Origin of the sequence: Streptomyces sp. BF23-19, assembly GCF_041106355.1 — a bacterium.
GTDB classification, from domain to species: domain Bacteria; phylum Actinomycetota; class Actinomycetes; order Streptomycetales; family Streptomycetaceae; genus Streptomyces; species Streptomyces virginiae_A.
The window spans coordinates 1-46182 of the sequence record NZ_JBGBPT010000078.1; the positions used below are offsets into that span (position 1 = coordinate 1).

General features: G+C 68.7%; 58 protein-coding genes and 2 pseudogenes. 30 read left to right on the forward strand and 30 right to left on the reverse strand.

Annotated features, from left to right (window positions below; genetic code table 11):
* Positions 1 to 58: 58 nt before the first annotated feature.
* Together AB8A24_RS33230 and AB8A24_RS33235 are read right to left on the reverse strand one after the other, a co-directional pair.
* Positions 59 to 643, reverse strand: a complete 585-nt coding sequence (locus tag AB8A24_RS33230; RefSeq protein WP_328959671.1) for a hypothetical protein — start codon at positions 641 to 643, stop codon at positions 59 to 61.
* 191 nt (positions 644 to 834) lie between these two features.
* Positions 835 to 1803: a caspase family protein gene (locus AB8A24_RS33235; protein WP_328959672.1), complete on the reverse strand. Its 969-nt coding sequence runs from the start codon at positions 1801 to 1803 to the stop codon at positions 835 to 837.
* A gap of 295 nt (positions 1804 to 2098) precedes the next feature.
* On the opposite strand from AB8A24_RS33235, the gene AB8A24_RS33240 reads away from it, so the two are divergent.
* A complete protein-coding gene (locus AB8A24_RS33240; RefSeq protein ID WP_328959673.1) occupies positions 2099 to 2260 on the forward strand; it encodes a hypothetical protein in 162 nt (53 codons plus the stop codon).
* Between the two features lie 98 nt (positions 2261 to 2358).
* On the opposite strand, the gene AB8A24_RS33245 is transcribed toward AB8A24_RS33240, so the two are convergent.
* Positions 2359 to 2730, reverse strand: coding sequence for a hypothetical protein (locus AB8A24_RS33245; protein WP_328959674.1), 372 nt, complete (start codon positions 2728 to 2730; stop codon positions 2359 to 2361).
* A 263-nt stretch (positions 2731 to 2993) separates the two neighbouring features.
* Positions 2994 to 3134, reverse strand: a complete 141-nt coding sequence (locus AB8A24_RS33250; RefSeq protein WP_328959675.1) for a hypothetical protein — start codon at positions 3132 to 3134, stop codon at positions 2994 to 2996.
* 121 nt (positions 3135 to 3255) lie between these two features.
* Between AB8A24_RS33250 and AB8A24_RS33255 the strand changes: the two genes are divergently transcribed.
* Both AB8A24_RS33255 and AB8A24_RS33260 read left to right on the forward strand, forming a co-directional pair.
* The gene (locus AB8A24_RS33255) at positions 3256 to 3597 is read left to right on the forward strand and encodes a papain-like cysteine protease family protein (protein ID WP_328959676.1); all 342 of its coding nucleotides are present in this window, start codon (positions 3256 to 3258) and stop codon (positions 3595 to 3597) included.
* A 23-nt stretch (positions 3598 to 3620) separates the two neighbouring features.
* On the forward strand, positions 3621 to 4616 hold the full coding sequence (locus AB8A24_RS33260) for a hypothetical protein (RefSeq protein WP_328959677.1): 996 nt from the start codon (positions 3621 to 3623) through the stop codon (positions 4614 to 4616).
* 235 nt (positions 4617 to 4851) lie between these two features.
* On the opposite strand, the gene AB8A24_RS33265 is transcribed toward AB8A24_RS33260, so the two are convergent.
* Together AB8A24_RS33265 and AB8A24_RS33270 are read right to left on the reverse strand one after the other, a co-directional pair.
* Entirely contained in the window at positions 4852 to 5052 is a 201-nt protein-coding gene (locus AB8A24_RS33265; protein ID WP_266478792.1) for a hypothetical protein, read from the reverse strand.
* A 122-nt stretch (positions 5053 to 5174) separates the two neighbouring features.
* Positions 5175 to 5558 (reverse strand): hypothetical protein, encoded by a 384-nt coding sequence (locus tag AB8A24_RS33270; RefSeq protein WP_328959678.1) that lies wholly within the window; start codon positions 5556 to 5558, stop codon positions 5175 to 5177.
* A 622-nt stretch (positions 5559 to 6180) separates the two neighbouring features.
* On the opposite strand from AB8A24_RS33270, the gene AB8A24_RS33275 reads away from it, so the two are divergent.
* Positions 6181 to 6570, forward strand: coding sequence for a hypothetical protein (locus AB8A24_RS33275; RefSeq protein ID WP_328959679.1), 390 nt, complete (start codon positions 6181 to 6183; stop codon positions 6568 to 6570).
* 429 nt (positions 6571 to 6999) lie between these two features.
* Here the strand turns inward: AB8A24_RS33275 and AB8A24_RS33280 are convergent, their stop codons facing one another.
* Positions 7000 to 7425: a DUF3592 domain-containing protein gene (locus AB8A24_RS33280; RefSeq protein ID WP_328959680.1), complete on the reverse strand. Its 426-nt coding sequence runs from the start codon at positions 7423 to 7425 to the stop codon at positions 7000 to 7002.
* Between the two features lie 169 nt (positions 7426 to 7594).
* Here AB8A24_RS33280 and AB8A24_RS33285 point away from each other — a divergent pair, with 169 nt between their 5' ends.
* Entirely contained in the window at positions 7595 to 7993 is a 399-nt protein-coding gene (locus AB8A24_RS33285; RefSeq protein WP_328959681.1) for a hypothetical protein, read from the forward strand.
* Positions 7994 to 8303: 310 nt separating this feature from the next.
* Positions 8304 to 8993, forward strand: coding sequence for a DUF6882 domain-containing protein (locus AB8A24_RS33290; RefSeq protein ID WP_369478374.1), 690 nt, complete (start codon positions 8304 to 8306; stop codon positions 8991 to 8993).
* Here the strand turns inward: AB8A24_RS33290 and AB8A24_RS33295 are convergent.
* Positions 8902 to 9372, reverse strand: a complete 471-nt coding sequence (locus AB8A24_RS33295; protein WP_369478375.1) for a hypothetical protein — start codon at positions 9370 to 9372, stop codon at positions 8902 to 8904. The two genes, AB8A24_RS33290 and AB8A24_RS33295, sit on opposite strands and share 92 nt — an antisense overlap.
* A gap of 121 nt (positions 9373 to 9493) precedes the next feature.
* Entirely contained in the window at positions 9494 to 9805 is a 312-nt protein-coding gene (locus tag AB8A24_RS33300; RefSeq protein WP_328959684.1) for a hypothetical protein, read from the reverse strand.
* Between the two features lie 217 nt (positions 9806 to 10022).
* On the opposite strand from AB8A24_RS33300, the gene AB8A24_RS33305 reads away from it, so the two are divergent.
* Complete coding sequence (locus tag AB8A24_RS33305; protein ID WP_266478820.1) at positions 10023 to 10196, forward strand: hypothetical protein; 174 nt, start codon at positions 10023 to 10025, stop codon at positions 10194 to 10196.
* 118 nt (positions 10197 to 10314) lie between these two features.
* Here AB8A24_RS33305 and AB8A24_RS33310 read toward each other — a convergent pair.
* The 6 genes and pseudogenes from AB8A24_RS33310 to AB8A24_RS33335 form a co-directional block, all read right to left on the reverse strand.
* Positions 10315 to 10887, reverse strand: a pseudogene (locus AB8A24_RS33310) (universal stress protein); the annotation flags it as partial.
* A gap of 400 nt (positions 10888 to 11287) precedes the next feature.
* The gene (locus AB8A24_RS33315) at positions 11288 to 11947 is read right to left on the reverse strand and encodes a hypothetical protein (RefSeq protein WP_369478376.1); all 660 of its coding nucleotides are present in this window, start codon (positions 11945 to 11947) and stop codon (positions 11288 to 11290) included.
* 9 nt (positions 11948 to 11956) lie between these two features.
* Positions 11957 to 12130: a hypothetical protein gene (locus AB8A24_RS33320; protein WP_266478830.1), complete on the reverse strand. Its 174-nt coding sequence runs from the start codon at positions 12128 to 12130 to the stop codon at positions 11957 to 11959.
* A 168-nt stretch (positions 12131 to 12298) separates the two neighbouring features.
* Entirely contained in the window at positions 12299 to 12811 is a 513-nt protein-coding gene (locus tag AB8A24_RS33325; protein ID WP_369478377.1) for an EF-hand domain-containing protein, read from the reverse strand.
* 741 nt (positions 12812 to 13552) lie between these two features.
* Positions 13553 to 14770, reverse strand: coding sequence for a fatty acid desaturase (locus AB8A24_RS33330; RefSeq protein ID WP_369478378.1), 1218 nt, complete (start codon positions 14768 to 14770; stop codon positions 13553 to 13555).
* A gap of 294 nt (positions 14771 to 15064) precedes the next feature.
* Complete coding sequence (locus AB8A24_RS33335) at positions 15065 to 15403, reverse strand: helix-turn-helix domain-containing protein (RefSeq protein ID WP_369478379.1); 339 nt, start codon at positions 15401 to 15403, stop codon at positions 15065 to 15067.
* A gap of 903 nt (positions 15404 to 16306) precedes the next feature.
* Between AB8A24_RS33335 and AB8A24_RS33340 the strand changes: the two genes are divergently transcribed.
* On the forward strand, positions 16307 to 16711 hold the full coding sequence (locus tag AB8A24_RS33340; protein ID WP_328959689.1) for an ATP-binding protein: 405 nt from the start codon (positions 16307 to 16309) through the stop codon (positions 16709 to 16711).
* Positions 16712 to 16789: 78 nt separating this feature from the next.
* Here AB8A24_RS33340 and AB8A24_RS33345 read toward each other — a convergent pair whose 3' ends face one another.
* Both AB8A24_RS33345 and AB8A24_RS33350 read right to left on the reverse strand, forming a co-directional pair.
* A complete protein-coding gene (locus AB8A24_RS33345; protein WP_328959690.1) occupies positions 16790 to 16933 on the reverse strand; it encodes a hypothetical protein in 144 nt (47 codons plus the stop codon).
* 342 nt (positions 16934 to 17275) lie between these two features.
* The gene (locus tag AB8A24_RS33350; RefSeq protein WP_369478381.1) at positions 17276 to 18301 is read right to left on the reverse strand and encodes an ATP-dependent DNA ligase; all 1026 of its coding nucleotides are present in this window, start codon (positions 18299 to 18301) and stop codon (positions 17276 to 17278) included.
* Positions 18302 to 18527: 226 nt separating this feature from the next.
* On the opposite strand from AB8A24_RS33350, the gene AB8A24_RS33355 reads away from it, so the two are divergent.
* Positions 18528 to 18890: a hypothetical protein gene (locus AB8A24_RS33355; protein WP_328959691.1), complete on the forward strand. Its 363-nt coding sequence runs from the start codon at positions 18528 to 18530 to the stop codon at positions 18888 to 18890.
* 434 nt (positions 18891 to 19324) lie between these two features.
* On the opposite strand, the gene AB8A24_RS33360 is transcribed toward AB8A24_RS33355, so the two are convergent.
* Positions 19325 to 20470 carry an epoxide hydrolase family protein gene (locus tag AB8A24_RS33360; protein ID WP_328959692.1) on the reverse strand — a complete coding sequence of 382 codons (1146 nt, stop codon included), beginning with the start codon at positions 20468 to 20470 and terminating at the stop codon, positions 19325 to 19327.
* Between the two features lie 63 nt (positions 20471 to 20533).
* Here AB8A24_RS33360 and AB8A24_RS33365 point away from each other — a divergent pair, with 63 nt between their 5' ends.
* The gene (locus AB8A24_RS33365; RefSeq protein ID WP_328959693.1) at positions 20534 to 21502 is read left to right on the forward strand and encodes a YafY family protein; all 969 of its coding nucleotides are present in this window, start codon (positions 20534 to 20536) and stop codon (positions 21500 to 21502) included.
* Between the two features lie 408 nt (positions 21503 to 21910).
* Positions 21911 to 22306: a hypothetical protein gene (locus AB8A24_RS33370; RefSeq protein WP_328959694.1), complete on the forward strand. Its 396-nt coding sequence runs from the start codon at positions 21911 to 21913 to the stop codon at positions 22304 to 22306.
* Between the two features lie 83 nt (positions 22307 to 22389).
* On the opposite strand, the gene AB8A24_RS33375 is transcribed toward AB8A24_RS33370, so the two are convergent.
* Complete coding sequence (locus AB8A24_RS33375; RefSeq protein ID WP_369478380.1) at positions 22390 to 22797, reverse strand: I66 family serine proteinase inhibitor; 408 nt, start codon at positions 22795 to 22797, stop codon at positions 22390 to 22392.
* A 588-nt stretch (positions 22798 to 23385) separates the two neighbouring features.
* Here AB8A24_RS33375 and AB8A24_RS33380 point away from each other — a divergent pair.
* Positions 23386 to 23793 carry an I66 family serine proteinase inhibitor gene (locus AB8A24_RS33380; RefSeq protein ID WP_369478380.1) on the forward strand — a complete coding sequence of 136 codons (408 nt, stop codon included), beginning with the start codon at positions 23386 to 23388 and terminating at the stop codon, positions 23791 to 23793.
* An 83-nt stretch (positions 23794 to 23876) separates the two neighbouring features.
* Here AB8A24_RS33380 and AB8A24_RS33385 read toward each other — a convergent pair whose 3' ends face one another.
* Positions 23877 to 24272: a hypothetical protein gene (locus AB8A24_RS33385; protein WP_328959694.1), complete on the reverse strand. Its 396-nt coding sequence runs from the start codon at positions 24270 to 24272 to the stop codon at positions 23877 to 23879.
* Positions 24273 to 24680: 408 nt separating this feature from the next.
* Entirely contained in the window at positions 24681 to 25649 is a 969-nt protein-coding gene (locus AB8A24_RS33390) for a YafY family protein (RefSeq protein WP_328959693.1), read from the reverse strand.
* 63 nt (positions 25650 to 25712) lie between these two features.
* On the opposite strand from AB8A24_RS33390, the gene AB8A24_RS33395 reads away from it, so the two are divergent.
* Complete coding sequence (locus tag AB8A24_RS33395) at positions 25713 to 26858, forward strand: epoxide hydrolase family protein (protein WP_328959692.1); 1146 nt, start codon at positions 25713 to 25715, stop codon at positions 26856 to 26858.
* A 434-nt stretch (positions 26859 to 27292) separates the two neighbouring features.
* On the opposite strand, the gene AB8A24_RS33400 is transcribed toward AB8A24_RS33395, so the two are convergent.
* Positions 27293 to 27655, reverse strand: coding sequence for a hypothetical protein (locus tag AB8A24_RS33400; protein ID WP_328959691.1), 363 nt, complete (start codon positions 27653 to 27655; stop codon positions 27293 to 27295).
* 226 nt (positions 27656 to 27881) lie between these two features.
* Here AB8A24_RS33400 and AB8A24_RS33405 point away from each other — a divergent pair, with 226 nt between their 5' ends.
* Both AB8A24_RS33405 and AB8A24_RS33410 read left to right on the forward strand, forming a co-directional pair.
* A complete protein-coding gene (locus AB8A24_RS33405; RefSeq protein ID WP_369478381.1) occupies positions 27882 to 28907 on the forward strand; it encodes an ATP-dependent DNA ligase in 1026 nt (341 codons plus the stop codon).
* Positions 28908 to 29249: 342 nt separating this feature from the next.
* Complete coding sequence (locus AB8A24_RS33410) at positions 29250 to 29393, forward strand: hypothetical protein (RefSeq protein WP_328959690.1); 144 nt, start codon at positions 29250 to 29252, stop codon at positions 29391 to 29393.
* A 78-nt stretch (positions 29394 to 29471) separates the two neighbouring features.
* Here AB8A24_RS33410 and AB8A24_RS33415 read toward each other — a convergent pair whose 3' ends face one another.
* Positions 29472 to 29876, reverse strand: coding sequence for an ATP-binding protein (locus AB8A24_RS33415; RefSeq protein ID WP_328959689.1), 405 nt, complete (start codon positions 29874 to 29876; stop codon positions 29472 to 29474).
* Between the two features lie 903 nt (positions 29877 to 30779).
* Between AB8A24_RS33415 and AB8A24_RS33420 the strand changes: the two genes are divergently transcribed.
* The 6 genes and pseudogenes from AB8A24_RS33420 to AB8A24_RS33445 form a co-directional block, all read left to right on the forward strand.
* Positions 30780 to 31118, forward strand: coding sequence for a helix-turn-helix domain-containing protein (locus AB8A24_RS33420; RefSeq protein ID WP_369478379.1), 339 nt, complete (start codon positions 30780 to 30782; stop codon positions 31116 to 31118).
* A 294-nt stretch (positions 31119 to 31412) separates the two neighbouring features.
* Positions 31413 to 32630, forward strand: a complete 1218-nt coding sequence (locus tag AB8A24_RS33425) for a fatty acid desaturase (RefSeq protein WP_369478378.1) — start codon at positions 31413 to 31415, stop codon at positions 32628 to 32630.
* Positions 32631 to 33371: 741 nt separating this feature from the next.
* Positions 33372 to 33884 (forward strand): EF-hand domain-containing protein, encoded by a 513-nt coding sequence (locus AB8A24_RS33430; RefSeq protein ID WP_369478377.1) that lies wholly within the window; start codon positions 33372 to 33374, stop codon positions 33882 to 33884.
* Between the two features lie 168 nt (positions 33885 to 34052).
* Positions 34053 to 34226: a hypothetical protein gene (locus tag AB8A24_RS33435; RefSeq protein WP_266478830.1), complete on the forward strand. Its 174-nt coding sequence runs from the start codon at positions 34053 to 34055 to the stop codon at positions 34224 to 34226.
* A 9-nt stretch (positions 34227 to 34235) separates the two neighbouring features.
* Positions 34236 to 34895, forward strand: coding sequence for a hypothetical protein (locus AB8A24_RS33440; protein ID WP_369478376.1), 660 nt, complete (start codon positions 34236 to 34238; stop codon positions 34893 to 34895).
* A 400-nt stretch (positions 34896 to 35295) separates the two neighbouring features.
* A pseudogene (locus tag AB8A24_RS33445) lies at positions 35296 to 35868 on the forward strand (universal stress protein); the annotation flags it as partial.
* A gap of 118 nt (positions 35869 to 35986) precedes the next feature.
* Here the strand turns inward: AB8A24_RS33445 and AB8A24_RS33450 are convergent.
* Complete coding sequence (locus AB8A24_RS33450) at positions 35987 to 36160, reverse strand: hypothetical protein (protein WP_266478820.1); 174 nt, start codon at positions 36158 to 36160, stop codon at positions 35987 to 35989.
* A 217-nt stretch (positions 36161 to 36377) separates the two neighbouring features.
* On the opposite strand from AB8A24_RS33450, the gene AB8A24_RS33455 reads away from it, so the two are divergent.
* A complete protein-coding gene (locus tag AB8A24_RS33455) occupies positions 36378 to 36689 on the forward strand; it encodes a hypothetical protein (protein WP_328959684.1) in 312 nt (103 codons plus the stop codon).
* A 121-nt stretch (positions 36690 to 36810) separates the two neighbouring features.
* Positions 36811 to 37281 carry a hypothetical protein gene (locus AB8A24_RS33460; protein WP_369478375.1) on the forward strand — a complete coding sequence of 157 codons (471 nt, stop codon included), beginning with the start codon at positions 36811 to 36813 and terminating at the stop codon, positions 37279 to 37281.
* On the opposite strand, the gene AB8A24_RS33465 is transcribed toward AB8A24_RS33460, so the two are convergent.
* Both AB8A24_RS33465 and AB8A24_RS33470 read right to left on the reverse strand, forming a co-directional pair.
* Positions 37190 to 37879, reverse strand: coding sequence for a DUF6882 domain-containing protein (locus AB8A24_RS33465; protein ID WP_369478374.1), 690 nt, complete (start codon positions 37877 to 37879; stop codon positions 37190 to 37192). The genes AB8A24_RS33460 and AB8A24_RS33465 overlap by 92 nt on opposite strands.
* 310 nt (positions 37880 to 38189) lie before the next feature.
* Positions 38190 to 38588 carry a hypothetical protein gene (locus tag AB8A24_RS33470; RefSeq protein WP_328959681.1) on the reverse strand — a complete coding sequence of 133 codons (399 nt, stop codon included), beginning with the start codon at positions 38586 to 38588 and terminating at the stop codon, positions 38190 to 38192.
* Positions 38589 to 38757: 169 nt separating this feature from the next.
* Here AB8A24_RS33470 and AB8A24_RS33475 point away from each other — a divergent pair, with 169 nt between their 5' ends.
* Complete coding sequence (locus AB8A24_RS33475) at positions 38758 to 39183, forward strand: DUF3592 domain-containing protein (protein ID WP_328959680.1); 426 nt, start codon at positions 38758 to 38760, stop codon at positions 39181 to 39183.
* A 429-nt stretch (positions 39184 to 39612) separates the two neighbouring features.
* On the opposite strand, the gene AB8A24_RS33480 is transcribed toward AB8A24_RS33475, so the two are convergent.
* Positions 39613 to 40002: a hypothetical protein gene (locus AB8A24_RS33480; protein ID WP_328959679.1), complete on the reverse strand. Its 390-nt coding sequence runs from the start codon at positions 40000 to 40002 to the stop codon at positions 39613 to 39615.
* Positions 40003 to 40624: 622 nt separating this feature from the next.
* Between AB8A24_RS33480 and AB8A24_RS33485 the strand changes: the two genes are divergently transcribed.
* Positions 40625 to 41008 (forward strand): hypothetical protein, encoded by a 384-nt coding sequence (locus AB8A24_RS33485; RefSeq protein ID WP_328959678.1) that lies wholly within the window; start codon positions 40625 to 40627, stop codon positions 41006 to 41008.
* Between the two features lie 122 nt (positions 41009 to 41130).
* Positions 41131 to 41331 carry a hypothetical protein gene (locus tag AB8A24_RS33490; protein ID WP_266478792.1) on the forward strand — a complete coding sequence of 67 codons (201 nt, stop codon included), beginning with the start codon at positions 41131 to 41133 and terminating at the stop codon, positions 41329 to 41331.
* A gap of 235 nt (positions 41332 to 41566) precedes the next feature.
* On the opposite strand, the gene AB8A24_RS33495 is transcribed toward AB8A24_RS33490, so the two are convergent.
* Positions 41567 to 42562, reverse strand: coding sequence for a hypothetical protein (locus AB8A24_RS33495; protein WP_328959677.1), 996 nt, complete (start codon positions 42560 to 42562; stop codon positions 41567 to 41569).
* 23 nt (positions 42563 to 42585) lie between these two features.
* Positions 42586 to 42927: a papain-like cysteine protease family protein gene (locus tag AB8A24_RS33500; protein ID WP_328959676.1), complete on the reverse strand. Its 342-nt coding sequence runs from the start codon at positions 42925 to 42927 to the stop codon at positions 42586 to 42588.
* Positions 42928 to 43048: 121 nt separating this feature from the next.
* Between AB8A24_RS33500 and AB8A24_RS33505 the strand changes: the two genes are divergently transcribed.
* Together AB8A24_RS33505 and AB8A24_RS33510 are read left to right on the forward strand one after the other, a co-directional pair.
* Positions 43049 to 43189, forward strand: coding sequence for a hypothetical protein (locus tag AB8A24_RS33505; RefSeq protein WP_328959675.1), 141 nt, complete (start codon positions 43049 to 43051; stop codon positions 43187 to 43189).
* Between the two features lie 263 nt (positions 43190 to 43452).
* A complete protein-coding gene (locus AB8A24_RS33510) occupies positions 43453 to 43824 on the forward strand; it encodes a hypothetical protein (RefSeq protein ID WP_328959674.1) in 372 nt (123 codons plus the stop codon).
* A 98-nt stretch (positions 43825 to 43922) separates the two neighbouring features.
* On the opposite strand, the gene AB8A24_RS33515 is transcribed toward AB8A24_RS33510, so the two are convergent.
* Entirely contained in the window at positions 43923 to 44084 is a 162-nt protein-coding gene (locus tag AB8A24_RS33515) for a hypothetical protein (RefSeq protein ID WP_328959673.1), read from the reverse strand.
* Positions 44085 to 44379: 295 nt separating this feature from the next.
* Here AB8A24_RS33515 and AB8A24_RS33520 point away from each other — a divergent pair, with 295 nt between their 5' ends.
* Both AB8A24_RS33520 and AB8A24_RS33525 read left to right on the forward strand, forming a co-directional pair.
* The gene (locus AB8A24_RS33520; RefSeq protein ID WP_328959672.1) at positions 44380 to 45348 is read left to right on the forward strand and encodes a caspase family protein; all 969 of its coding nucleotides are present in this window, start codon (positions 44380 to 44382) and stop codon (positions 45346 to 45348) included.
* Positions 45349 to 45539: 191 nt separating this feature from the next.
* On the forward strand, positions 45540 to 46124 hold the full coding sequence (locus AB8A24_RS33525; protein WP_328959671.1) for a hypothetical protein: 585 nt from the start codon (positions 45540 to 45542) through the stop codon (positions 46122 to 46124).
* Positions 46125 to 46182 lie beyond the last annotated feature (58 nt).

A 46182-nucleotide genomic window follows, 5' to 3' on the forward strand; every position in this document is an offset into this window, starting at 1 on the left:
GGGGAGGGGGGGGAGGGCTGGGGTCTGTCGTCGTCCGGGCCCGCGCCGTCCACGGTCGTCAGAAGTGGAACGAGAAATCCAGGAACTTGGTGCTCGAGGTGGCGAAGGTCAGGGCGTCCCGGAAGTAGGCCGGATCGGAGTCCTTCGGCGGCTTGGGCATCGTCGGGTACTGCCCGGACGTGGCGAAGTCCTTCTTGTCGGACAGGACCTGCACGGTTCCCTCGGCGAGGATCAGCGCGAGCGTGGTGGCGTAGTCGACCCAGCCCGGGTCCTTGCGCCGGTGTGCGGGCACGCTGTCGATCGCCGAGATCAGGTCCTTCTTCTGCGGCTTGAAGTCCTTGGTGGCGATGTCGATGATCAGCGGCCCGAGGACTTCGACCGCCTGCCATACGAGGGGCCAGATCTTCTCGTCCGGCACGTTGTCGACCTTGGTGTCGACGAAGTCCTTGGTGGCCACCTTGTAGCCCTTGGGGTTGGCCTCGGCGGCGGCGACGTAGTTCTCCAGCAGCGACCAGGTGATCGTCGCCACGTCGCCGTAGGCGTTGGACGTCTCGAAGTCCTTGCCGGAGGCGTCCCCGGCGAAGGCCGCCTCAAGCTGCTCCTTGAACCGTTCGGCCCTGGGGTCGAGTGATGTAGCGGTCATCTCTCCGCTCCTGAGTGATCTTGCCGATGGTCGTCGGCGTTCTTCGCGGCGCCACTGGCACCGCTGCCCTTCTTCGGGGCTTTCTGCTGGGGTTTCGGGGCATTCGGTGCGGCAGGCGGCGCCTGCTTCTTCCTGGCGGTCTGGGGACTGGCCTGAGCGGCTGGGTTCGACGACCTCGGCAAGTAGGCCTCCTAGCGATCGCTCAGGTTCTCGTACAGCCACGCCTCGACTGAGTCGCCGATGTTCGAGATCTGCTCGTCGGGTTTGAAGGACTTGGTCCCGCCGCCCGTGGAGAAGAGGGTCTGGGTGAGCAGGTGTGGCTGCGCGAAAGGTGCCATGGCGATGGGGTGCTGGGTCATGTTGAGCCGGTCGAGGCGTTGGCTCACCAGCCTGTTGAGTTCAGCCACCGGTAGGTCCGGACGGATGTCGTTGATTAGCGCGTAGGTGAAGGCGGACAGCTGATCGGTGGGCGGGCTTCCCGCGGCTGCCGTCTCGTTCGCCAGGCAGGCCGAGAACAACACTCCGTTGAGTTCGGCCGCGGCTTCCTTGACCGATTTGGCCGCCGGGACGCCGACCGGGTTGATCATGAGGTTCTTGGCGATGGCTCCGGCGTCGGCGGTGGCCGATCGGCCGAAGAACTTGAACTGGGTCACCTGTGCGAGCAGTTGGGCGTCGCGGTCGGCTCGTTCCGGGTCGGGCGTCCAGAACTTGCCCTTGGCGACGTGACACTGTGTGGACCCGTTCTTCTGCGTGGTGACGAATCGCTTGCTCATGCCGCCGGAGTGGCAGGAGTCCAGGATCACCGTCAGCACGTTCGGCGGCAGTGCAAGGGTGCGGCCTACCAGGTCGGTGTCTTTGAGGAAGCCGTCGTAGAGGCAGAGCACCTCGACCATGGTGCTGCCCTCGGGATAGCTGTATCCGTGGGAGGACTGGAAGAAGACGATCTGGTCTCCGGAAGTCACTCCGGTGAACAGCCGCTGGTCGAGGACGTTGGTCAGCGTCGCGTTCTGGTTGTGTACGAGCTGGATGTCCGTGGGGTCGAAGTCGTACAACCCTTCGAGCATGTTCCTGATCGCGAGCGTGTCGGCGACGCAGGAGTTAAGGTTGTTTCGCGGATCCGGGTAGAGGTCGATGCCCACGAGCAGGGCGCGTTTGGTCATGGTGGTCCTCGGGATCACGTCGAGGTGCGAGAGGGTGCCGGATGATCACGCAGCGTGATACAAAAACTGCAGAAGGTGAGCTTTTCAGGCAAAACGACACGCTGGATCATGGGTTTGGTGACGCGAAGGGCCCAGTACGGGAAGTAGACCGATGCCCGCCGCCGACCTCCCCCGCCTGCGGACTCTGGTCATCCACCTGCGGGGCGAGCTGGGGCGCGCCAAGCGGGGCATTGCCGCGGCCGAGGAGCGCGAGGCCGCTACGGTGCGGCAGCAACCGGCGCCTGTGGCGTGACTGGTGGAGCGCGGAATGGGCGCGGGCCGGCTCCCGGCCCGCCTCCACACCGAGGGCTGCTGGGACACCGGCACGGCCGGCGCACCGCGCGAGGCCGGGCCCGCCCAGCCGGCCTCGTCTGTGAGCAACACCACCACACCGATCGCCGACCCCTCGGCCAAGTAGGTGGTGGACGGTCCGCTCGGGCGTGCAGATGCCGCCGCGGACACACGACTGCGCCCCGGCCGCACGGGCCGGGGCGCAGTCGTGTGCAGAGTGACCGGTCAGGCTCCGATGCCGACGGAGGAGACGTAGGCGTAGGCGGCGTAGTCGGAGTCGAGGTCGGTGATGACGTCGTCCCAGATCTCGTCCACCATCGCCTCGTCCCGGGCGGCCCACGCGCTGACGAGGTCGGGCCAGATGTACCGGACCGTGATGGACCTGTCGCTCAGGGGGCGGCTGTACTTTGCGTCGACGTGGCTCTGGTCGACGGGGTAGATGAGACGGGGCGGGTCCGCGGGCAGTGCGGGAGCAGAACTTTCCTCCCTGCCGCCCGTGCCGGGCCTGCGCGGCCGTCTCGCCGCCGAACTGGCGCACGCCGAACAGTCGAATCCCCCGACGTCCTCCGCCGAGCAGGGGCGCCCGTGTCGGCCCATCGCCGTCTGGGCGCGGGATCCTGGCGGACGGACCGCTGATCGGTCGCGCCTGCGGAGCGCGACCGCGACATCGAAGGCCGCGGACAGCGTCGCCCCGACCCAGCCGAGCGCTGCAGTCGGGGCGGTCCGCGCGCGGGACGGGCACCGGCCAGCTGTCCCTGAGTCCTGCTCAGGGGCAGTGTCCTGGTGAACACTCGACGCGTCTTGGGCGCAGACCCCCGTCCTGCGGCTGCTCCCCGGTCAGAGGCGCGTCCCACGTCCTCTCAGCGCCCGGTCCCCTCCTCGTTCCGGTGCTCCTGTTCCTTGTCCTTGTCCTTGCGGTCGCGGTAGATCTCCAGGCCCACGGACAGGAGGGCGGCGGCGATGGAAAGAAGGTCCGCCGCGATGGCGATGGTGTCGTTCATGAAGTGCTCCTACGGTCTGCTGGTCCCGCGATCTGCGGCGTGAGGCAGACGATGGAGGGGAGTTGGGTTGTCCGGACCCCCTGGACAGGACACCGCAGGTAGGTTCCGGACGGAGAGGTGGTTGTCCGGGACAGACAACAACCAGCCCGCGACGCTGGAAGACATGGCCAACGGCCTGGCCAGGCTTGGGCTGAGGAACAGCGGCCGCAGCCTGTACCGCAACGCCTCGTTCAGTGAGTCCGCCGCCGAGGTCGCCGCAGGCCGGCCGTTCGCCGTCCGGTTCGGCTGGCGCACCGGAGGCGGTCACATGAACGTCATCTACGGATACGACAGCGCCACCAACATGATCGCGGTCGGCGACCCGTGGCAGACCACCCAGACCTACACCTGGTGGAACCACTCCACTTACGCGAACAACAACTCGTTCCAGTGGACCCACTCCCGCATCGGCATCCAGGGCTGAGGAGCAGACCGACCATGCAGACCATGCGACACACGAAGCATGCGGCAGTCCGGGCCGCCGTCCTCGCCACGACCGCGCTCGCCGCCGCCCTGTGCGGAATCGTTCCCGCACACGCTGCGGAGGGCGACGACATCGCGGGCTACCCGTCCGCCCAGCAGGCCCTCCGGAGCGACCAACTCCGCGACACCGTCTCCCGCTTCCTGGTCTCGGCCAGACAGGCCGGCACTGCCTCCGCCGCTGACGGCGGCGCCGTCGGCGCTCCCGGCAACGCGCCCGCCGCGGTCGCCGCGCCGCCCGGGTTCGATCTCACCAAGGACCCGGTCCCGATGTTCGAGATCAGCCCCGAGTTCGTGACCGGCAAGACCCAGGCGACCCCGCAGACGGCGCTCCGGCTCTCCTACCTGGCGTCCCGGGTGACCGCCTCCGACGGCAAGCACGCCGCCGTTCTGCTCGCGCCCAAGGGGAACGCGGCTCCGACGGGAAGCGGTGTGCAGAACGTCGGTGCGGAGGGCTGGCAGCTGGCCGGCATCCGGGACGGGGACGCCGAGGTCGGCTTTGCCGAGCGCGGCACCCCACAGGCCCGTACCTTCACCGAGCCGCAGATCCACGCCTGGTACCGGCTCACCGCCGAAGGCATGGTCGAGCCGCTCAACGAGGAGGCGACCACCGGCCTCGGCGGAAAGCGCGGCATCACCCTCGCCGTCTACCAGAAGCTGGTCACCGCCCGCTACGGCGACAAGATGCCCGGCTCTGAGTACGACCGCAAGGGCCTGGCCGGCGGGTACGGCGGCCTCGTGGAGGACCAGCCGGAGCAGGTCGCCGCCGCGTCCGGGAAACCGGCTGCCGAGGCGTCCTGGCAGCCGCTGTCCGTCACCGGTGCCGCAGCCCTGGCGGCGGTCGCCGGTGCGGTGGTGTACGCGCGCCGCCGGCGGACCGCCACCACCCAGCTGACCCGACTCCACGAGGGCCGGGCCCCCTCCGTGCACAGCCCGACGACTTCCCTCGTCGGATACGCATGAGCTCGGGAAGGAGGCCCGGCCGTGCGGTCCACGCCCCAGCCCGGGTCCCCGGTCCGGGCGAACCGCTCCCACGCGGCACGGAGCCGTTCCGCCAAGCCGCCCGGAACCGGGCCCGGACCCGGGCCCAACAAGCCCTGCGCACTGCGGAGCTCGGGCAGCTCCGTCCGCCCGACGGCGCCGGCCCGCGCCGTTGCCTTCAACCGCCGTTGCACGGCGACGGCCGGGGCCCGTGTCGTCACCGCAGGTCGTCGTCCTCGTCCTCCAGGGCGGGGGGCGCCTGCCACGTCAGGGTCTCCAGGGGCGAGTGCAGGCGCCGGGCAGGGCCGGGGAGGGGCGCCATCACGGCGGATGCCTCGTCGCTGAAGTAGACGACGGGCTGGTCCGGGGTGCTGGCAGACGCGGGTGCTGCCGTGCGTGAAGTCTTCGTGGTGGTCATCTGGTCCCCCTGGTTGGTCACGGGCCCTGCCCGGTTGAAGGCCGGCACACAGGCCGGCGGCGACAGCGTATCCAGTTTCCGAACTGCGGCCGAAGGAGATTTCCTTGGGCCGCTTCCGCAGGTCAGGCCCCCTCACCCCGGATCGGCGCTCGCCGCCCTTGGGACAGTCGCGGGTTCGGATTGCGCTGCGGGCTCGCGCGGCGCTGCGGCCTCCCGCCCCAAAGTTCTCGGTCGTCCGCCGCCGCGCGGGCAGCGCTCGGGTGCCACCGGACCGGTCGCAGCGGCCGTCGCGGCTCGTACAGCCGACCCCCCGCACCCTGGACCGGTTCGGCCGCCTTGCCGACGACGTGGGACATCTCGTCCAGGAGCATGACGGAGGGCGTCGGCGCCACCAGAGCGACGTCCACGGCCGGTCCTCGCTCACGCACCGCGCGCGCCAGCTGGTGCAGCTCTTCGTGGCCGGGATGGCGGGCCCGGACATCGTCCTCGTCCAGGAACACGGTCACGCCCCCCTCCACGGTGTCCGCGAACGGTCCGAACTACTGCTGGGCGGCTTCCGGCCCGAGCTCGCGGCATTCGACGGTGTGCAGGGCGCGCCTCAGCATGGCCGCCACCTGGCCGGCGTCGGCGTCGGCCGCGCCTTGCCGCGTGCGATGCGGCCGGTGAACCGTGCCGGGTCTGACGATTGATCGCTCATCGTGCGGTTCTCCTTCTTCCAGGGTCGGCGGGTGTCAGGACTGGTCGAGGTACATCTCGTACCAGGCAGTCAGTTGGGCGGGGTCCTGCGGGATGGACCTGACCAGACGGAGAAGTCCTTCCCGGACGGGGCGGACCTCCTGGCAGGCCAGGGCGGACAGGTCCGTGGTGCGCAGGGCTGCGAAGCCGGCGACGTGACGCTCTTCGAAGGTACGCGCGCCGGCGAGGCTGTCGGCTGCGGCAAGGTAGCGGGTGACGAGCCCGCCGAGGTGCGCGGGCGTTGAGGCGAGAGTGGGCGGAAGCGGTGCCGTCGTTGATGGCCGCGTTGCAGGCCAGAGCAGACAAGGCCCAGATGTGGGGCGGGCGGGACGGTGGCTGCGGGCCCACCGGATTTCCGGGCGGTCAGGCCGTCATGCTGACTAGGATTGACCCATGACTAGTCGACGTCAGCTGATACTTCGCCTGTCACTGCCCCTGCCCCTGCTGTTGGCGTCCACGCTCTCCCTGGCGGCCTGCAGCTCGACGCCCTCCAAGGCCACGGTGGCGTCGCGCGAGTTTGCCAAGTCCGCCTGCGCCTCCCTGCAGCAGCTGACCGACCACCTCGCCCGCCCCCGGCCGTCAAATCTGACCGACCCCTACTACCAGACCGCCGAGCAGTACCTGAACACGGCGACCAACCGCGCCGCCGACGCGGCTCAACAGGACCACGGCTACCAGGAGTTCGCCGACACCCTGCACCGGGCGGCCGAGACCTGGCAGGTCACCTTCACGCTGGACGAGGCCGAGCCGCTGATCCAGCAGGCGCGGAAGGAGAAGTGCTGACGCTCTGGACGTGAACCTAGTCGGGTGCAGATCTTCTGGGTGTGCCTGTTCGTCCTGGCTGACCTGCCGTTGCCCCTTCCAGCCCCTCAGGCCGAACCCCTGGTGCTCGGACCACTCCTTCGAGCAGGAGTTCACCAGAGGCTGTGACCAGCGGGAATGTGCGGCATGCGGAACCTCCACGGCTCACCTCGAGCCGTCCCGCGCCCGCCAGTGGTGCTCGGGCACCTGCCGGCAAAGAGCGGTCCTCCGGCGAGCCGGACTCCGGGATCGCGCAGCTCAAGCCCCTGCCGATCCGGCTTCGCTGTCTTCAACCATGCAGTGATCCATCTTCGCTGGCGTAAACAGCCGTCCGTCCAACTTCGATGACAATGGTCCAGCTTCGCTGTCACAGGTCACGGACCTAGGGTTCCTGGCGGGCGCCCGTGGTGCTCAGGCACTGATCAGCAAGACCAGGAGAACGGACAGGGTGCCAGCTGTGAGCGCCGCTCCCACGACGGTGAACACCCGGTAGACCGACGGGTTGTCCCAGCCTCGGATCTCGAAGCGGCGGGGGTTCTCCTCGTCGTAGAGGACCGCGACCGAGTTGCCGATGCCGTAGCCGTGGAGAACGGTGCCCCGGCCGAAGCTGGAGGGGTACGTGCAGTCGCGGCCGTCCCGGGTCGTCCAGGCGACGACAGGGTGGTGGTACTTGGCTCCGTCGTCGTCTCGCCGGGTGTCGTGACGCACAACTCGGCCTACCGCAGTAATTCCGGTGCGTCGGAGCGCGCGGGCGCGGCGGAGTCCATACCCACCAGCGCAGAGGAAGCTCACGCCGATCAGCAGCGGTATGAGCGAGAAGAGCCATTCGCGTTCCATGTGGTGTCCGACGCGCAAGTGGGGACATTGGTTGCCGGGTGCAGACGTGCCCTCGGCATGTCATCGACCCGGACGCTGAACATGCCGAAGGCAGCCGACTCACCCAAGCCCTCGGCGCGCGCTCAGGGTCGAGAATGGTCAGGAGCTGCCAGACCGACCGAGGAGCACCTTGTCTCACACCAGCCGCTGGCACCTGCAGGGTTCTGCTGACCATTCCTACTCCGGCGAGGAGGCTCGACAGCTCCTTCGACACCGGTGGGACTGGGCCACGCAGGAGACGCGATTCGAGAATGAGGCGGGGCACATCCTGACTGTGGTCACCAACGGCCAGCGCGCCAGGGTCGTCTTGCTGAACGAGAACGGCGACCTCGGCGAACACCTCATCGATCCGCGCGGCACAGACTCTTCCGGCGGCTACCCGTTGTCCAATGGGCAGAGCGGCACCCACGCCGACCGCGAGACCGTCACCTTCGAGGCGGCCGGCCATGCCGTGGCGCACCTCATCGCTCATGGCGTTTGGCCGCCCGAGGTCACCGTCGAACGCGGCCGCCCACGGGGGCGCTCTTAGATCGCTCGGCACCGTCGCGGGACCGGGCCGCCCGTACGGTGAACGCCCGAGCCGGTGCCGCTGCTGGGCCCCTGCCCGGCCCCGTCCACTGGGACATGGGCTGGGTACACGGTCATGACCTGCCGTTGCTCCTCCCGGAAGCGATGCTCGAGCGCATCTGCTGAAACCCTGCTCAACGCCGGTCCGACGAGGCCTCACGCTCCGCCAGACGGCGCCAGCGGCTCACAAGTGCTCTCTGACTGGGACAGCCGCCCGCCAGCAGCGACCCTATGCTGCGGACCCGTCAGGCCGTCCGCATAAGGTCGATGTCATGATCACGCGATTCGGCGACCCGTTCCTGTCCGAGACCGAGCGCCACACCGCCTGGGGCGTGGCCCAGCTCGAGGCCCTCGGCTCGTTCCTACCCGAAGGCCCGTGGACGGCGGACCTGCCGTCCTGCCTGTACCGCCAAGGCACCCTCGAATTGCGCGTCTCGGTGCTCGGCACCTACGACGCCGAGGAGCGGTCGTGGATGTGGGGCTGGGCAAACCCCGGCCTGCAAGGCACCGAAGTAGTCGCCCTCTCGGCCGCCGTCGAGCGCTACGGACGGGCCCACGGCATAGCGGAACTCACGGCCCCGACGCTGGACCTGTCGGGCTTCCCCGACCCGCGGCGCGCCGCCGAGACCCTCGCGTTCGCCGGGATGGGCGTGGCCCAGGCCCCGGGTTACATCGGAGTCCCCGCCGGCTCCGGAACGCAGTTGTACTTCCTGCCCGACGACCCGCAGGTTCCTCAGGCACCGCTGGACCCCGTCGCGCTGCCGCGGATCCTCGTGGCTGGCGCGGGTCTCATCGGGCACTCCCCGCGGCTGGCCGTCATGGGATTCTTCGACCACCATGGCCTCCCTGTGAGCCAGACGGACAGAAGTCTCACGGCCGAGCTCCCCGGAGGCAGCCCGGTGAACATCCAATTCGACGCCCTCGACCGCATCGCCGAAGTAACACTGAATAGCCTCTCCTAGGGCTTACGAGGCCAGCTGGTGCGCTACGGCATCCGGGGCTGGGCTGCGTGGAGTCCGGGGCGGTGGCGGTGCGCGGGTGCCGTGCGCGGGTGTCGGCCGCGGTCGGCCAGCGGTCGGGGTTCTTGTCGAGGAGTTCCAGGACCAGTTGCTCGAGCTCGCGGGGGGTGCCGGGGCGCAGGGCGGACAGCGGGGCCGGCGCGTCGTTGAGGTGTTGGTTGAGGATCTGCCAGCCCGTGCCGGTGAAGGGGATGCTGCCAGTGACGAGCTCGTGGAGGAGGCAACCGAGCGAGTAGAGGTCGCTGGGCGTGCCCAGGGTGGTGTCCCCGCGGGCCTGCTCGGGTGACGTGTAGGCGGGGGTGTCGATGGCGAGGCCGGTCACGGTCAGGGTGTGGTGGGTGGCCGGCAGCGCACCGTCGGTCGGGCACCCGCCCGACGGTGCTCTGGAGCATACGTAAACGCCTTTCCGGAAGTTGGCGAAGCGCGTGTGAGATGGCCGGCTGTCAGTCCTTGAGCGGGTCGACGGTGCCGGGTGTCTTCCCCTTCGCCACGGAGACGATCGGGAGTCGGGAGCGCAGGAGCTGTCTGAGGATCTGCTCGACCTGGGGCAGGGCGATGCACGCGGCGGCGTCGAGCTCGCCCAGCCAGAAGTACCCGAAGGCGTCGGCGAGGGTTCGGGCGCGCGGCTCCGGCAGGACGGTGTCGTGGGCCAGGGCGGTGCTGAGCTCGGCGTCGTCGGGTGCGAAGCGCTCGTGGATGCGGTCGAGCTGATCGGCGGTGAGGTGCCCGAGAAGATCGATCGCGAGGACCTGCAATTCGACGGCGTGGTCGTCGTCGGCGTCGACGGGCGGGTGACCTGGACGGGGCCGGCGGTGTTGATACGCGTGCGCGGAATCCGCAGCAGCCCTTCCAGCGCGTGCGCGTCGTCGGCGTGCTTGCGCATCGCTGGATGGATGTCTTGTGCGGTCCGCCACAGGGCCTCTCGCAAGTTAGGGGCGGGTCCCGGAGGCGGAGGAGCGGCTACGGGCGACCGTGGCCAAGCTCAGGACGACCGTCGCGAACCAACGGGCCGAGATCGAAGACCTCCGCCATCTGGTAACCAGCCTGACCCTCGCCAGCGCCGTTCTCACCCAGGGGCACGATGCGTCGGCAGAACCCGTCCTGGCACCGGAGAATGTCATCCCGTTCCCTCCGTTCACCAGCTGAGCCCTCGGCGCGGGGCCTTCCCGGATGGAACGGACGACTGAGAACAGAGATCCGTAAATGCTGGTACACGATCGAGGTACCGCATTCCGCCGCGGCCGAAGGGCACGGGCGGCGGCGGTCAGGGGCTCTCGCCGGGGCTGCGGACCACCGCCACTGGGCAGTGTGCATGATGCAGCAGTGCCTGGCTCACCGATCCCAGCAGCAGTCCGGCGAAACCTCCGCGCCCGCGCGCGCCGACCACCAGCAGCTGAGCCGTGCGGCTCGCCTCGATCAGCGTCTCCCGGGTCCCGCCCTGCACAACTTCGCGTTTCACCTGCACCCCCGGGTATCTCTCCTGGTGGCCCGCGAGCACCTCGGACAGCAGAGCTTCCTGCCTTGCCTTCAGGGCTTGCGGCTCGTTCGCGTACGGCATCGCCTCGTCCTGCGGCGGTGGCATCGGCGTGTTCCAGGTGGTCCAGGCGTGCAAAGCAACGATGTCGACCCCGCGCAGCACCGCCTCGGCGAAGGCGAAGTCAACCGCTCCGGAAGCGGCCGAGGAGCCGTCGACACCCACCACGATCGGCCCCATGCCCTCACCTTGCCCACGCACGACGAGGACCGGGCACCGGCCATGAGCTGCCAGATGCACGGCCGTCGATCCGACCATCAGCCCGACGAAGCCGCCCATGCCGCGAGACCCGACGACTCCCATGGCCCAAGACGAACCTTCTGCAACACCCTTTAGGCGCAGCCGTACGAAGCGCAGCGGATGTCTCCACGCATCTCGGTCGATGGCGGTGTCCGCGCCGGCTTCCGCAACCAGCTCGAAGAACCAGCATCAGGTCGAGGGATTCGCGGCCGCCCCAGGTGACCGTGGATCGTACGCCGGTCCAGGGATGGTCGGGGCCGGCCTGGGTGGGGTGGTCGGCGAGAGAGCAGGAGGCGTTCGGTTTCAGGGGCGCAGTGCGGCCGACGGCGCGAAGCCCGCCGTTTTGGTCGTAGCGTCTGGTCGAAGAGCCGAGGACGAGCGGCTGTGGCCGCCGGAGGCCGGCCAGGCCGGCGTCATCCGAGCGGGGCGCGCCTTGGGACCAAATGCCTGGCGTCCGATGTGCTTAGTCCGTGAGGAAGGCACCTTCGCGGCAAGCGCGGCAGACGAAGACGTAGCCCAGCTGACCGCCGAGGTTCATCGCGGTCTGCCAGGAGATCCCTTCCTCCAGATGCGCCGCGAATTCCATCGTGCCGGCGCAGGAGGGGCATGCGGGCAGTCGGTCGTCCTCGAGGTAGGAGGGGCTGCCTCCTAGCGACCCGAGCACTTCGCGTTGCTTACCGAATCGTTCCTCGGGTTCCCGCTTCCATCCCGAGCGGGCAAGGTCGTATGCGTCAGGCACGAGTTCGTCGTCGTCATCGTGGTCGTCGTCTTCGGGGTCGACCGTCACGACCTGGGTACGGATGGCCGATGTCGTGGGCAGCAGCGTCACTCCCGTCTCGGGCACAGCCACCGGCTGCAGTCCCTCCCGGGGAAACAGGTAGACCCGGTTCGCGCCGGAACTCGCGTCCCAGAACTCACATGCGCCCGGGTCGTTCTGGCACAGGAACACCGACAGGACGCCGTCCTCGACAGGAAGATGAGCAAAGAACTGCAGCGGCCCTCCACAGAAACAACCGCACATGGGCCACGTGAATCCCGCAGGAGCCAACGGCACACCCCCGGTACGCGGGACGTCGGAGTCGGCCGACGCGGTGCCGTCGTAGATCATCAGAGTGGTCTGCATGACGACAGGCTAAAGGCGGCCTATGACATGACCGGTCCCGTCATCGGCAGCCCCTTCGGTCGCCTTCATCAGGCGCATCGACGACTCCCGGGCCAGCAGGCACGAGGCCACCAGGCCCACGGCCTCGCACCCGGACTGCTGGGCCCACCAGCCGCACACGACCAGTACTGTCCCGTCCAGCACGCTGCTAGCGACCGGCGATGCCGGTCCGTCATCACCACCACGCGACCTCGCCCCTCTCATCAGTCCGTTCTCCCCCGCCCGACGCCGTGTCACCGCCCGCGTCCCTGCCCCTTGCCGGCACAGCCTGCTGCCGGTGGGCGGGCACCGGAGCCGCCGGTCCTCATGTCGTCAGCTACCGGCCTCTGCGTGGAGAGCCAGCGCCATGGGAGAGGATCCGTCGGTGACGAAGGAACGGATCTGTGCCAGGTAGGCGTCGCGATCGACACGGCCGTCACCGTCCTCGTCCAGCGCGTCGAACGCCGAACAGGCATTGTCGGCGGGGTTGCCCAGGGCCTGGCGCAGCCGGGTGAACTCCGCCCGGTCGAGATGGCCGTCGCTGTCGGTGTCGGCCGGGTCGAACAGTGATCCCAGAGCTGGCCTGCACACCTCGTCGAAGGCCTCCCCGCCCGCCCACGCCTCGTACTCCGTGAAGGTCACCCGGCTGTCCAGGTTCGCGTCCATCGACGCGAACACCCTCTCGTGCGCGGTGCGTGCCAAGGACACGAGCGGATCGTCGCCCGCCCGGCCCAGGGCCGCTGCCGCGCGTTCGGGCCGGGCCAGATACTCCTGGCGGGAGATGACCCCGTCGCCGTCGACGTCCAGTATCGAGAAGATGTGCCGCTTGGCCGTGATGGTGTCCACCCGGACCCACTTTCCTGCGAAAACCGGAGACACCTCACGAAGCTAGGCGTCAAGTTGACGTTGCACAGCCGGCTTGGGCTGTCCGAAGAGGGATGTGGACATGGCAAGATACGAGGCATGACCATCCGAAAGGCCCATGCCTCGTAAGCCCCCTGGCCGACTCCGGCACGAGTCGTCTCATCCCAGCCGGCAGTCCCGCTCCCGGGCAGCGGCTGCGTCCTTCCGGGACTCCCCGGCCTTCGCACCTTCATCTGCAAGCGGACAGGTGCACCGTGACGCGCTGATCTCGGCTGAGCTGTATGAAGCCTGGGGGCCCCTGGCCTCCTTGCTCTACGGGCACCCGCCTAGCGGCCGAAGATCGTTGATGCTTGTCACCTGCACTCGACTGATGCGGGCGAGTCCGTTCAGCCTCTGGGCACGTCTACGAGAGCTGCTCGCCGAGCGTGGGCTGACCATCCCCACCGCAGTCCTCGTCCATCTCTTCCCTGACGGCCCCGAGTCGGAGACTGGTGTCGTTCTGTCAGATGGGGGTCACGTCTACGAGTTCGACCTCGTCTACAGCCGGATGAGGAAGGGAAGCGACCGCAATGCCGTGATCGAGCACTGGCAGGACATCACGGGCCACTGGCAGGCCCACCCTCTTCGTTCCGAGATCGCAGACGCTCTCATTTGGCGCCCCCCAGCCCGGCGTACGTGCCTTGACTTCGCTGAGGAGACAACTCAGGCCAACTGATCAGCGCCTCACGCTGCCTGCGGCGCCTGCTCAGCGGTGGTTGAGAAGGCCGTCTGTTCATCGAATAGTTTGCGGTGCTGGAGGCAATGGTGGAGCTGGCCGATCAGGTTGTTGAAGACGTTGCGCAGGGCGGAGGCGTGCCAGTCTCCGCGTTCGTCGCGGCGGTGCCGGTAGCGGGCCATGGCCCCGGGTGAGGCGCGTAGGGCCGAGAAGGCCCACAGGTAGCCGGCGTGGTTGAGCCGGTCGTTCTTGATCCGGCGGCGGGTAATGCTGGACTTCTTGCCGGAGGCCCGGGTGATTGGCGACGACCCCGCATATGCCTTCAGGCCGCGGGCGTCGGCGAACCGGCCCCGGTCGTCGCCGAGCTCGGCCAGCACGCGGGCTCCGAGCTGGGCTCCCAGACCAGGGAAGCTCAGCATGATCTCCGCGTCCTCGTGTTGGAGGAAGGCTTCGGGCCGCTCGGCGCCCGTCAGGATCGGCATGCCCTTGTGGTTCGGGGCGAAGATCGAGCCGAGGCAGACGCCGAAGAGGCACTGGTGGACGAGGAGGAACACGACCGCCTTGCCGGGCGGCAGCACCAGGAACAACGCGCCGAGGTAGGCGGCGAGGTGCGCCGTGAGCAGGGCCCCCTCCCACATGCGGTGCTTGAGCGAGCGGTCGAACAGCGACCGCACCCCGGACACGTGCAGGTTGAACCCTTCCAGCGTGAGCAGCGGGAAGAACAGGAACGCCTGCGATCGGCCGAGCAGCCGCGGCAGCCCCCTGGCCGCGTGGGCCTGGTCCTGCGTCCAGACGAAGATGTCCGGGTCGAGGTCGGGATCGAGGTCCTCGTGGTTGGGGTTGGCGTGATGCCGTGTGTGCTTGTCCTGCCACCAGCCGTACCCCATGCCGATGCCGAGGTTCCCGGCGACGCGCCCGGACACCTCCCTGCCCTTGCGCAGCCGGAACACCTGCCGGTGGGCGACGTCATGAGCGAGCAGCGCCACCTGCCCGAACACGAAGGCCAGAAAACCGGCCACCAGCAGCGTCCACCAGCTGTCGCCGATCAGAACGAAGGCCGTCCACCCGGCGGCGTACAGGGCCGTCACGGCTGCGATGCGCAGTGCGTAATACCGGGGGCGCCGGGCCATGAGCCCGGCTTCCTGGATCTTCCGGGAGAGCCGTGCGAAGTCGCTCCCCGCATCCGCCCGTACGGGAGGGGGACGCACTGTCTCGGAGGAATTCATGATCAGAAGCCACTTTCCGTTCCGTCGGACAGAGGAGAGGGCCAGGGCACGGGCGGAGCGCCCTACCCGGGGCTCCACCCGGCACGGGGGCGGCGCTCCCCATACCGCGCATACCCGGGATAACGGAATCGACGTACGCCTCGGCCCCGCCCCTTCCGTTCCCACTCCCGGCGACTGGACCCCGGCCGGGGCCGGCCCGGCGTTGCCGCTGAGGCGGGCTGCTCCCCGCCGTCCTCGCCCTGGACTTCCTTTCGGCAGCCGGCACCTCCGCGAAGCGGGAGGGCGCGTACTGCCTCAAGCCGCAGCTGTCGGGTTCGCCGGTTCGGCGGTGCGGCTGTATTCATCGTTGATCCGCTGGGCTTCTACGAGCTGGTCCTCGAGGATGACGATGCGGCAGGCCGCCTCGATGGGAGTGCCCTGGTCGACGAGCTCCCGAGCGCGGGCGGCGATGCGCAGCTGGTGGCGGGAGTAGCGGCGGTGTCCGCCGGCGGAGCGCAGCGGGGTGATCAGGCGGGTCTCTTCGATGGCGCGGAGGAAGCCCTGGGTGGTGCCGAGCATGTCTGCGGCTCGGCCCATGGTGTAGGCGGGGTAGCCGTCGTCGTCGAGACGGCTGATCGGGTCGTCTGCTGTCATCGCACCTCACTGCGAAACAGGTGGGGAAAGGAGTCAGAACGCGGGGAGGGGCCCTGGTGCGTACGACACCAGGGCCCCGAAGGAACTGCTACACCATCTGCCGGCCCTCAGTACTGCGCCGGCCTTCTGTGTCCGCATGCCCGACCGAGATGCTGTCGGGGTACGGGGATCGCGGATGCGTGACCGGAGACCACCTCACTATCGATGTCCTGCGGTACCCGGGCTTCGTACTACCGGCCCGGGCGATCCTGATGGCGCCCAATTCCTCCGTTCTTCCCTCGGTCCTACCAAACGGGAACTTGTACTGCTGGTACTGCGTACTGCCGGTACTGCTACTGCGAACCGCTTGTACTGCTCGTGGCCTCACCCAAGCGCCACTCTTCGGCAGCCAGCCCCGTCGCCCATCCTGCATCTGCTCTGGCTTAGAACCCCACTGCCGAACCTCCCGGTACGCGCGCCCGCAGCCGACGCCTTCACCGAGGTACCGCGCACTGACTTCACTGCTGGGTACTGCACTTACGGGTACTGCCACTGCGGTACTGCTACTGCTGACGGCGGCCCCTGATCACTGCGGGCCACCCGGTCCGGTCGTCAGTCCCGTCGCCGTCCTGCAACAACCCTGGCTTCGGAACTCCACCACCGCACCGCCCTGCGCACTGCAACTACGGGTACTGCGGTACTGCGAGTACTGCTGCCCGGCAGTTCGTCTCTGCCGGGCCCTTCTTGACTGGGCTACGAGAGAAACCATAGCCACGCCATCGCCCAATGTCTACTCCGGCCGACATAGATTTTCGTGTGCGTGTCTCTGAGGTAATCGGGTGCTGCCGGGTTGAGCGGCTGCCGGCGGGGGCACAACGACCGGGCAGGTAGGGCCGGACCCCGACAACAGACCCGGAGCGCGCGATGACCACGATGAGCGCCGAGCGCACAGCCCTTCGTTCTCCGTCCGCCGTCGCCGGGGCGCGCCAGGCCGCCCGCGCGTTCCTCGAAGCCCTCGGGCAGCCGGCCATCGGTCGGGAGCAGGCCGACACAGTCGTCCTGGTGGTCTCCGAGCTCGTGACCAACGCCCTGCGCCACGGTGGTGGCGCCTACACCCTCCGCCTCGCCGCCCACCCCGGCACGATCGAGGTCGCCGTCGAGGATCCCAGCCCGCGGATGCCGCGGATGCGGACCCCCGACCTCGTCGACGGGACGGGCGGATTCGGCTGGCACATGGTCAACGACCTCGCCCTCGCCACCGTCGTCACGCCCAGGCCCGAAGGCGGCAAGAGCGTACGCGCCCTCCTCGCCCGCTGGACCCGCGGGTAGTCGCGGCCTGCGGGCGGCCCAATCTCCGGCAGCCGCACGCAGCTCAGCCCCCGGCGCTGCCACCCACCCGTTCGAACATCACCAGGCGTTTTCCTGTGGGCAGACCTCGGCCAGGAGCTCCAGCAGATGGGCGGCGACCGGTCCGGGCTCACCGCGCCGCACCCAGGTGTAGACGGCGGCCCGGGCCGCCGCATCGACGTGCTGCAGCACATACCCGTCCACCAACCCGCGCGTACCGGGGCACTCCCGTACCCGGATCCGCCGAGGCCTTCCATCCTGCTCGGCCAAGACCTCGACGACCTTGCGCTCCGGGCCATCCCGAAACTGATACACCCAATATGTCCGCATATCGACCATTGTTTCCATTGCCACGTGCCCCCGTGCACCGGACACCCCAGGGGCGCGCTCCGCGTAACCCGCTGGCCTCCGCAGAGGGCGCCCGCCGTCGGCAAACGGGTGCACCAATGACCGCCGGCGCGCCTGTTGGCCACGCGGCGGGAACCGATAAACGGTGATGCCGGGACCGGCCAAGGCCCAGCCTCCGCACAGCCCTCCGCCGACCGCTCACCCGGCGGCCGTAGCCGGCCCAGCCCCGAACCGCGGCACATCCTCCACGGTTGCATCCAGGCGCAGGCGCTGGAAGCCGAGCGGGTGGCGGAAGTTGCCGCCGTGGTCGATGGCGCGATCCGCGCTGACCTCGGCGACCAGGGCGGGGTGAACGAGGGTGGTGTCGAGGACGTCGCGGCTCCCCCACTTCGCGGAGAAGCGCACACCCTCCCACGGGTGCCCGGGCGCGGCTGCGGTGAGGTGTTCGGCGACCTGGCGGGCGGCGTCCGGGCGCAGCGGTACGGTGCGGCCGACGGCGCGCAGTCGGCCGTCCTGGTCGTGGCGGCCGAGGACGAGGAGTTGCGGGCGGGTCGGGGTGCCGGTGATCGCGCCGACGATCGTCTCCGTGGTGTCCCGCCTTCTGATCTTGGTCCAGCCGCGGTATCCGGGCAGGTAGCGGCTGTTCAGGGGCTTGATCAGGATCCCCTCCACGCCCGACACGTCGGTCCAGGACTCCAGCCATTCCCGCGCCTTGGCCAGGTCCGTCGTCATAGGGCAGAGCGTCCACGGGGCCGTCAGGGCGTGCTCGGTGAACAGGTTCTCCAGCAGGGCACGCCGCTCGGCGTACGGGCGGGTGAGCAGCTCCTGGCCGTCGTGCTGCAAGAGGTCGAAGGCGACGAAGAAGGCCGGCCACTTCACAGCGAGGGCCAGGGCGCCGCGGGCGCGGGTGGCGGCCCGGCGCTGCAACGCCTCGAACGACAAGCGCTCCGCCTCTGTGTCCCAGACGACCAGTTCGCCGTCGAGGGCCAGGCCGGGCGGCAACTGCGCCTCGGCGGCCGCCACCAGGTCCGGCCACCGGTCCTGCACCAGTGCCCCGCGGCGGGTCTGCACCAGCACCGTGCCGCCCGGCCCGGCCGGGGTGAAGACGAGCGCCCGGTGACCGTCCAGCTTCTGCTCGTACGCCACCCCCGCCCGCACAGCGGCCGGGCCCGGCACGGCTTCCGCGGCCTGCGCCAGCATCGGCTCCACCGGCGGCCTGAGCATCACGAGGGCCTCCCTCACAGCGTGCGCGTCCCTCTTCCAGGGTCCGCCAGACCAGCTGGAGGCGACTGCGGGGCCGCGCGCGATCAAGCTCGCTGTCCCGTGCCATCGAACTTTGATCAGTGACAGCGAAGTTTGATCAATCCGTCCGGAAGGACACGTGGTGCGGATCCAAGCCGCCGGGTGCGCCTGCTGCATCCGGTCTACCGACCGCCCTCACGCGTATCCCATGATCCACTACACCGTTGATCACCACATGAAGAAACAAACCGCACTCGGAGTCCTCGTACTCGCGGCCGCTCCCATGCTCCTTGCATCCCCCGCACACGCCGACGGCGTGGTGACGGGCCCCCTTCGCGGGATCCTCGGATTCGCGACGGGAGCCGCAGACAGCGCCCCACCCGTGTCCCTGGGCGGCAAGAAGCCGCTCATCGACCCCAAGAGGCCGGACGCGGTAGACGACATCGTCCAGTCCTCATTCGACACATTCCTGGTCGTCGAAAACGCCGACGTCCGCGCCATCGCACCCGCGGCGGTGAAGGGAGCCACGAGCATCCTGCGCAACGGTGTAGAGGCAGTGGCGCCCTTCTGATCTCACTAAAAACACTGCCCTCGCCAGCTGGGGCGCTCAGCCACACAGGCATGGACGAGCGCCCCAGCGGATCAGACAAGACGTCGCAGGGCACAAGGTCACAATGGCACGCTCCGGCCGAGCGAGCCGGACCGCGCCCACCGGGCGCGTCTGCCTGTGGGCTCTGACCAGCTGTGATCAAACTTCGATGACGCGAACTCGCATCCATCAAAGATCGATGGCACAGGACAGCCGGAACTGTGACTGAGCGCTTCAGATGGCTGTCCTGTCTCTGTCGATGCGGTCCCTGTCTCAAGTGATCTGGTCCGGTTCGCTCGTCGTGTCAGATGATCTGGTTCTCCGCGAGCAGTGGAAAGGCGGTGGACCAAGATCGCGCGGGCGACAGACTGGCCCCGTGACCGCATCGGATGCCATGGCAGACCGACCTTGAGGTGTCAGGCGCCGCGCGTGCCGAAGAAGGCGCGGACGTCGGCGACGAACGCCTCTGGCTGCTCCAGTGAGAGGAAGTTGCCGCCGCGCTCGAGCTCGGTCCAGTGGGTGATGTTGTGGTCTCGCTCGGCGAAGCGGCGGATGGTGATGTCGGTGTGCAGGGCGACGGCGACGCCGGTCGGGACGGTGCCGCGGGCCTTCGGGGCCCAGGCGCTCGGGTCGTGGCCCGCCTCGTAGTACAAGTTCGCCGAGGAGCCCGCCGTGCCGCTGAACCAGTAGACACTGATGTTGGTCAGCAGGCGGTCGCGGCCCACGGCGTCCTCGGGGAGCTCGGCGGCGGGGTCCGTCCATTCCTTGAACTTCTCAGCGATCCAAGCGAGTTGGCCGACCGGCGAGTCATGCAGTCCGTAGGCGAGGGTCTGCGGACGAGTGGACTGGATGGCGTTGAAGCCCATCTTGTCCTGCTGGAAATCCTCCAGCCGCGCCAGCCGTTCCTGCTCGGACGCGGTCAGCCCCTCGAACTCGGCAGGATCCCCAGAGGGGAAGGTGACCAGGCCGTTGAGGTGAATGCCGACGACCAGGTCGGGTGCCTGCCGACCCATCTCCGCAGCGATCCAGGCTCCACCACCTGTTCCCTGGACGCCGTAAGTGCTGTAGCCGAGCCGCCCCATCAGCTCGACGAACGCCCCCGCGATGCGGCCGGTGTTCCAGCCGGCCTCGCCGAGCGGACCGGAGAAGCCAGTGCCGGGCGTGGACGTCACAACGACGTGGAAGTCCTCCGCCAGCGGCCGGATGACCTCGACGAACTGCACGAACGAGCAGGGCCAGTCATGCAGCAGGAGCAGCGGCACGGCCGCAGGGTTCTGCGAACGGACGTGCAGGAAGTGGATGTTCTGGCCGTCGATCTCGGTGGTGAACTGCGGGAACTCATTAAGCTCCGCCTCCGCCTTGCGCCAGTCGAAACCGTCGGCCCAGTACGCGGCCAGGGCCTTGAGGTAGTCGGTGGGCACCCCCCGGCTCCAGCCGGCGCCGGGGATCTCGCCGCCCCAGCGCGTACGTGCCAGCCGCTCCCGCAAGTCGTCGAGCTCCTCCTGCCGGACGTCGATGCGGAACGGCTGGATCCGGGCGTCGCTGTTGCTCTTGTTCTCCATGGGTACGACAGTATTCTCAATATAGGCACGATACGTTCCTAATAGCACGACAGGCTTGTCCTCATGCTTGATACATCCGCACGGTTGCTGCGCCTCCTCTCCCTTCTGCAGACCCCGAGGGCCTGGCCGGGATCCGAACTGGCCGGGCGCCTCGGGGTGAGCGGCCGCACCGTCCGCAACGACATCGACCGACTGCGCGAGCTCGGCTACCCCGTGGACGCCACACGCGGAACCACCGGCGGCTACCGGCTGGGAGCCGGGGCGGCGATGCCCCCGCTGCTCCTCGACGACGAGGAGGCCGTCGCGGTGACGGTCGCGCTGCGCACCGCCGCGCAGGGCGCCGTCCCCGGCACCGAGGAAACCTCCCTGCGGGCGCTCGCCAAGCTGGAGCAGGTGCTGCCCTCCCGGCTGCGCCGCCGGGTGCGGACCATCATGACGTACACCGTGGCCGTGCCGGCCGACCGTCCGGCCCCGACCGTCACCGCGGAGGTACTGACCACCCTGGCGTCCGCCTGCCGCGACCAGGAACGACTGCGCTTCGACTACCTGGACCACACCGGCTCGCCCACCCGCCGCATCGTGGAGCCATATCGGGCGGTGAACTGGGGACAGCGCTGGTACCTGGTGGCATGGGACGTCGAGCGCCAGGACTGGCGGACCTTCCGGGCCGACCGAATCCAGCCCCGCACTCCGACCGGGCCGCGCTTCACCCCGCGCGAACTGCCTGGTGGCGACGCCGCGGTGTACGTCTCCCAACGAGTATCGGGCGCTGCCTGGCTCTACCACGCACGGGTTACCGTCCACGCCCCGGCAGCGGCGGTGATCGAGCAGATCAACCCTGCCGTCGGCACGGTCGAGGCACTCGACGCCAACACCTGCGTCCTGACCACCGGCGCCGATACGGTGCAAACCCTCGCGGTCTATCTGGGCATGCTCGACTTCGACTTCTATGTCACCGAGCCCGCGGAACTGGTCACCCACCTGCGTCGACTCGCGAACCGCTACTCCCGCTCCACACCGCCTACCCCCTGAGGCGAAAAGACCCGCCAGACGTGCCAAGACCGGCATCAACCAGATCCGCCACTGCCGGACCAGATCATCTGAGACAACTCTGGAGAACTGCCCTGACCGACCACTTCAATTGAGATCCGCGTCAGGCAACCGTCGCAACCCGTCTGGTCGTCGCAGCTCACAGCTCCGGGCCCGGACCAGATCAATTGAGACGGGACAATGGCGGGTGAGCGTGTGAGTTGGCGGGCAGGGCGGGGGTAGCTCGCTCACCTGCGGTGCCTTCGCGGAAGATCGTACGCAGACAGCGGCCGAATGGCATTTGCGCCAGCAGCGGTTCTCAGCCGTTCCCATGGGAGTGCCTGCCCGGTGGTGATCTCCACTGGAACGCTCTGAGAAGGAAGGCAGTGTGCCGTCCGGTGAGGAGAGACCATGTCTGACGCCACGCCCAGTCCTGAAGTCACCGACCTCGGCGCGATCCCAGGATCCGGAGGGGGCCCCGCGGGACCTGCGCCGGGCTCGATCCCGGTGACCGAGATTCACCCGGAAGCCGACAGCGGCCTGACCGTGATCGCGCCGGCCGAGGTAAAGGCGGAAGAGGTGGGCCTGTTCAGCGTCCGGTACAGGGGACTGGTGCCCACACTCGTCCTCACCGGCGGCACGATCGTCCCCTCCCTCATCACCGTCGTGGACGGATCCGGGAACGTCCTGGCCGAGTACGAGGCACGCCCGGCTCCGAAGCGGATCGCGAGCCGGATGCTTCCCGACGACCAGAACGATCTCGTCTGCGCCACCCCCGACTGCAAGCCCATCAGCCTGACCAGGTAGGCCCACGGGCCGGGGCCGCCGTCCCGCACCAGCCCTGGAGCGGGACGGCACCGTCGCCCGGTGGACCGGTCGACTGTCCCTCGTCAGGCGTTGGTGATGACCACTGAGGAGGTGCCTCCATTTCCGAGCACGATCGGCTGGCTGCCCGAGGAGTCCGGGCCGCCAACGCCCGCCGACAGCTCGTTCGCGAGGGAGGTGATGCTGTGCCCACCTTGGTCAAGGGGGGAAATCTGCCACAGCTGATTGTTCGGGTGATGGGGCGGGAGGCTCTTCGTCGTGATCAGCGGGCGCACCGTAATCGGCCGACCAGCCCCATCCGGGGCTACCCATCCTTCGTTGCTGCCGTCCCTCGTGATGGTGTACGCGTTCTGACCGTGCTGAGGCTGCCTCTCAATCTGCCAGCGGGCACCCTCCGCGCTCCCACCCACGACCAGCGTGCCGTTTTCTGCCGCAACCGGCTTCCCGTCGATGTGGAGCTGCTTCGTACTCATGACAATCAACCTCCTGCTCAGCTTCGATCGGGCGACCGAGAGCCCAAGGGAATCTGCACACGGGCAAGCCTCCACAATCGCCGTTTTTCAGACTTTAACGGCATGCGGTGATCAAGCCTGGATGCCACACGCACCAGCGGTCCCTGGCCGGGGCTGCCGGTGAACAAGCGGAGTCTGGCCACCGCGCCCATCGACGCCAGGTGCACCCTTGGTCTCACCCACACGTCCGCCAACTCAACTGCTCAGCCCCGCCAACTGAGGCGCTCATCCGCCACCTGAAGCGCTCAGTCACACGTGTGACTGAGCGCTTCAGGTGGCGGATGAGCGCCTCAGTTGGCGGGGCTGAGCAGTTGAGTTGGCGGACGTGTGGGTGAGACCAAGGGTGCACCTGGCGTCGATGGGCGCGGTGGCCAGACTCCGCTTGTTCACCGGCAGCCCCGGCCAGGGACCGCTGGTGCGTGTGGCATCCAGGCTTGATCACCGCATGCCGTTAAAGTCTGAAAAACGGCGATTGTGGAGGCTTGCCCGTGTGCAGATTCCCTTGGGCTCTCGGTCGCCCGATCGAAGCTGAGCAGGAGGTTGATTGTCATGAGTACGAAGCAGCTCCACATCGACGGGAAGCCGGTTGCGGCAGAAAACGGCACGCTGGTCGTGGGTGGGAGCGCGGAGGGTGCCCGCTGGCAGATTGAGAGGCAGCCTCAGCACGGTCAGAACGCGTACACCATCACGAGGGACGGCAGCAACGAAGGATGGGTAGCCCCGGATGGGGCTGGTCGGCCGATTACGGTGCGCCCGCTGATCACGACGAAGAGCCTCCCGCCCCATCACCCGAACAATCAGCTGTGGCAGATTTCCCCCCTTGACCAAGGTGGGCACAGCATCACCTCCCTCGCGAACGAGCTGTCGGCGGGCGTTGGCGGCCCGGACTCCTCGGGCAGCCAGCCGATCGTGCTCGGAAATGGAGGCACCTCCTCAGTGGTCATCACCAACGCCTGACGAGGGACAGTCGACCGGTCCACCGGGCGACGGTGCCGTCCCGCTCCAGGGCTGGTGCGGGACGGCGGCCCCGGCCCGTGGGCCTACCTGGTCAGGCTGATGGGCTTGCAGTCGGGGGTGGCGCAGACGAGATCGTTCTGGTCGTCGGGAAGCATCCGGCTCGCGATCCGCTTCGGAGCCGGGCGTGCCTCGTACTCGGCCAGGACGTTCCCGGATCCGTCCACGACGGTGATGAGGGAGGGGACGATCGTGCCGCCGGTGAGGACGAGTGTGGGCACCAGTCCCCTGTACCGGACGCTGAACAGGCCCACCTCTTCCGCCTTTACCTCGGCCGGCGCGATCACGGTCAGGCCGCTGTCGGCTTCCGGGTGAATCTCGGTCACCGGGATCGAGCCCGGCGCAGGTCCCGCGGGGCCCCCTCCGGATCCTGGGATCGCGCCGAGGTCGGTGACTTCAGGACTGGGCGTGGCGTCAGACATGGTCTCTCCTCACCGGACGGCACACTGCCTTCCTTCTCAGAGCGTTCCAGTGGAGATCACCACCGGGCAGGCACTCCCATGGGAACGGCTGAGAACCGCTGCTGGCGCAAATGCCATTCGGCCGCTGTCTGCGTACGATCTTCCGCGAAGGCACCGCAGGTGAGCGAGCTACCCCCGCCCTGCCCGCCAACTCACACGCTCACCCGCCATTGTCCCGTCTCAATTGATCTGGTCCGGGCCCGGAGCTGTGAGCTGCGACGACCAGACGGGTTGCGACGGTTGCCTGACGCGGATCTCAATTGAAGTGGTCGGTCAGGGCAGTTCTCCAGAGTTGTCTCAGATGATCTGGTCCGGCAGTGGCGGATCTGGTTGATGCCGGTCTTGGCACGTCTGGCGGGTCTTTTCGCCTCAGGGGGTAGGCGGTGTGGAGCGGGAGTAGCGGTTCGCGAGTCGACGCAGGTGGGTGACCAGTTCCGCGGGCTCGGTGACATAGAAGTCGAAGTCGAGCATGCCCAGATAGACCGCGAGGGTTTGCACCGTATCGGCGCCGGTGGTCAGGACGCAGGTGTTGGCGTCGAGTGCCTCGACCGTGCCGACGGCAGGGTTGATCTGCTCGATCACCGCCGCTGCCGGGGCGTGGACGGTAACCCGTGCGTGGTAGAGCCAGGCAGCGCCCGATACTCGTTGGGAGACGTACACCGCGGCGTCGCCACCAGGCAGTTCGCGCGGGGTGAAGCGCGGCCCGGTCGGAGTGCGGGGCTGGATTCGGTCGGCCCGGAAGGTCCGCCAGTCCTGGCGCTCGACGTCCCATGCCACCAGGTACCAGCGCTGTCCCCAGTTCACCGCCCGATATGGCTCCACGATGCGGCGGGTGGGCGAGCCGGTGTGGTCCAGGTAGTCGAAGCGCAGTCGTTCCTGGTCGCGGCAGGCGGACGCCAGGGTGGTCAGTACCTCCGCGGTGACGGTCGGGGCCGGACGGTCGGCCGGCACGGCCACGGTGTACGTCATGATGGTCCGCACCCGGCGGCGCAGCCGGGAGGGCAGCACCTGCTCCAGCTTGGCGAGCGCCCGCAGGGAGGTTTCCTCGGTGCCGGGGACGGCGCCCTGCGCGGCGGTGCGCAGCGCGACCGTCACCGCGACGGCCTCCTCGTCGTCGAGGAGCAGCGGGGGCATCGCCGCCCCGGCTCCCAGCCGGTAGCCGCCGGTGGTTCCGCGTGTGGCGTCCACGGGGTAGCCGAGCTCGCGCAGTCGGTCGATGTCGTTGCGGACGGTGCGGCCGCTCACCCCGAGGCGCCCGGCCAGTTCGGATCCCGGCCAGGCCCTCGGGGTCTGCAGAAGGGAGAGGAGGCGCAGCAACCGTGCGGATGTATCAAGCATGAGGACAAGCCTGTCGTGCTATTAGGAACGTATCGTGCCTATATTGAGAATACTGTCGTACCCATGGAGAACAAGAGCAACAGCGACGCCCGGATCCAGCCGTTCCGCATCGACGTCCGGCAGGAGGAGCTCGACGACTTGCGGGAGCGGCTGGCACGTACGCGCTGGGGCGGCGAGATCCCCGGCGCCGGCTGGAGCCGGGGGGTGCCCACCGACTACCTCAAGGCCCTGGCCGCGTACTGGGCCGACGGTTTCGACTGGCGCAAGGCGGAGGCGGAGCTTAATGAGTTCCCGCAGTTCACCACCGAGATCGACGGCCAGAACATCCACTTCCTGCACGTCCGTTCGCAGAACCCTGCGGCCGTGCCGCTGCTCCTGCTGCATGACTGGCCCTGCTCGTTCGTGCAGTTCGTCGAGGTCATCCGGCCGCTGGCGGAGGACTTCCACGTCGTTGTGACGTCCACGCCCGGCACTGGCTTCTCCGGTCCGCTCGGCGAGGCCGGCTGGAACACCGGCCGCATCGCGGGGGCGTTCGTCGAGCTGATGGGGCGGCTCGGCTACAGCACTTACGGCGTCCAGGGAACAGGTGGTGGAGCCTGGATCGCTGCGGAGATGGGTCGGCAGGCACCCGACCTGGTCGTCGGCATTCACCTCAACGGCCTGGTCACCTTCCCCTCTGGGGATCCTGCCGAGTTCGAGGGGCTGACCGCGTCCGAGCAGGAACGGCTGGCGCGGCTGGAGGATTTCCAGCAGGACAAGATGGGCTTCAACGCCATCCAGTCCACTCGTCCGCAGACCCTCGCCTACGGACTGCATGACTCGCCGGTCGGCCAACTCGCTTGGATCGCTGAGAAGTTCAAGGAATGGACGGACCCCGCCGCCGAGCTCCCCGAGGACGCCGTGGGCCGCGACCGCCTGCTGACCAACATCAGTGTCTACTGGTTCAGCGGCACGGCGGGCTCCTCGGCGAACTTGTACTACGAGGCGGGCCACGACCCGAGCGCCTGGGCCCCGAAGGCCCGCGGCACCGTCCCGACCGGCGTCGCCGTCGCCCTGCACACCGACATCACCATCCGCCGCTTCGCCGAGCGAGACCACAACATCACCCACTGGACCGAGCTCGAGCGCGGCGGCAACTTCCTCTCACTGGAGCAGCCAGAGGCGTTCGTCGCCGACGTCCGCGCCTTCTTCGGCACGCGCGGCGCCTGACACCTCAAGGTCGGTCTGCCATGGCATCCGATGCGGTCACGGGGCCAGTCTGTCGCCCGCGCGATCTTGGTCCACCGCCTTTCCACTGCTCGCGGAGAACCAGATCATCTGACACGACGAGCGAACCGGACCAGATCACTTGAGACAGGGACCGCATCGACAGAGACAGGACAGCCATCTGAAGCGCTCAGTCACAGTTCCGGCTGTCCTGTGCCATCGATCTTTGATGGATGCGAGTTCGCGTCATCGAAGTTTGATCACAGCTGGTCAGAGCCCACAGGCAGACGCGCCCGGTGGGCGCGGTCCGGCTCGCTCGGCCGGAGCGTGCCATTGTGACCTTGTGCCCTGCGACGTCTTGTCTGATCCGCTGGGGCGCTCGTCCATGCCTGTGTGGCTGAGCGCCCCAGCTGGCGAGGGCAGTGTTTTTAGTGAGATCAGAAGGGCGCCACTGCCTCTACACCGTTGCGCAGGATGCTCGTGGCTCCCTTCACCGCCGCGGGTGCGATGGCGCGGACGTCGGCGTTTTCGACGACCAGGAATGTGTCGAATGAGGACTGGACGATGTCGTCTACCGCGTCCGGCCTCTTGGGGTCGATGAGCGGCTTCTTGCCGCCCAGGGACACGGGTGGGGCGCTGTCTGCGGCTCCCGTCGCGAATCCGAGGATCCCGCGAAGGGGGCCCGTCACCACGCCGTCGGCGTGTGCGGGGGATGCAAGGAGCATGGGAGCGGCCGCGAGTACGAGGACTCCGAGTGCGGTTTGTTTCTTCATGTGGTGATCAACGGTGTAGTGGATCATGGGATACGCGTGAGGGCGGTCGGTAGACCGGATGCAGCAGGCGCACCCGGCGGCTTGGATCCGCACCACGTGTCCTTCCGGACGGATTGATCAAACTTCGCTGTCACTGATCAAAGTTCGATGGCACGGGACAGCGAGCTTGATCGCGCGCGGCCCCGCAGTCGCCTCCAGCTGGTCTGGCGGACCCTGGAAGAGGGACGCGCACGCTGTGAGGGAGGCCCTCGTGATGCTCAGGCCGCCGGTGGAGCCGATGCTGGCGCAGGCCGCGGAAGCCGTGCCGGGCCCGGCCGCTGTGCGGGCGGGGGTGGCGTACGAGCAGAAGCTGGACGGTCACCGGGCGCTCGTCTTCACCCCGGCCGGGCCGGGCGGCACGGTGCTGGTGCAGACCCGCCGCGGGGCACTGGTGCAGGACCGGTGGCCGGACCTGGTGGCGGCCGCCGAGGCGCAGTTGCCGCCCGGCCTGGCCCTCGACGGCGAACTGGTCGTCTGGGACACAGAGGCGGAGCGCTTGTCGTTCGAGGCGTTGCAGCGCCGGGCCGCCACCCGCGCCCGCGGCGCCCTGGCCCTCGCTGTGAAGTGGCCGGCCTTCTTCGTCGCCTTCGACCTCTTGCAGCACGACGGCCAGGAGCTGCTCACCCGCCCGTACGCCGAGCGGCGTGCCCTGCTGGAGAACCTGTTCACCGAGCACGCCCTGACGGCCCCGTGGACGCTCTGCCCTATGACGACGGACCTGGCCAAGGCGCGGGAATGGCTGGAGTCCTGGACCGACGTGTCGGGCGTGGAGGGGATCCTGATCAAGCCCCTGAACAGCCGCTACCTGCCCGGATACCGCGGCTGGACCAAGATCAGAAGGCGGGACACCACGGAGACGATCGTCGGCGCGATCACCGGCACCCCGACCCGCCCGCAACTCCTCGTCCTCGGCCGCCACGACCAGGACGGCCGACTGCGCGCCGTCGGCCGCACCGTACCGCTGCGCCCGGACGCCGCCCGCCAGGTCGCCGAACACCTCACCGCAGCCGCGCCCGGGCACCCGTGGGAGGGTGTGCGCTTCTCCGCGAAGTGGGGGAGCCGCGACGTCCTCGACACCACCCTCGTTCACCCCGCCCTGGTCGCCGAGGTCAGCGCGGATCGCGCCATCGACCACGGCGGCAACTTCCGCCACCCGCTCGGCTTCCAGCGCCTGCGCCTGGATGCAACCGTGGAGGATGTGCCGCGGTTCGGGGCTGGGCCGGCTACGGCCGCCGGGTGAGCGGTCGGCGGAGGGCTGTGCGGAGGCTGGGCCTTGGCCGGTCCCGGCATCACCGTTTATCGGTTCCCGCCGCGTGGCCAACAGGCGCGCCGGCGGTCATTGGTGCACCCGTTTGCCGACGGCGGGCGCCCTCTGCGGAGGCCAGCGGGTTACGCGGAGCGCGCCCCTGGGGTGTCCGGTGCACGGGGGCACGTGGCAATGGAAACAATGGTCGATATGCGGACATATTGGGTGTATCAGTTTCGGGATGGCCCGGAGCGCAAGGTCGTCGAGGTCTTGGCCGAGCAGGATGGAAGGCCTCGGCGGATCCGGGTACGGGAGTGCCCCGGTACGCGCGGGTTGGTGGACGGGTATGTGCTGCAGCACGTCGATGCGGCGGCCCGGGCCGCCGTCTACACCTGGGTGCGGCGCGGTGAGCCCGGACCGGTCGCCGCCCATCTGCTGGAGCTCCTGGCCGAGGTCTGCCCACAGGAAAACGCCTGGTGATGTTCGAACGGGTGGGTGGCAGCGCCGGGGGCTGAGCTGCGTGCGGCTGCCGGAGATTGGGCCGCCCGCAGGCCGCGACTACCCGCGGGTCCAGCGGGCGAGGAGGGCGCGTACGCTCTTGCCGCCTTCGGGCCTGGGCGTGACGACGGTGGCGAGGGCGAGGTCGTTGACCATGTGCCAGCCGAATCCGCCCGTCCCGTCGACGAGGTCGGGGGTCCGCATCCGCGGCATCCGCGGGCTGGGATCCTCGACGGCGACCTCGATCGTGCCGGGGTGGGCGGCGAGGCGGAGGGTGTAGGCGCCACCACCGTGGCGCAGGGCGTTGGTCACGAGCTCGGAGACCACCAGGACGACTGTGTCGGCCTGCTCCCGACCGATGGCCGGCTGCCCGAGGGCTTCGAGGAACGCGCGGGCGGCCTGGCGCGCCCCGGCGACGGCGGACGGAGAACGAAGGGCTGTGCGCTCGGCGCTCATCGTGGTCATCGCGCGCTCCGGGTCTGTTGTCGGGGTCCGGCCCTACCTGCCCGGTCGTTGTGCCCCCGCCGGCAGCCGCTCAACCCGGCAGCACCCGATTACCTCAGAGACACGCACACGAAAATCTATGTCGGCCGGAGTAGACATTGGGCGATGGCGTGGCTATGGTTTCTCTCGTAGCCCAGTCAAGAAGGGCCCGGCAGAGACGAACTGCCGGGCAGCAGTACTCGCAGTACCGCAGTACCCGTAGTTGCAGTGCGCAGGGCGGTGCGGTGGTGGAGTTCCGAAGCCAGGGTTGTTGCAGGACGGCGACGGGACTGACGACCGGACCGGGTGGCCCGCAGTGATCAGGGGCCGCCGTCAGCAGTAGCAGTACCGCAGTGGCAGTACCCGTAAGTGCAGTACCCAGCAGTGAAGTCAGTGCGCGGTACCTCGGTGAAGGCGTCGGCTGCGGGCGCGCGTACCGGGAGGTTCGGCAGTGGGGTTCTAAGCCAGAGCAGATGCAGGATGGGCGACGGGGCTGGCTGCCGAAGAGTGGCGCTTGGGTGAGGCCACGAGCAGTACAAGCGGTTCGCAGTAGCAGTACCGGCAGTACGCAGTACCAGCAGTACAAGTTCCCGTTTGGTAGGACCGAGGGAAGAACGGAGGAATTGGGCGCCATCAGGATCGCCCGGGCCGGTAGTACGAAGCCCGGGTACCGCAGGACATCGATAGTGAGGTGGTCTCCGGTCACGCATCCGCGATCCCCGTACCCCGACAGCATCTCGGTCGGGCATGCGGACACAGAAGGCCGGCGCAGTACTGAGGGCCGGCAGATGGTGTAGCAGTTCCTTCGGGGCCCTGGTGTCGTACGCACCAGGGCCCCTCCCCGCGTTCTGACTCCTTTCCCCACCTGTTTCGCAGTGAGGTGCGATGACAGCAGACGACCCGATCAGCCGTCTCGACGACGACGGCTACCCCGCCTACACCATGGGCCGAGCCGCAGACATGCTCGGCACCACCCAGGGCTTCCTCCGCGCCATCGAAGAGACCCGCCTGATCACCCCGCTGCGCTCCGCCGGCGGACACCGCCGCTACTCCCGCCACCAGCTGCGCATCGCCGCCCGCGCTCGGGAGCTCGTCGACCAGGGCACTCCCATCGAGGCGGCCTGCCGCATCGTCATCCTCGAGGACCAGCTCGTAGAAGCCCAGCGGATCAACGATGAATACAGCCGCACCGCCGAACCGGCGAACCCGACAGCTGCGGCTTGAGGCAGTACGCGCCCTCCCGCTTCGCGGAGGTGCCGGCTGCCGAAAGGAAGTCCAGGGCGAGGACGGCGGGGAGCAGCCCGCCTCAGCGGCAACGCCGGGCCGGCCCCGGCCGGGGTCCAGTCGCCGGGAGTGGGAACGGAAGGGGCGGGGCCGAGGCGTACGTCGATTCCGTTATCCCGGGTATGCGCGGTATGGGGAGCGCCGCCCCCGTGCCGGGTGGAGCCCCGGGTAGGGCGCTCCGCCCGTGCCCTGGCCCTCTCCTCTGTCCGACGGAACGGAAAGTGGCTTCTGATCATGAATTCCTCCGAGACAGTGCGTCCCCCTCCCGTACGGGCGGATGCGGGGAGCGACTTCGCACGGCTCTCCCGGAAGATCCAGGAAGCCGGGCTCATGGCCCGGCGCCCCCGGTATTACGCACTGCGCATCGCAGCCGTGACGGCCCTGTACGCCGCCGGGTGGACGGCCTTCGTTCTGATCGGCGACAGCTGGTGGACGCTGCTGGTGGCCGGTTTTCTGGCCTTCGTGTTCGGGCAGGTGGCGCTGCTCGCTCATGACGTCGCCCACCGGCAGGTGTTCCGGCTGCGCAAGGGCAGGGAGGTGTCCGGGCGCGTCGCCGGGAACCTCGGCATCGGCATGGGGTACGGCTGGTGGCAGGACAAGCACACACGGCATCACGCCAACCCCAACCACGAGGACCTCGATCCCGACCTCGACCCGGACATCTTCGTCTGGACGCAGGACCAGGCCCACGCGGCCAGGGGGCTGCCGCGGCTGCTCGGCCGATCGCAGGCGTTCCTGTTCTTCCCGCTGCTCACGCTGGAAGGGTTCAACCTGCACGTGTCCGGGGTGCGGTCGCTGTTCGACCGCTCGCTCAAGCACCGCATGTGGGAGGGGGCCCTGCTCACGGCGCACCTCGCCGCCTACCTCGGCGCGTTGTTCCTGGTGCTGCCGCCCGGCAAGGCGGTCGTGTTCCTCCTCGTCCACCAGTGCCTCTTCGGCGTCTGCCTCGGCTCGATCTTCGCCCCGAACCACAAGGGCATGCCGATCCTGACGGGCGCCGAGCGGCCCGAAGCCTTCCTCCAACACGAGGACGCGGAGATCATGCTGAGCTTCCCTGGTCTGGGAGCCCAGCTCGGAGCCCGCGTGCTGGCCGAGCTCGGCGACGACCGGGGCCGGTTCGCCGACGCCCGCGGCCTGAAGGCATATGCGGGGTCGTCGCCAATCACCCGGGCCTCCGGCAAGAAGTCCAGCATTACCCGCCGCCGGATCAAGAACGACCGGCTCAACCACGCCGGCTACCTGTGGGCCTTCTCGGCCCTACGCGCCTCACCCGGGGCCATGGCCCGCTACCGGCACCGCCGCGACGAACGCGGAGACTGGCACGCCTCCGCCCTGCGCAACGTCTTCAACAACCTGATCGGCCAGCTCCACCATTGCCTCCAGCACCGCAAACTATTCGATGAACAGACGGCCTTCTCAACCACCGCTGAGCAGGCGCCGCAGGCAGCGTGAGGCGCTGATCAGTTGGCCTGAGTTGTCTCCTCAGCGAAGTCAAGGCACGTACGCCGGGCTGGGGGGCGCCAAATGAGAGCGTCTGCGATCTCGGAACGAAGAGGGTGGGCCTGCCAGTGGCCCGTGATGTCCTGCCAGTGCTCGATCACGGCATTGCGGTCGCTTCCCTTCCTCATCCGGCTGTAGACGAGGTCGAACTCGTAGACGTGACCCCCATCTGACAGAACGACACCAGTCTCCGACTCGGGGCCGTCAGGGAAGAGATGGACGAGGACTGCGGTGGGGATGGTCAGCCCACGCTCGGCGAGCAGCTCTCGTAGACGTGCCCAGAGGCTGAACGGACTCGCCCGCATCAGTCGAGTGCAGGTGACAAGCATCAACGATCTTCGGCCGCTAGGCGGGTGCCCGTAGAGCAAGGAGGCCAGGGGCCCCCAGGCTTCATACAGCTCAGCCGAGATCAGCGCGTCACGGTGCACCTGTCCGCTTGCAGATGAAGGTGCGAAGGCCGGGGAGTCCCGGAAGGACGCAGCCGCTGCCCGGGAGCGGGACTGCCGGCTGGGATGAGACGACTCGTGCCGGAGTCGGCCAGGGGGCTTACGAGGCATGGGCCTTTCGGATGGTCATGCCTCGTATCTTGCCATGTCCACATCCCTCTTCGGACAGCCCAAGCCGGCTGTGCAACGTCAACTTGACGCCTAGCTTCGTGAGGTGTCTCCGGTTTTCGCAGGAAAGTGGGTCCGGGTGGACACCATCACGGCCAAGCGGCACATCTTCTCGATACTGGACGTCGACGGCGACGGGGTCATCTCCCGCCAGGAGTATCTGGCCCGGCCCGAACGCGCGGCAGCGGCCCTGGGCCGGGCGGGCGACGATCCGCTCGTGTCCTTGGCACGCACCGCGCACGAGAGGGTGTTCGCGTCGATGGACGCGAACCTGGACAGCCGGGTGACCTTCACGGAGTACGAGGCGTGGGCGGGCGGGGAGGCCTTCGACGAGGTGTGCAGGCCAGCTCTGGGATCACTGTTCGACCCGGCCGACACCGACAGCGACGGCCATCTCGACCGGGCGGAGTTCACCCGGCTGCGCCAGGCCCTGGGCAACCCCGCCGACAATGCCTGTTCGGCGTTCGACGCGCTGGACGAGGACGGTGACGGCCGTGTCGATCGCGACGCCTACCTGGCACAGATCCGTTCCTTCGTCACCGACGGATCCTCTCCCATGGCGCTGGCTCTCCACGCAGAGGCCGGTAGCTGACGACATGAGGACCGGCGGCTCCGGTGCCCGCCCACCGGCAGCAGGCTGTGCCGGCAAGGGGCAGGGACGCGGGCGGTGACACGGCGTCGGGCGGGGGAGAACGGACTGATGAGAGGGGCGAGGTCGCGTGGTGGTGATGACGGACCGGCATCGCCGGTCGCTAGCAGCGTGCTGGACGGGACAGTACTGGTCGTGTGCGGCTGGTGGGCCCAGCAGTCCGGGTGCGAGGCCGTGGGCCTGGTGGCCTCGTGCCTGCTGGCCCGGGAGTCGTCGATGCGCCTGATGAAGGCGACCGAAGGGGCTGCCGATGACGGGACCGGTCATGTCATAGGCCGCCTTTAGCCTGTCGTCATGCAGACCACTCTGATGATCTACGACGGCACCGCGTCGGCCGACTCCGACGTCCCGCGTACCGGGGGTGTGCCGTTGGCTCCTGCGGGATTCACGTGGCCCATGTGCGGTTGTTTCTGTGGAGGGCCGCTGCAGTTCTTTGCTCATCTTCCTGTCGAGGACGGCGTCCTGTCGGTGTTCCTGTGCCAGAACGACCCGGGCGCATGTGAGTTCTGGGACGCGAGTTCCGGCGCGAACCGGGTCTACCTGTTTCCCCGGGAGGGACTGCAGCCGGTGGCTGTGCCCGAGACGGGAGTGACGCTGCTGCCCACGACATCGGCCATCCGTACCCAGGTCGTGACGGTCGACCCCGAAGACGACGACCACGATGACGACGACGAACTCGTGCCTGACGCATACGACCTTGCCCGCTCGGGATGGAAGCGGGAACCCGAGGAACGATTCGGTAAGCAACGCGAAGTGCTCGGGTCGCTAGGAGGCAGCCCCTCCTACCTCGAGGACGACCGACTGCCCGCATGCCCCTCCTGCGCCGGCACGATGGAATTCGCGGCGCATCTGGAGGAAGGGATCTCCTGGCAGACCGCGATGAACCTCGGCGGTCAGCTGGGCTACGTCTTCGTCTGCCGCGCTTGCCGCGAAGGTGCCTTCCTCACGGACTAAGCACATCGGACGCCAGGCATTTGGTCCCAAGGCGCGCCCCGCTCGGATGACGCCGGCCTGGCCGGCCTCCGGCGGCCACAGCCGCTCGTCCTCGGCTCTTCGACCAGACGCTACGACCAAAACGGCGGGCTTCGCGCCGTCGGCCGCACTGCGCCCCTGAAACCGAACGCCTCCTGCTCTCTCGCCGACCACCCCACCCAGGCCGGCCCCGACCATCCCTGGACCGGCGTACGATCCACGGTCACCTGGGGCGGCCGCGAATCCCTCGACCTGATGCTGGTTCTTCGAGCTGGTTGCGGAAGCCGGCGCGGACACCGCCATCGACCGAGATGCGTGGAGACATCCGCTGCGCTTCGTACGGCTGCGCCTAAAGGGTGTTGCAGAAGGTTCGTCTTGGGCCATGGGAGTCGTCGGGTCTCGCGGCATGGGCGGCTTCGTCGGGCTGATGGTCGGATCGACGGCCGTGCATCTGGCAGCTCATGGCCGGTGCCCGGTCCTCGTCGTGCGTGGGCAAGGTGAGGGCATGGGGCCGATCGTGGTGGGTGTCGACGGCTCCTCGGCCGCTTCCGGAGCGGTTGACTTCGCCTTCGCCGAGGCGGTGCTGCGCGGGGTCGACATCGTTGCTTTGCACGCCTGGACCACCTGGAACACGCCGATGCCACCGCCGCAGGACGAGGCGATGCCGTACGCGAACGAGCCGCAAGCCCTGAAGGCAAGGCAGGAAGCTCTGCTGTCCGAGGTGCTCGCGGGCCACCAGGAGAGATACCCGGGGGTGCAGGTGAAACGCGAAGTTGTGCAGGGCGGGACCCGGGAGACGCTGATCGAGGCGAGCCGCACGGCTCAGCTGCTGGTGGTCGGCGCGCGCGGGCGCGGAGGTTTCGCCGGACTGCTGCTGGGATCGGTGAGCCAGGCACTGCTGCATCATGCACACTGCCCAGTGGCGGTGGTCCGCAGCCCCGGCGAGAGCCCCTGACCGCCGCCGCCCGTGCCCTTCGGCCGCGGCGGAATGCGGTACCTCGATCGTGTACCAGCATTTACGGATCTCTGTTCTCAGTCGTCCGTTCCATCCGGGAAGGCCCCGCGCCGAGGGCTCAGCTGGTGAACGGAGGGAACGGGATGACATTCTCCGGTGCCAGGACGGGTTCTGCCGACGCATCGTGCCCCTGGGTGAGAACGGCGCTGGCGAGGGTCAGGCTGGTTACCAGATGGCGGAGGTCTTCGATCTCGGCCCGTTGGTTCGCGACGGTCGTCCTGAGCTTGGCCACGGTCGCCCGTAGCCGCTCCTCCGCCTCCGGGACCCGCCCCTAACTTGCGAGAGGCCCTGTGGCGGACCGCACAAGACATCCATCCAGCGATGCGCAAGCACGCCGACGACGCGCACGCGCTGGAAGGGCTGCTGCGGATTCCGCGCACGCGTATCAACACCGCCGGCCCCGTCCAGGTCACCCGCCCGTCGACGCCGACGACGACCACGCCGTCGAATTGCAGGTCCTCGCGATCGATCTTCTCGGGCACCTCACCGCCGATCAGCTCGACCGCATCCACGAGCGCTTCGCACCCGACGACGCCGAGCTCAGCACCGCCCTGGCCCACGACACCGTCCTGCCGGAGCCGCGCGCCCGAACCCTCGCCGACGCCTTCGGGTACTTCTGGCTGGGCGAGCTCGACGCCGCCGCGTGCATCGCCCTGCCCCAGGTCGAGCAGATCCTCAGACAGCTCCTGCGCTCCCGACTCCCGATCGTCTCCGTGGCGAAGGGGAAGACACCCGGCACCGTCGACCCGCTCAAGGACTGACAGCCGGCCATCTCACACGCGCTTCGCCAACTTCCGGAAAGGCGTTTACGTATGCTCCAGAGCACCGTCGGGCGGGTGCCCGACCGACGGTGCGCTGCCGGCCACCCACCACACCCTGACCGTGACCGGCCTCGCCATCGACACCCCCGCCTACACGTCACCCGAGCAGGCCCGCGGGGACACCACCCTGGGCACGCCCAGCGACCTCTACTCGCTCGGTTGCCTCCTCCACGAGCTCGTCACTGGCAGCATCCCCTTCACCGGCACGGGCTGGCAGATCCTCAACCAACACCTCAACGACGCGCCGGCCCCGCTGTCCGCCCTGCGCCCCGGCACCCCCCGCGAGCTCGAGCAACTGGTCCTGGAACTCCTCGACAAGAACCCCGACCGCTGGCCGACCGCGGCCGACACCCGCGCACGGCACCCGCGCACCGCCACCGCCCCGGACTCCACGCAGCCCAGCCCCGGATGCCGTAGCGCACCAGCTGGCCTCGTAAGCCCTAGGAGAGGCTATTCAGTGTTACTTCGGCGATGCGGTCGAGGGCGTCGAATTGGATGTTCACCGGGCTGCCTCCGGGGAGCTCGGCCGTGAGACTTCTGTCCGTCTGGCTCACAGGGAGGCCATGGTGGTCGAAGAATCCCATGACGGCCAGCCGCGGGGAGTGCCCGATGAGACCCGCGCCAGCCACGAGGATCCGCGGCAGCGCGACGGGGTCCAGCGGTGCCTGAGGAACCTGCGGGTCGTCGGGCAGGAAGTACAACTGCGTTCCGGAGCCGGCGGGGACTCCGATGTAACCCGGGGCCTGGGCCACGCCCATCCCGGCGAACGCGAGGGTCTCGGCGGCGCGCCGCGGGTCGGGGAAGCCCGACAGGTCCAGCGTCGGGGCCGTGAGTTCCGCTATGCCGTGGGCCCGTCCGTAGCGCTCGACGGCGGCCGAGAGGGCGACTACTTCGGTGCCTTGCAGGCCGGGGTTTGCCCAGCCCCACATCCACGACCGCTCCTCGGCGTCGTAGGTGCCGAGCACCGAGACGCGCAATTCGAGGGTGCCTTGGCGGTACAGGCAGGACGGCAGGTCCGCCGTCCACGGGCCTTCGGGTAGGAACGAGCCGAGGGCCTCGAGCTGGGCCACGCCCCAGGCGGTGTGGCGCTCGGTCTCGGACAGGAACGGGTCGCCGAATCGCGTGATCATGACATCGACCTTATGCGGACGGCCTGACGGGTCCGCAGCATAGGGTCGCTGCTGGCGGGCGGCTGTCCCAGTCAGAGAGCACTTGTGAGCCGCTGGCGCCGTCTGGCGGAGCGTGAGGCCTCGTCGGACCGGCGTTGAGCAGGGTTTCAGCAGATGCGCTCGAGCATCGCTTCCGGGAGGAGCAACGGCAGGTCATGACCGTGTACCCAGCCCATGTCCCAGTGGACGGGGCCGGGCAGGGGCCCAGCAGCGGCACCGGCTCGGGCGTTCACCGTACGGGCGGCCCGGTCCCGCGACGGTGCCGAGCGATCTAAGAGCGCCCCCGTGGGCGGCCGCGTTCGACGGTGACCTCGGGCGGCCAAACGCCATGAGCGATGAGGTGCGCCACGGCATGGCCGGCCGCCTCGAAGGTGACGGTCTCGCGGTCGGCGTGGGTGCCGCTCTGCCCATTGGACAACGGGTAGCCGCCGGAAGAGTCTGTGCCGCGCGGATCGATGAGGTGTTCGCCGAGGTCGCCGTTCTCGTTCAGCAAGACGACCCTGGCGCGCTGGCCGTTGGTGACCACAGTCAGGATGTGCCCCGCCTCATTCTCGAATCGCGTCTCCTGCGTGGCCCAGTCCCACCGGTGTCGAAGGAGCTGTCGAGCCTCCTCGCCGGAGTAGGAATGGTCAGCAGAACCCTGCAGGTGCCAGCGGCTGGTGTGAGACAAGGTGCTCCTCGGTCGGTCTGGCAGCTCCTGACCATTCTCGACCCTGAGCGCGCGCCGAGGGCTTGGGTGAGTCGGCTGCCTTCGGCATGTTCAGCGTCCGGGTCGATGACATGCCGAGGGCACGTCTGCACCCGGCAACCAATGTCCCCACTTGCGCGTCGGACACCACATGGAACGCGAATGGCTCTTCTCGCTCATACCGCTGCTGATCGGCGTGAGCTTCCTCTGCGCTGGTGGGTATGGACTCCGCCGCGCCCGCGCGCTCCGACGCACCGGAATTACTGCGGTAGGCCGAGTTGTGCGTCACGACACCCGGCGAGACGACGACGGAGCCAAGTACCACCACCCTGTCGTCGCCTGGACGACCCGGGACGGCCGCGACTGCACGTACCCCTCCAGCTTCGGCCGGGGCACCGTTCTCCACGGCTACGGCATCGGCAACTCGGTCGCGGTCCTCTACGACGAGGAGAACCCCCGCCGCTTCGAGATCCGAGGCTGGGACAACCCGTCGGTCTACCGGGTGTTCACCGTCGTGGGAGCGGCGCTCACAGCTGGCACCCTGTCCGTTCTCCTGGTCTTGCTGATCAGTGCCTGAGCACCACGGGCGCCCGCCAGGAACCCTAGGTCCGTGACCTGTGACAGCGAAGCTGGACCATTGTCATCGAAGTTGGACGGACGGCTGTTTACGCCAGCGAAGATGGATCACTGCATGGTTGAAGACAGCGAAGCCGGATCGGCAGGGGCTTGAGCTGCGCGATCCCGGAGTCCGGCTCGCCGGAGGACCGCTCTTTGCCGGCAGGTGCCCGAGCACCACTGGCGGGCGCGGGACGGCTCGAGGTGAGCCGTGGAGGTTCCGCATGCCGCACATTCCCGCTGGTCACAGCCTCTGGTGAACTCCTGCTCGAAGGAGTGGTCCGAGCACCAGGGGTTCGGCCTGAGGGGCTGGAAGGGGCAACGGCAGGTCAGCCAGGACGAACAGGCACACCCAGAAGATCTGCACCCGACTAGGTTCACGTCCAGAGCGTCAGCACTTCTCCTTCCGCGCCTGCTGGATCAGCGGCTCGGCCTCGTCCAGCGTGAAGGTGACCTGCCAGGTCTCGGCCGCCCGGTGCAGGGTGTCGGCGAACTCCTGGTAGCCGTGGTCCTGTTGAGCCGCGTCGGCGGCGCGGTTGGTCGCCGTGTTCAGGTACTGCTCGGCGGTCTGGTAGTAGGGGTCGGTCAGATTTGACGGCCGGGGGCGGGCGAGGTGGTCGGTCAGCTGCTGCAGGGAGGCGCAGGCGGACTTGGCAAACTCGCGCGACGCCACCGTGGCCTTGGAGGGCGTCGAGCTGCAGGCCGCCAGGGAGAGCGTGGACGCCAACAGCAGGGGCAGGGGCAGTGACAGGCGAAGTATCAGCTGACGTCGACTAGTCATGGGTCAATCCTAGTCAGCATGACGGCCTGACCGCCCGGAAATCCGGTGGGCCCGCAGCCACCGTCCCGCCCGCCCCACATCTGGGCCTTGTCTGCTCTGGCCTGCAACGCGGCCATCAACGACGGCACCGCTTCCGCCCACTCTCGCCTCAACGCCCGCGCACCTCGGCGGGCTCGTCACCCGCTACCTTGCCGCAGCCGACAGCCTCGCCGGCGCGCGTACCTTCGAAGAGCGTCACGTCGCCGGCTTCGCAGCCCTGCGCACCACGGACCTGTCCGCCCTGGCCTGCCAGGAGGTCCGCCCCGTCCGGGAAGGACTTCTCCGTCTGGTCAGGTCCATCCCGCAGGACCCCGCCCAACTGACTGCCTGGTACGAGATGTACCTCGACCAGTCCTGACACCCGCCGACCCTGGAAGAAGGAGAACCGCACGATGAGCGATCAATCGTCAGACCCGGCACGGTTCACCGGCCGCATCGCACGCGGCAAGGCGCGGCCGACGCCGACGCCGGCCAGGTGGCGGCCATGCTGAGGCGCGCCCTGCACACCGTCGAATGCCGCGAGCTCGGGCCGGAAGCCGCCCAGCAGTAGTTCGGACCGTTCGCGGACACCGTGGAGGGGGGCGTGACCGTGTTCCTGGACGAGGACGATGTCCGGGCCCGCCATCCCGGCCACGAAGAGCTGCACCAGCTGGCGCGCGCGGTGCGTGAGCGAGGACCGGCCGTGGACGTCGCTCTGGTGGCGCCGACGCCCTCCGTCATGCTCCTGGACGAGATGTCCCACGTCGTCGGCAAGGCGGCCGAACCGGTCCAGGGTGCGGGGGGTCGGCTGTACGAGCCGCGACGGCCGCTGCGACCGGTCCGGTGGCACCCGAGCGCTGCCCGCGCGGCGGCGGACGACCGAGAACTTTGGGGCGGGAGGCCGCAGCGCCGCGCGAGCCCGCAGCGCAATCCGAACCCGCGACTGTCCCAAGGGCGGCGAGCGCCGATCCGGGGTGAGGGGGCCTGACCTGCGGAAGCGGCCCAAGGAAATCTCCTTCGGCCGCAGTTCGGAAACTGGATACGCTGTCGCCGCCGGCCTGTGTGCCGGCCTTCAACCGGGCAGGGCCCGTGACCAACCAGGGGGACCAGATGACCACCACGAAGACTTCACGCACGGCAGCACCCGCGTCTGCCAGCACCCCGGACCAGCCCGTCGTCTACTTCAGCGACGAGGCATCCGCCGTGATGGCGCCCCTCCCCGGCCCTGCCCGGCGCCTGCACTCGCCCCTGGAGACCCTGACGTGGCAGGCGCCCCCCGCCCTGGAGGACGAGGACGACGACCTGCGGTGACGACACGGGCCCCGGCCGTCGCCGTGCAACGGCGGTTGAAGGCAACGGCGCGGGCCGGCGCCGTCGGGCGGACGGAGCTGCCCGAGCTCCGCAGTGCGCAGGGCTTGTTGGGCCCGGGTCCGGGCCCGGTTCCGGGCGGCTTGGCGGAACGGCTCCGTGCCGCGTGGGAGCGGTTCGCCCGGACCGGGGACCCGGGCTGGGGCGTGGACCGCACGGCCGGGCCTCCTTCCCGAGCTCATGCGTATCCGACGAGGGAAGTCGTCGGGCTGTGCACGGAGGGGGCCCGGCCCTCGTGGAGTCGGGTCAGCTGGGTGGTGGCGGTCCGCCGGCGGCGCGCGTACACCACCGCACCGGCGACCGCCGCCAGGGCTGCGGCACCGGTGACGGACAGCGGCTGCCAGGACGCCTCGGCAGCCGGTTTCCCGGACGCGGCGGCGACCTGCTCCGGCTGGTCCTCCACGAGGCCGCCGTACCCGCCGGCCAGGCCCTTGCGGTCGTACTCAGAGCCGGGCATCTTGTCGCCGTAGCGGGCGGTGACCAGCTTCTGGTAGACGGCGAGGGTGATGCCGCGCTTTCCGCCGAGGCCGGTGGTCGCCTCCTCGTTGAGCGGCTCGACCATGCCTTCGGCGGTGAGCCGGTACCAGGCGTGGATCTGCGGCTCGGTGAAGGTACGGGCCTGTGGGGTGCCGCGCTCGGCAAAGCCGACCTCGGCGTCCCCGTCCCGGATGCCGGCCAGCTGCCAGCCCTCCGCACCGACGTTCTGCACACCGCTTCCCGTCGGAGCCGCGTTCCCCTTGGGCGCGAGCAGAACGGCGGCGTGCTTGCCGTCGGAGGCGGTCACCCGGGACGCCAGGTAGGAGAGCCGGAGCGCCGTCTGCGGGGTCGCCTGGGTCTTGCCGGTCACGAACTCGGGGCTGATCTCGAACATCGGGACCGGGTCCTTGGTGAGATCGAACCCGGGCGGCGCGGCGACCGCGGCGGGCGCGTTGCCGGGAGCGCCGACGGCGCCGCCGTCAGCGGCGGAGGCAGTGCCGGCCTGTCTGGCCGAGACCAGGAAGCGGGAGACGGTGTCGCGGAGTTGGTCGCTCCGGAGGGCCTGCTGGGCGGACGGGTAGCCCGCGATGTCGTCGCCCTCCGCAGCGTGTGCGGGAACGATTCCGCACAGGGCGGCGGCGAGCGCGGTCGTGGCGAGGACGGCGGCCCGGACTGCCGCATGCTTCGTGTGTCGCATGGTCTGCATGGTCGGTCTGCTCCTCAGCCCTGGATGCCGATGCGGGAGTGGGTCCACTGGAACGAGTTGTTGTTCGCGTAAGTGGAGTGGTTCCACCAGGTGTAGGTCTGGGTGGTCTGCCACGGGTCGCCGACCGCGATCATGTTGGTGGCGCTGTCGTATCCGTAGATGACGTTCATGTGACCGCCTCCGGTGCGCCAGCCGAACCGGACGGCGAACGGCCGGCCTGCGGCGACCTCGGCGGCGGACTCACTGAACGAGGCGTTGCGGTACAGGCTGCGGCCGCTGTTCCTCAGCCCAAGCCTGGCCAGGCCGTTGGCCATGTCTTCCAGCGTCGCGGGCTGGTTGTTGTCTGTCCCGGACAACCACCTCTCCGTCCGGAACCTACCTGCGGTGTCCTGTCCAGGGGGTCCGGACAACCCAACTCCCCTCCATCGTCTGCCTCACGCCGCAGATCGCGGGACCAGCAGACCGTAGGAGCACTTCATGAACGACACCATCGCCATCGCGGCGGACCTTCTTTCCATCGCCGCCGCCCTCCTGTCCGTGGGCCTGGAGATCTACCGCGACCGCAAGGACAAGGACAAGGAACAGGAGCACCGGAACGAGGAGGGGACCGGGCGCTGAGAGGACGTGGGACGCGCCTCTGACCGGGGAGCAGCCGCAGGACGGGGGTCTGCGCCCAAGACGCGTCGAGTGTTCACCAGGACACTGCCCCTGAGCAGGACTCAGGGACAGCTGGCCGGTGCCCGTCCCGCGCGCGGACCGCCCCGACTGCAGCGCTCGGCTGGGTCGGGGCGACGCTGTCCGCGGCCTTCGATGTCGCGGTCGCGCTCCGCAGGCGCGACCGATCAGCGGTCCGTCCGCCAGGATCCCGCGCCCAGACGGCGATGGGCCGACACGGGCGCCCCTGCTCGGCGGAGGACGTCGGGGGATTCGACTGTTCGGCGTGCGCCAGTTCGGCGGCGAGACGGCCGCGCAGGCCCGGCACGGGCGGCAGGGAGGAAAGTTCTGCTCCCGCACTGCCCGCGGACCCGCCCCGTCTCATCTACCCCGTCGACCAGAGCCACGTCGACGCAAAGTACAGCCGCCCCCTGAGCGACAGGTCCATCACGGTCCGGTACATCTGGCCCGACCTCGTCAGCGCGTGGGCCGCCCGGGACGAGGCGATGGTGGACGAGATCTGGGACGACGTCATCACCGACCTCGACTCCGACTACGCCGCCTACGCCTACGTCTCCTCCGTCGGCATCGGAGCCTGACCGGTCACTCTGCACACGACTGCGCCCCGGCCCGTGCGGCCGGGGCGCAGTCGTGTGTCCGCGGCGGCATCTGCACGCCCGAGCGGACCGTCCACCACCTACTTGGCCGAGGGGTCGGCGATCGGTGTGGTGGTGTTGCTCACAGACGAGGCCGGCTGGGCGGGCCCGGCCTCGCGCGGTGCGCCGGCCGTGCCGGTGTCCCAGCAGCCCTCGGTGTGGAGGCGGGCCGGGAGCCGGCCCGCGCCCATTCCGCGCTCCACCAGTCACGCCACAGGCGCCGGTTGCTGCCGCACCGTAGCGGCCTCGCGCTCCTCGGCCGCGGCAATGCCCCGCTTGGCGCGCCCCAGCTCGCCCCGCAGGTGGATGACCAGAGTCCGCAGGCGGGGGAGGTCGGCGGCGGGCATCGGTCTACTTCCCGTACTGGGCCCTTCGCGTCACCAAACCCATGATCCAGCGTGTCGTTTTGCCTGAAAAGCTCACCTTCTGCAGTTTTTGTATCACGCTGCGTGATCATCCGGCACCCTCTCGCACCTCGACGTGATCCCGAGGACCACCATGACCAAACGCGCCCTGCTCGTGGGCATCGACCTCTACCCGGATCCGCGAAACAACCTTAACTCCTGCGTCGCCGACACGCTCGCGATCAGGAACATGCTCGAAGGGTTGTACGACTTCGACCCCACGGACATCCAGCTCGTACACAACCAGAACGCGACGCTGACCAACGTCCTCGACCAGCGGCTGTTCACCGGAGTGACTTCCGGAGACCAGATCGTCTTCTTCCAGTCCTCCCACGGATACAGCTATCCCGAGGGCAGCACCATGGTCGAGGTGCTCTGCCTCTACGACGGCTTCCTCAAAGACACCGACCTGGTAGGCCGCACCCTTGCACTGCCGCCGAACGTGCTGACGGTGATCCTGGACTCCTGCCACTCCGGCGGCATGAGCAAGCGATTCGTCACCACGCAGAAGAACGGGTCCACACAGTGTCACGTCGCCAAGGGCAAGTTCTGGACGCCCGACCCGGAACGAGCCGACCGCGACGCCCAACTGCTCGCACAGGTGACCCAGTTCAAGTTCTTCGGCCGATCGGCCACCGCCGACGCCGGAGCCATCGCCAAGAACCTCATGATCAACCCGGTCGGCGTCCCGGCGGCCAAATCGGTCAAGGAAGCCGCGGCCGAACTCAACGGAGTGTTGTTCTCGGCCTGCCTGGCGAACGAGACGGCAGCCGCGGGAAGCCCGCCCACCGATCAGCTGTCCGCCTTCACCTACGCGCTAATCAACGACATCCGTCCGGACCTACCGGTGGCTGAACTCAACAGGCTGGTGAGCCAACGCCTCGACCGGCTCAACATGACCCAGCACCCCATCGCCATGGCACCTTTCGCGCAGCCACACCTGCTCACCCAGACCCTCTTCTCCACGGGCGGCGGGACCAAGTCCTTCAAACCCGACGAGCAGATCTCGAACATCGGCGACTCAGTCGAGGCGTGGCTGTACGAGAACCTGAGCGATCGCTAGGAGGCCTACTTGCCGAGGTCGTCGAACCCAGCCGCTCAGGCCAGTCCCCAGACCGCCAGGAAGAAGCAGGCGCCGCCTGCCGCACCGAATGCCCCGAAACCCCAGCAGAAAGCCCCGAAGAAGGGCAGCGGTGCCAGTGGCGCCGCGAAGAACGCCGACGACCATCGGCAAGATCACTCAGGAGCGGAGAGATGACCGCTACATCACTCGACCCCAGGGCCGAACGGTTCAAGGAGCAGCTTGAGGCGGCCTTCGCCGGGGACGCCTCCGGCAAGGACTTCGAGACGTCCAACGCCTACGGCGACGTGGCGACGATCACCTGGTCGCTGCTGGAGAACTACGTCGCCGCCGCCGAGGCCAACCCCAAGGGCTACAAGGTGGCCACCAAGGACTTCGTCGACACCAAGGTCGACAACGTGCCGGACGAGAAGATCTGGCCCCTCGTATGGCAGGCGGTCGAAGTCCTCGGGCCGCTGATCATCGACATCGCCACCAAGGACTTCAAGCCGCAGAAGAAGGACCTGATCTCGGCGATCGACAGCGTGCCCGCACACCGGCGCAAGGACCCGGGCTGGGTCGACTACGCCACCACGCTCGCGCTGATCCTCGCCGAGGGAACCGTGCAGGTCCTGTCCGACAAGAAGGACTTCGCCACGTCCGGGCAGTACCCGACGATGCCCAAGCCGCCGAAGGACTCCGATCCGGCCTACTTCCGGGACGCCCTGACCTTCGCCACCTCGAGCACCAAGTTCCTGGATTTCTCGTTCCACTTCTGACGACCGTGGACGGCGCGGGCCCGGACGACGACAGACCCCAGCCCTCCCCCCCCTCCCC

Coding starts and splice junctions, on each gene's coding strand:
- AB8A24_RS33230 (WP_328959671.1), bottom strand. CDS start 643: ATGACCGCTACATCACTCGACCCCAGGGCCGAACGGTTCAAGGAGCAG.
- AB8A24_RS33235 (WP_328959672.1), bottom strand. CDS start 1,803: ATGACCAAACGCGCCCTGCTCGTGGGCATCGACCTCTACCCGGATCCG.
- AB8A24_RS33245 (WP_328959674.1), bottom strand. CDS start 2,730: ATGGGCCGACACGGGCGCCCCTGCTCGGCGGAGGACGTCGGGGGATTC.
- AB8A24_RS33250 (WP_328959675.1), bottom strand. CDS start 3,134: ATGAACGACACCATCGCCATCGCGGCGGACCTTCTTTCCATCGCCGCC.
- AB8A24_RS33260 (WP_328959677.1), top strand. CDS start 3,621: ATGCGACACACGAAGCATGCGGCAGTCCGGGCCGCCGTCCTCGCCACG.
- AB8A24_RS33265 (WP_266478792.1), bottom strand. CDS start 5,052: ATGACCACCACGAAGACTTCACGCACGGCAGCACCCGCGTCTGCCAGC.
- AB8A24_RS33275 (WP_328959679.1), top strand. CDS start 6,181: ATGACTAGTCGACGTCAGCTGATACTTCGCCTGTCACTGCCCCTGCCC.
- AB8A24_RS33280 (WP_328959680.1), bottom strand. CDS start 7,425: ATGGAACGCGAATGGCTCTTCTCGCTCATACCGCTGCTGATCGGCGTG.
- AB8A24_RS33290 (WP_369478374.1), top strand. CDS start 8,304: ATGATCACGCGATTCGGCGACCCGTTCCTGTCCGAGACCGAGCGCCAC.
- AB8A24_RS33315 (WP_369478376.1), bottom strand. CDS start 11,947: ATGCAGACCACTCTGATGATCTACGACGGCACCGCGTCGGCCGACTCC.
- AB8A24_RS33330 (WP_369478378.1), bottom strand. CDS start 14,770: ATGAATTCCTCCGAGACAGTGCGTCCCCCTCCCGTACGGGCGGATGCG.
- AB8A24_RS33335 (WP_369478379.1), bottom strand. CDS start 15,403: ATGACAGCAGACGACCCGATCAGCCGTCTCGACGACGACGGCTACCCC.
- AB8A24_RS33340 (WP_328959689.1), top strand. CDS start 16,307: ATGACCACGATGAGCGCCGAGCGCACAGCCCTTCGTTCTCCGTCCGCC.
- AB8A24_RS33350 (WP_369478381.1), bottom strand. CDS start 18,301: ATGCTCAGGCCGCCGGTGGAGCCGATGCTGGCGCAGGCCGCGGAAGCC.
- AB8A24_RS33355 (WP_328959691.1), top strand. CDS start 18,528: ATGATCCACTACACCGTTGATCACCACATGAAGAAACAAACCGCACTC.
- AB8A24_RS33360 (WP_328959692.1), bottom strand. CDS start 20,470: ATGGAGAACAAGAGCAACAGCGACGCCCGGATCCAGCCGTTCCGCATC.
- AB8A24_RS33365 (WP_328959693.1), top strand. CDS start 20,534: ATGCTTGATACATCCGCACGGTTGCTGCGCCTCCTCTCCCTTCTGCAG.
- AB8A24_RS33370 (WP_328959694.1), top strand. CDS start 21,911: ATGTCTGACGCCACGCCCAGTCCTGAAGTCACCGACCTCGGCGCGATC.
- AB8A24_RS33375 (WP_369478380.1), bottom strand. CDS start 22,797: ATGAGTACGAAGCAGCTCCACATCGACGGGAAGCCGGTTGCGGCAGAA.
- AB8A24_RS33380 (WP_369478380.1), top strand. CDS start 23,386: ATGAGTACGAAGCAGCTCCACATCGACGGGAAGCCGGTTGCGGCAGAA.
- AB8A24_RS33385 (WP_328959694.1), bottom strand. CDS start 24,272: ATGTCTGACGCCACGCCCAGTCCTGAAGTCACCGACCTCGGCGCGATC.
- AB8A24_RS33390 (WP_328959693.1), bottom strand. CDS start 25,649: ATGCTTGATACATCCGCACGGTTGCTGCGCCTCCTCTCCCTTCTGCAG.
- AB8A24_RS33395 (WP_328959692.1), top strand. CDS start 25,713: ATGGAGAACAAGAGCAACAGCGACGCCCGGATCCAGCCGTTCCGCATC.
- AB8A24_RS33400 (WP_328959691.1), bottom strand. CDS start 27,655: ATGATCCACTACACCGTTGATCACCACATGAAGAAACAAACCGCACTC.
- AB8A24_RS33405 (WP_369478381.1), top strand. CDS start 27,882: ATGCTCAGGCCGCCGGTGGAGCCGATGCTGGCGCAGGCCGCGGAAGCC.
- AB8A24_RS33415 (WP_328959689.1), bottom strand. CDS start 29,876: ATGACCACGATGAGCGCCGAGCGCACAGCCCTTCGTTCTCCGTCCGCC.
- AB8A24_RS33420 (WP_369478379.1), top strand. CDS start 30,780: ATGACAGCAGACGACCCGATCAGCCGTCTCGACGACGACGGCTACCCC.
- AB8A24_RS33425 (WP_369478378.1), top strand. CDS start 31,413: ATGAATTCCTCCGAGACAGTGCGTCCCCCTCCCGTACGGGCGGATGCG.
- AB8A24_RS33440 (WP_369478376.1), top strand. CDS start 34,236: ATGCAGACCACTCTGATGATCTACGACGGCACCGCGTCGGCCGACTCC.
- AB8A24_RS33465 (WP_369478374.1), bottom strand. CDS start 37,879: ATGATCACGCGATTCGGCGACCCGTTCCTGTCCGAGACCGAGCGCCAC.
- AB8A24_RS33475 (WP_328959680.1), top strand. CDS start 38,758: ATGGAACGCGAATGGCTCTTCTCGCTCATACCGCTGCTGATCGGCGTG.
- AB8A24_RS33480 (WP_328959679.1), bottom strand. CDS start 40,002: ATGACTAGTCGACGTCAGCTGATACTTCGCCTGTCACTGCCCCTGCCC.
- AB8A24_RS33490 (WP_266478792.1), top strand. CDS start 41,131: ATGACCACCACGAAGACTTCACGCACGGCAGCACCCGCGTCTGCCAGC.
- AB8A24_RS33495 (WP_328959677.1), bottom strand. CDS start 42,562: ATGCGACACACGAAGCATGCGGCAGTCCGGGCCGCCGTCCTCGCCACG.
- AB8A24_RS33505 (WP_328959675.1), top strand. CDS start 43,049: ATGAACGACACCATCGCCATCGCGGCGGACCTTCTTTCCATCGCCGCC.
- AB8A24_RS33510 (WP_328959674.1), top strand. CDS start 43,453: ATGGGCCGACACGGGCGCCCCTGCTCGGCGGAGGACGTCGGGGGATTC.
- AB8A24_RS33520 (WP_328959672.1), top strand. CDS start 44,380: ATGACCAAACGCGCCCTGCTCGTGGGCATCGACCTCTACCCGGATCCG.
- AB8A24_RS33525 (WP_328959671.1), top strand. CDS start 45,540: ATGACCGCTACATCACTCGACCCCAGGGCCGAACGGTTCAAGGAGCAG.